Annotated in this window: 42 protein-coding genes and 1 other RNA gene; 15 read left to right on the forward strand and 28 right to left on the reverse strand. The window is 74.1% G+C overall.

Annotated features, from left to right (window positions below):
- Window positions 1-34: 34 nt before the first annotated feature.
- The 6 genes from GJV82_RS13660 to GJV82_RS13685 form a co-directional block, all read right to left on the reverse strand.
- Window positions 35-1,069 carry an ROK family protein gene (locus GJV82_RS13660; RefSeq protein ID WP_318657647.1) on the reverse strand — a complete coding sequence of 345 codons (1,035 nt, stop codon included), beginning with the start codon at window positions 1,067-1,069 and terminating at the stop codon, window positions 35-37.
- 1 nt (window position 1,070) lies between these two features.
- A complete protein-coding gene (locus GJV82_RS13665) occupies window positions 1,071-2,006 on the reverse strand; it encodes a carbohydrate ABC transporter permease (protein ID WP_024841997.1) in 936 nt (311 codons plus the stop codon).
- Window positions 2,003-2,959: a carbohydrate ABC transporter permease gene (locus GJV82_RS13670; protein ID WP_024841998.1), complete on the reverse strand. Its 957-nt coding sequence runs from the start codon at window positions 2,957-2,959 to the stop codon at window positions 2,003-2,005. The genes GJV82_RS13665 and GJV82_RS13670 overlap by 4 nt, the downstream gene beginning before the upstream one ends.
- 150 nt (window positions 2,960-3,109) lie before the next feature.
- Window positions 3,110-4,417 carry an extracellular solute-binding protein gene (locus GJV82_RS13675; RefSeq protein ID WP_318657648.1) on the reverse strand — a complete coding sequence of 436 codons (1,308 nt, stop codon included), beginning with the start codon at window positions 4,415-4,417 and terminating at the stop codon, window positions 3,110-3,112.
- A gap of 196 nt (window positions 4,418-4,613) precedes the next feature.
- On the reverse strand, window positions 4,614-5,774 hold the full coding sequence (locus tag GJV82_RS13680; RefSeq protein ID WP_024842000.1) for an ROK family transcriptional regulator: 1,161 nt from the start codon (window positions 5,772-5,774) through the stop codon (window positions 4,614-4,616).
- A 137-nt stretch (window positions 5,775-5,911) separates the two neighbouring features.
- Window positions 5,912-6,802, reverse strand: coding sequence for a PfkB family carbohydrate kinase (locus GJV82_RS13685; protein WP_318657649.1), 891 nt, complete (start codon window positions 6,800-6,802; stop codon window positions 5,912-5,914).
- 129 nt (window positions 6,803-6,931) lie between these two features.
- Between GJV82_RS13685 and GJV82_RS13690 the strand changes: the two genes are divergently transcribed.
- Window positions 6,932-7,906, forward strand: coding sequence for a DUF4349 domain-containing protein (locus tag GJV82_RS13690; RefSeq protein WP_196217254.1), 975 nt, complete (start codon window positions 6,932-6,934; stop codon window positions 7,904-7,906).
- The gene (locus tag GJV82_RS13695) at window positions 7,899-8,252 is read left to right on the forward strand and encodes a hypothetical protein (RefSeq protein ID WP_155099608.1); all 354 of its coding nucleotides are present in this window, start codon (window positions 7,899-7,901) and stop codon (window positions 8,250-8,252) included. Before GJV82_RS13690 ends, GJV82_RS13695 begins: the two co-directional genes overlap by 8 nt.
- Before the next feature lie 85 nt (window positions 8,253-8,337).
- Here GJV82_RS13695 and ssrA read toward each other — a convergent pair.
- The 16 genes from ssrA to GJV82_RS13775 form a co-directional block, all read right to left on the reverse strand.
- Window positions 8,338-8,704, reverse strand: a transfer-messenger RNA (tmRNA) gene (ssrA, locus tag GJV82_RS13700).
- A 135-nt stretch (window positions 8,705-8,839) separates the two neighbouring features.
- Window positions 8,840-9,253 carry a hypothetical protein gene (locus GJV82_RS13705; protein ID WP_115942281.1) on the reverse strand — a complete coding sequence of 138 codons (414 nt, stop codon included), beginning with the start codon at window positions 9,251-9,253 and terminating at the stop codon, window positions 8,840-8,842.
- 119 nt (window positions 9,254-9,372) lie between these two features.
- Window positions 9,373-9,843, reverse strand: coding sequence for an SsrA-binding protein SmpB (smpB, locus tag GJV82_RS13710; RefSeq protein ID WP_024842005.1), 471 nt, complete (start codon window positions 9,841-9,843; stop codon window positions 9,373-9,375).
- 197 nt (window positions 9,844-10,040) lie between these two features.
- A complete protein-coding gene (locus GJV82_RS13715; RefSeq protein ID WP_155099609.1) occupies window positions 10,041-11,411 on the reverse strand; it encodes a M23 family metallopeptidase in 1,371 nt (456 codons plus the stop codon).
- Window position 11,412: 1 nt separating this feature from the next.
- Window positions 11,413-12,324 carry a permease-like cell division protein FtsX gene (ftsX, locus tag GJV82_RS13720; protein WP_024842007.1) on the reverse strand — a complete coding sequence of 304 codons (912 nt, stop codon included), beginning with the start codon at window positions 12,322-12,324 and terminating at the stop codon, window positions 11,413-11,415.
- 5 nt (window positions 12,325-12,329) lie between these two features.
- Window positions 12,330-13,190: a cell division ATP-binding protein FtsE gene (gene ftsE, locus GJV82_RS13725; RefSeq protein ID WP_115942279.1), complete on the reverse strand. Its 861-nt coding sequence runs from the start codon at window positions 13,188-13,190 to the stop codon at window positions 12,330-12,332.
- Between the two features lie 162 nt (window positions 13,191-13,352).
- Window positions 13,353-14,465, reverse strand: a complete 1,113-nt coding sequence (prfB, locus tag GJV82_RS13730) for a peptide chain release factor 2 (protein WP_024842009.1) — start codon at window positions 14,463-14,465, stop codon at window positions 13,353-13,355.
- A gap of 76 nt (window positions 14,466-14,541) precedes the next feature.
- Window positions 14,542-15,696 (reverse strand): DUF916 domain-containing protein, encoded by a 1,155-nt coding sequence (locus GJV82_RS13735; protein ID WP_225873355.1) that lies wholly within the window; start codon window positions 15,694-15,696, stop codon window positions 14,542-14,544.
- A gap of 132 nt (window positions 15,697-15,828) precedes the next feature.
- Window positions 15,829-16,455, reverse strand: coding sequence for a hypothetical protein (locus tag GJV82_RS13740; RefSeq protein WP_155099612.1), 627 nt, complete (start codon window positions 16,453-16,455; stop codon window positions 15,829-15,831).
- 188 nt (window positions 16,456-16,643) lie between these two features.
- Window positions 16,644-17,231 (reverse strand): pilus assembly protein TadG-related protein, encoded by a 588-nt coding sequence (locus GJV82_RS13745; RefSeq protein ID WP_318657650.1) that lies wholly within the window; start codon window positions 17,229-17,231, stop codon window positions 16,644-16,646.
- The gene (locus tag GJV82_RS13750; protein ID WP_318657651.1) at window positions 17,228-17,719 is read right to left on the reverse strand and encodes a pilus assembly protein; all 492 of its coding nucleotides are present in this window, start codon (window positions 17,717-17,719) and stop codon (window positions 17,228-17,230) included. Before GJV82_RS13750 ends, GJV82_RS13745 begins: the two co-directional genes overlap by 4 nt.
- The gene (locus tag GJV82_RS13755; protein WP_318657659.1) at window positions 17,716-18,120 is read right to left on the reverse strand and encodes a TadE/TadG family type IV pilus assembly protein; all 405 of its coding nucleotides are present in this window, start codon (window positions 18,118-18,120) and stop codon (window positions 17,716-17,718) included. The genes GJV82_RS13750 and GJV82_RS13755 overlap by 4 nt, the downstream gene beginning before the upstream one ends.
- A 1-nt stretch (window position 18,121) precedes the next feature.
- Window positions 18,122-18,337: a hypothetical protein gene (locus GJV82_RS13760; RefSeq protein ID WP_155099613.1), complete on the reverse strand. Its 216-nt coding sequence runs from the start codon at window positions 18,335-18,337 to the stop codon at window positions 18,122-18,124.
- A 151-nt stretch (window positions 18,338-18,488) separates the two neighbouring features.
- On the reverse strand, window positions 18,489-19,430 hold the full coding sequence (locus GJV82_RS13765; protein ID WP_155099614.1) for a type II secretion system F family protein: 942 nt from the start codon (window positions 19,428-19,430) through the stop codon (window positions 18,489-18,491).
- The gene (locus GJV82_RS13770; protein ID WP_318657652.1) at window positions 19,427-20,287 is read right to left on the reverse strand and encodes a type II secretion system F family protein; all 861 of its coding nucleotides are present in this window, start codon (window positions 20,285-20,287) and stop codon (window positions 19,427-19,429) included. Before GJV82_RS13770 ends, GJV82_RS13765 begins: the two co-directional genes overlap by 4 nt.
- Window position 20,288: 1 nt before the next feature.
- The gene (locus GJV82_RS13775; RefSeq protein ID WP_155099628.1) at window positions 20,289-21,575 is read right to left on the reverse strand and encodes a CpaF family protein; all 1,287 of its coding nucleotides are present in this window, start codon (window positions 21,573-21,575) and stop codon (window positions 20,289-20,291) included.
- A gap of 200 nt (window positions 21,576-21,775) precedes the next feature.
- Between GJV82_RS13775 and GJV82_RS13780 the strand changes: the two genes are divergently transcribed.
- Complete coding sequence (locus tag GJV82_RS13780) at window positions 21,776-23,002, forward strand: pyridoxal phosphate-dependent aminotransferase (RefSeq protein WP_155099615.1); 1,227 nt, start codon at window positions 21,776-21,778, stop codon at window positions 23,000-23,002.
- Window positions 23,003-23,029: 27 nt separating this feature from the next.
- Here the strand turns inward: GJV82_RS13780 and GJV82_RS13785 are convergent, their stop codons facing one another.
- Window positions 23,030-24,418 (reverse strand): LCP family protein, encoded by a 1,389-nt coding sequence (locus GJV82_RS13785; protein WP_318657653.1) that lies wholly within the window; start codon window positions 24,416-24,418, stop codon window positions 23,030-23,032.
- 136 nt (window positions 24,419-24,554) lie between these two features.
- Window positions 24,555-25,790, reverse strand: coding sequence for a multidrug effflux MFS transporter (locus tag GJV82_RS13790; RefSeq protein ID WP_225873356.1), 1,236 nt, complete (start codon window positions 25,788-25,790; stop codon window positions 24,555-24,557).
- A 91-nt stretch (window positions 25,791-25,881) separates the two neighbouring features.
- Here GJV82_RS13790 and GJV82_RS13795 point away from each other — a divergent pair, with 91 nt between their 5' ends.
- Window positions 25,882-26,649, forward strand: a complete 768-nt coding sequence (locus tag GJV82_RS13795) for an SOS response-associated peptidase (protein ID WP_155099616.1) — start codon at window positions 25,882-25,884, stop codon at window positions 26,647-26,649.
- A gap of 27 nt (window positions 26,650-26,676) precedes the next feature.
- Here GJV82_RS13795 and GJV82_RS13800 read toward each other — a convergent pair whose 3' ends face one another.
- Both GJV82_RS13800 and GJV82_RS13805 read right to left on the reverse strand, forming a co-directional pair.
- Entirely contained in the window at window positions 26,677-27,753 is a 1,077-nt protein-coding gene (locus GJV82_RS13800) for an adenylate/guanylate cyclase domain-containing protein (protein ID WP_318657654.1), read from the reverse strand.
- 131 nt (window positions 27,754-27,884) lie between these two features.
- The gene (locus GJV82_RS13805; RefSeq protein WP_155099617.1) at window positions 27,885-28,760 is read right to left on the reverse strand and encodes a biotin--[acetyl-CoA-carboxylase] ligase; all 876 of its coding nucleotides are present in this window, start codon (window positions 28,758-28,760) and stop codon (window positions 27,885-27,887) included.
- A gap of 212 nt (window positions 28,761-28,972) precedes the next feature.
- Here GJV82_RS13805 and GJV82_RS13810 point away from each other — a divergent pair, with 212 nt between their 5' ends.
- The 8 genes from GJV82_RS13810 to GJV82_RS13845 all read left to right on the forward strand — a co-directional run bounded on the left by GJV82_RS13810 (window position 28,973) and on the right by GJV82_RS13845 (window position 37,534).
- Window positions 28,973-30,544 (forward strand): acyl-CoA carboxylase subunit beta, encoded by a 1,572-nt coding sequence (locus GJV82_RS13810; protein WP_318657660.1) that lies wholly within the window; start codon window positions 28,973-28,975, stop codon window positions 30,542-30,544.
- Window positions 30,545-30,593: 49 nt separating this feature from the next.
- Window positions 30,594-31,106: a hypothetical protein gene (locus GJV82_RS13815; RefSeq protein WP_024842026.1), complete on the forward strand. Its 513-nt coding sequence runs from the start codon at window positions 30,594-30,596 to the stop codon at window positions 31,104-31,106.
- Complete coding sequence (locus tag GJV82_RS13820) at window positions 31,103-31,369, forward strand: acyl-CoA carboxylase epsilon subunit (RefSeq protein WP_024842027.1); 267 nt, start codon at window positions 31,103-31,105, stop codon at window positions 31,367-31,369. The genes GJV82_RS13815 and GJV82_RS13820 overlap by 4 nt, the downstream gene beginning before the upstream one ends.
- Window positions 31,366-32,097 (forward strand): hypothetical protein, encoded by a 732-nt coding sequence (locus GJV82_RS13825; protein ID WP_155099618.1) that lies wholly within the window; start codon window positions 31,366-31,368, stop codon window positions 32,095-32,097. Before GJV82_RS13820 ends, GJV82_RS13825 begins: the two co-directional genes overlap by 4 nt.
- Window positions 32,098-32,107: 10 nt before the next feature.
- Complete coding sequence (locus GJV82_RS13830; RefSeq protein WP_404812987.1) at window positions 32,108-33,853, forward strand: DUF885 domain-containing protein; 1,746 nt, start codon at window positions 32,108-32,110, stop codon at window positions 33,851-33,853.
- Window positions 33,854-33,924: 71 nt separating this feature from the next.
- Window positions 33,925-34,845, forward strand: coding sequence for an AEC family transporter (locus GJV82_RS13835; RefSeq protein WP_318657655.1), 921 nt, complete (start codon window positions 33,925-33,927; stop codon window positions 34,843-34,845).
- 42 nt (window positions 34,846-34,887) lie between these two features.
- Complete coding sequence (locus GJV82_RS13840) at window positions 34,888-35,553, forward strand: nucleoside triphosphate pyrophosphatase (protein ID WP_318657656.1); 666 nt, start codon at window positions 34,888-34,890, stop codon at window positions 35,551-35,553.
- A gap of 181 nt (window positions 35,554-35,734) precedes the next feature.
- The gene (locus GJV82_RS13845) at window positions 35,735-37,534 is read left to right on the forward strand and encodes an acetyl/propionyl/methylcrotonyl-CoA carboxylase subunit alpha (RefSeq protein ID WP_318657657.1); all 1,800 of its coding nucleotides are present in this window, start codon (window positions 35,735-35,737) and stop codon (window positions 37,532-37,534) included.
- Between the two features lie 9 nt (window positions 37,535-37,543).
- Here GJV82_RS13845 and GJV82_RS13850 read toward each other — a convergent pair whose 3' ends face one another.
- Both GJV82_RS13850 and GJV82_RS13855 read right to left on the reverse strand, forming a co-directional pair.
- Window positions 37,544-38,896: an MFS transporter gene (locus tag GJV82_RS13850; protein WP_115942270.1), complete on the reverse strand. Its 1,353-nt coding sequence runs from the start codon at window positions 38,894-38,896 to the stop codon at window positions 37,544-37,546.
- A 72-nt stretch (window positions 38,897-38,968) separates the two neighbouring features.
- On the reverse strand, window positions 38,969-40,210 hold the full coding sequence (locus tag GJV82_RS13855) for an MFS transporter (protein ID WP_155099620.1): 1,242 nt from the start codon (window positions 40,208-40,210) through the stop codon (window positions 38,969-38,971).
- 98 nt (window positions 40,211-40,308) lie between these two features.
- Between GJV82_RS13855 and GJV82_RS13860 the strand changes: the two genes are divergently transcribed.
- From GJV82_RS13860 to GJV82_RS13870, 3 genes are all read left to right on the forward strand, one after another.
- Window positions 40,309-40,848: an NUDIX hydrolase gene (locus tag GJV82_RS13860; protein WP_318657662.1), complete on the forward strand. Its 540-nt coding sequence runs from the start codon at window positions 40,309-40,311 to the stop codon at window positions 40,846-40,848.
- 91 nt (window positions 40,849-40,939) lie between these two features.
- Entirely contained in the window at window positions 40,940-41,662 is a 723-nt protein-coding gene (locus GJV82_RS13865) for a helix-turn-helix transcriptional regulator (RefSeq protein WP_318657658.1), read from the forward strand.
- Between the two features lie 119 nt (window positions 41,663-41,781).
- Window positions 41,782-43,128: an MFS transporter gene (locus tag GJV82_RS13870; protein ID WP_225873357.1), complete on the forward strand. Its 1,347-nt coding sequence runs from the start codon at window positions 41,782-41,784 to the stop codon at window positions 43,126-43,128.
- The last annotated feature ends 160 nt before the right edge of the window (window positions 43,129-43,288 follow it).

Here is a 43,288-nt window from a genome sequence, read left to right on the forward strand (position 1 = left end):
GCCAACCGCTCCGCAGGAGCGATCACGACCTCCATCACAGCACCTTTCGACGGCCGACGAGGGCAGCACCCACGGCGGCGACAGGGACGTCGGCGGGGGCCAGCGAGACCCGCTCCGCCAGACGCAACGAGGACAGGAACGGGGAGCTGCTCGACTGCGCGTCGAGCGCCTCGCGCACGGCGTCGAGGAGCGGCTGCCCCAGGGCGGACACACCGCCGCCGAGGACGACGTGTCGCACGTCGACCGTCAGCTCGAGGATCCGGACCGCGGACGCCACCGCGTCCGCGAACTCCGCCTTGACCCGGACGGCCTCCGGGTCACCGGCCGCGGCGGCCTCGAAGAGCTCCGCCGGGGCGGGCCGGCCGTGCCGCGCGGGCCACCGCGCCGACAGCGCGGAGCCGGACGCGTACACCTCGACGCACCCGCGCTGGCCGCACGCGCACGGCGGGCCCTGCGGGTCGATCGGGATGTGCCCGATCTCCCCCGCCGCACCGCTCACGCCGCGGCGCAGCTCGCCGCCGAGGACGATGCCCGCCGCGAGACCGGTGCCGAGCGCGAGGAACGCGAGGTCCGCGCCGTCGCCACCGCGCAGGTGGGACGCGCCGAGCGCGGCGACGTTGAGGTCGTTGTCGACCCGTACCGGCACCCCGCCGAGCTCCTCGGACAGCGCGTCGGCGAGCGCGAAGCGGCCTCCCTCGATGCCGAGGTTGACGGCGTGCGTCACCGAGCCGTCGTCCGGGTCTACGAGGCCGGGCACGCCGACACCGACGCCGTCGACGTCGGCGGCGTCGACGCCCGCGCGCCGCAGGACCTCGCGCACCGCGCGCGCGGCGCTCGCCACGACGCCCTGCGGACCGCGCACCGTCGGCAGGCGCAGCGACTCGTGCACGGCGCCGTCCGGGCCCAGGTACGCGGCGAGCACCTTGGTGCCGCCGATGTCGAGGCCGACCGCGCTCCCCGGCCCCGAGGGCAGGGGGTCGCGATGCGACGTCGCGCCGGGGCCGGGGCGTCCGGCCAGGGCTGCGGCTGCCTCGCCGTGCGGCGAGGCAGCCGTGCTCAGGTCGCTCACGTCAGCCCTTCACCGCACCCGAGACGAGACCGCCGGTCATCCGACCCTGGACGATGAGGAAGAAGATCACCACGGGGATCGCGATGAGCACCGCTCCCGCCATGACCGCCCCCCAGTTGGTCGCCTGCGTCGCCTGGAGGAACGTGCGCAGCCAGACCGGCAGCGTCATCGAGTCCGGGCGCGACATGATGATGAGCGCCATGACGAACTCGTTCCAGGCCTGGATGAACGCGAACACGCCCGTCGCGACGAGGCCCGGCGCGAGCAGCGGGAACGTGATCTTCCAGAACGCCTTGCCCCGCGAGCAGCCGTCGATCATGGCCGCCTCCTCGAGCTCGGCCGGGACGCCGTTGACGAACCCGCGCAGCGTCCAGATCGTGAAGGGCAGCACGCCGGAGACGTAGACGATCCCGAGGCCGATGATGGTGTTCAGCAGCTGCCAGCCGTCGATGATCCGGAAGATCGAGATCATCATGGCCTCGCCGGGGATCATCTGGACCACGAGGATCGCGAGGATGAACGCGCGCCGGCCCTTGAACCGGAACCGCGTGACCGCGAGCGAGGCGAGGAAGCCGAGCAGCATCGCCACGAGGAGCGTGAACAGCGTGACCGCCAGCGAGTTGCCGAGGGCGGGCAGGAACGCCGCGCGGTCCTCGCTGAGGATGGCGCTCTCGTAGTTGCGGAGCGTGAACGTCTCCGGCGTCGGGAAGTAGTGCAGCTCGCTGCCCCGGATGAGGTTCGCCGGGAGGAACGAGGTGTTGATCATCCAGTACACGGGGAATGCGGACCCGACGAAGACGACGATCGCGAGGATCGCGTAGACGATGTTCGCCGCCTTCTTGCGCCGCGTCTCCCGGCTCTTGCGCACCGCCGGCTTCGCCGCGCTCGGCGAGGCGTGCCGGACGGCCGCCACGGGGGTCGTGGAGATGGTGCTCACAGTTCTTCCTCCCGAACCGTCTGGCGCACGTAGTAGAAGGAGATCGCGAGCATGATGAAGACGAAGATCACCGAGATGGCGCCGGCGAGACCGTAGTGCCCCTGCGCCATGCCCATCTGGTAGATGTACACGCCGATCGTGTTCGTCTGCTCCCGGATCCCGCCGATGTCCTGCAGGGCGTAGATCTGCGTGAAGACGCGCAGGTCCCAGATGATGGACAGCACGACGAGCACCGTGATGATGCTGCGCACGTACGGGACCATGATGAGCCGGAAGCGCTTGACCGGGCCGGCGCCGTCGAGCTGCGCAGCCTCGAGCACCTCGCCCGGGATCTGCGTCAGGCCGGCGTACATGGTGAACGCCACGAACGGGACGGCGCCCCACACGATGATGATCGTCGCGACGGTGAAGAACAGCAGCGGGTTGATGAGCCAGGCGTGGCCCAGCCAGTTCTCGCCGGTGATCTTCGTCAGGAGGTTGTTGACGACGCCGTAGTCGGAGTCGAAGATCCAGCCCCACACGACGGTGCCGGCGAGCGCCGGCATCGCCCACGCGAGGAGCAGGCCGATCGAGACGAGCAGGCGGAAGCCCTTGCCGAGCCGCATCATGAGCAGGGCGACGAGGGTGCCGATGAGCATCGTCAGGGCGACGCAGACGACCATGAAGAGGAAGCTGCGCAGCAGCACGGTCCAGAAGCCGTCGACGTCCGTGAGGACCTGGGCGTAGTTGTCGAAGCCGACCCACTCGGCGGGCTGGCCCATGAGCTGGGCCCGCTCGTACTTCTGGAACGACATGACGACGAGCCGGACGATGGGGTATCCGACCAGGACCCCCAGGACGACGAGGCTGGGGAGCAGGAGCGTCCAGGGCAGGACCGGCGGACGCCGCTTCTTGGGGGGCCGCACCGCGGCGCCGGAGCGCTCGGTGCGGGGTTCGAGGGTGGTTGAGCTCATTTCCTCACTCCGTCTGTGGTGCGCGGTGGTGCGCAGGAGACGTGCCGACGGCCCGTCACGGGGAGGGGTGGGGTCCCCGAGGAGACCCCACCCCTGACGGCTCGAGCCACCGGTGGCGCCCGGCTCCGGGCCGGGCGCCACCGGACGGGCTCAGCTGTTGAGGATCTCCTCGATCTTCGCGTCGAGCTCCGCCGCGACGGTCTTCACGTCGTCGCCGTTGGCGATCTTGGTGAAGGCGCTCTGGAGCACGTTCTGCGCCTCGACGTCGGCCCACTTGGGCGACGCGGGGGTGAGGCGCGTGTTCGCCGCGGCCGCGACACCGGCCTGGGCGATCGGGTTGTCCTGCGGGACGGCGCTCGCGAGCGAGACCTTGGCCGGGATGAGGCCGTTCTCGGCAAGGATCGTCTGGTACTCGTCGCTCATCATGATCTCGAACGCCTTGAACGCGAGCTCCGGGTTGTTCGACTTCTGCGCGACGGCGATGTTCGAGCCACCGGCGAAGACCTGCGCCGTGGTGCCGGCCTCCTTGCCCGGGAGCGGGAACGCCGTGAGGTCGCCGCCGTAGGTCGACGCGCAGCCGGGGACGCCATCCGGCGTCTCGGGCTCCTCGGGGGCGTTGATGGACCACTGGATCCACGTCGGCGCCGAGAGGAACGCGACCTTGCCCTCGCAGAACGGCACCTGGAGGTCGGTCTCCTGGCCGTCCTTCGGCGCGAGCGACGCGTTCGTCATGAGGTCCTGGACCTGCGCGAGGCCGGCGAGGCCGCCCTCGCTCGAGAAGCCGCCCTCCCACTCGCCCGCGTCGTTCTGCTCGGCGATGAAGCCGCCGTTCTCCCAGATGAACGGGAGCGCGTTGTACCAGTCCTGGCCGGGCCAGTACACGCCCGAGCGGCTGTCGGTCTTGAGCGACTTGCCGAGCTCGACGTACTCGTCGAGGGTCGCCGGGACGGTGATGTCCGAGCCGATGGCCGACGGCGAGTAGAACACGGCGCGCGAGCCCGCGTAGTACGGCAGCGCGTAGTGCTTCTCGTCCCAGTCGCCGGCCTCGACGAAGCCCTGGAGCAGGTCGTCGCCGCCGAGGGACTGGAACTCCTCCTCCGTGATCTCACGGAAGAAGCCCGCGGACGTGAACGCCGGGGACTGCGTGTTGCCGACCTCGACGACGTCCGGGCTGTCGGAGCCGGAGAGCGACGTCGTGAGCTTGTCGACGAGGCCGGTCCAGGACTGCTCCTCGATCGTGAGGGTGCTGCCCGGGTTCTCCTCCTCGAACGTCGTCTTGAGGTACTCGCGAGCGGCGTCGGGCGTGTCCGAGCCGTTGAGCCAGACGCGGATGTCGCCGGTGGCGGCCTCGCCCTCGCCGGAGCCGTTGTCGTTGCCGCCGGTGCTGCAGGCGGTGAGCGCGAGTGCCAGGGTGATCGTGGACGCCACGGACGTGGCGACGAGGCGGTTCCTCTTCACTGGGTGCTTCCTCTCGGTGTTTCTTGGTGGCGGCGTCGGTGACGCCACCGGAGGTGTGGCAGGAGTCCTGCGTAATCGAGATCGTGCAGGGGTACTGCGTCCTGGGGGTACTGCACTGGGGGTCCCAGGGGGTTCGTGGGGGCAGGGCGCGAGCCGTGCCCGGTCGGGCTGCGGGGTCAGTGCGAGCGTCGTCGGCTCATGAGACTCCCAGCTGTCCGGACAGGACGAGGACGGCGGCCCCAGCGAGGACGACGTCTTCGTCGAGCGTCGCCATCCGCACCTGGAGCCCGCTGCCGATGACCGGCATCGTGCGCGCGCGGATGGTCTCGAACGCCGCCTCGCGCAGGGGCCCGTCGAGCAGGTCCGCCGGACCGCTGATGAGCACCTCCGCGAGGTTGAGCGCGCTGACGACAGGCGCGAGGGCGATGCCCAGCGTCCTGCCCACCGACGCCAGGACGGCGTCGGAAGCCTCGGTGTCGAGCCCGTCGGTCGCACGGCGCAGGGCCGGGACGGACAGGACGGTCTCCAGGCAGCCGCGGCGCCCGCAGGCGCACGGCTCGCCGTCGTCGACGACGGTGACGTGGCCGAGCTCGCCGGCCGCGTCCGCGTGCCCCCGCACGCGCGCGCCGTCGACCATGATGCCGGCGCCCACGCCCTCGCCCACGGTGAGCACGAGCAGTCCGTCGCCCGCCGCTCCGCCGAAGGTGAACTCGCCGAGCGCGGCGATGTTCGCGTCGTTCGCGACGTGCACGGCGAGCCCGAGCCGCTCGGTGAGCTGCGCGGCGAGCGGCACGTCGTACCAGCGGCGGTTGGGCGCCTCGATGACGCGGCCGTCGGCGTCGACGACGCCCGGCGAGCCGATCCCGACGCCGATCACCGGCTGGGTCGCGGACGCGATGAGCCCGCGGCAGAAGCGCGTGAGGAGGTCGACGAGCTCGGTGCCGGTGCGACCGTCGACCGTGAGGCTCTGCCGCACGACGAAGTCGCCGGTGAGCGTGAGGACGGCGCCACGCAGCACCTCGTCGTCCGTGAGGTCGACGGACACGATCTGGTACGCGCTCGTGCGCATCCCGACGAGGATCGCGGGCTTGCCGACGCGCTGCCCGGGGCGCACGCCGAGCTCCTCGACGAGGCCCTCCGCGATGAGCACGGAGACGAGGTCGGAGATCGTCACGCGGGTCAGCGACGTGGCGCGCGCGAGGTCGGCGCGCGACGTCGGCCCCTCGTGGAAGAGGTGCTGCAGCACGAGGGACCGGTTGTGGGCCCGAGCGTGCTCGGGCAGCACCTTCGAGGTCGGCCTGAGCCCTGTGCTCAGGCGCCTCCTCGGTGCGCCGGTCCCGGTGACTGCCGTTGTCATGTTTGTTAGTAGACTGCCTTTACTAAGTGCGTGTCAACTTCCGTCGGGCTTCGTGATCGAAACGTTGCCGTCCGGCCCGGCGCGCGGGACCTCGGTCCCGACGCGGCCCACCCGGCGCAGCCCGGCCTGCCCTGACCTCAGCGGGCGTCGATCCAACCGCGCGCGCCGGCGTGCTCGACCGAGCGCGACGCGACCCGGACGGCGTGCTCGAGCGCGGCGCGCCACGACGCCCCGGTCGCGACCCGCGCCGCGAACGCGCCGTGGACCACGTCGCCCGCCCCGAGCGTGTCCACGACCCGCGCGGGCCCGGGGACCGCGATCTCGTACCGCTCCCCCGCCTCGAGGACCTCGACGGCCCGCGGCCCGCGGGTCCGCGCGACGAAGCGCGGGCCGAGCGCCGCGAGGGCGTCGAGCACGCCCTCCTCCCCGACGCCCGGCGGGCGGAGGTCGGCCGACGCGACGACGGCGTCGCACAGGCCGATCATCTCGGCCGCGTCGGGCTTCCACGAGCCCGCGTCGAGCACGACGGCGGCGCCCCGCTCGCGCGCCCGCCGCGCCACCGCGAGGGCGAGCCCCGGCAGGTGTCCGTCGAGCAGCACGACGTCGCCCGGGCCGGCGTCGTCGAGGAACGCTGCGGCGTCGGGCAGGCCGGTCCCCCGGGTGCCGACGGCGAGGTCGCCGAACCCGGACGCGTTGGTGCTCACGACCGCGCGCTCGCCCGTCGCGCGCGTGACGAGCACGGTCGAGACGGCGGGCTGGCCCGCGCCCGGGTCGTCGCCCGCGACGTCGACGAGGTCGACCCCGCTCGTCGCGAGCTCGCGCCGCACGACGTCGGCGAGCGGCCCACCGCCCACCGCCGTGACGAGCGTCGTGGGGACGCCGAGCGCGACGGCGGTCGCGGCGGCGTTGGCGGCCGGGCCGCCGAACGTCGCGGAGAGGGACCGCGCGACGACCTTCTCGTCGGGCGCGGGGAGGGCGTCGACGACCTGGACGACGTCGAGGGTCACGAGTCCGCAGCACACCAGCACGCGCCCATCCTGCCGTGGCGACGCCGTCCACCGGCGTCGCGCTGCGGTTGTGTCACGGCCAGTTCACAAGACGGTCACGATGTCCGGATGCGTGTCCGGTTCGTGCGCTTGGCCCCCTACTCTCGCAGCATGCGGACCACTCGCCCCCTCGCCGTCGTCGCGTCCCTCCTGCTGGGCGGGGCGCTCCTGGCGGGCTGCTCCGCGGCCCCGGACGGCGCGGCGTCCTTCGCGGGCGACAGCGGCGGGGGCGTCACGGCGCACAGCGAGGCCGGCGCGGCCGACGAGGCGTCGTCGGGCATCGCGCCCGCGTCCGAGGACGCGGCGTCGCAGGGCGACCGGGAGGTGGTCACGACCGGCTCCGTGACGGTCGTCGCCGACGACCCGGCCACGGCCGCCGAGCAGGTCGCGGAGCTCGCGGAGAGCGCGGGCGGCCGCGTGGAGAGCCGGCGCCAGTCGGAGCCCGACGGCGACGCGCGGGCGAGCGCGGAGCTGACGGTCCGCGTCCCGGCTGCGCAGACCACGGCGACGGTCGACGCGCTCGAGCAGGTCGGCGACGTCCGGGACCTGTCGATCGAGGCGGTCGACGTCACGGGGACGGCGCGCGACCTCGACGCCCGCGTGGCGGCGCTCACCACGTCGGTCGAGCGGCTGCGCACCCTCATGGGCGACGCGGCCTCGACCGAGGACCTGCTCGCGGCCGAGCAGGAGCTCACGACGCGGCAGGCCGAGCTCGAGTCGCTCCAGTCCCAGCGCGCGGCGCTCACGGACCAGGTGACGATGTCGACGCTGCACGTCTCGGTCGTGCAGGTCGCCGTGACGGAGAAGCTCGCCCCGGGCGGCTTCCTCGGCGGACTGCAGAACGGCTGGAACGCGCTGCTCGCCACGCTCAACGGGCTCGTCGTCGTCCTCGGCGCGCTGCTGCCGTGGCTCGTCGTCGCGGGCGTCGTGCTGCTCGTCGTGCGCTGGGTGCTGCGCCGCGTCCGGCGCCGCGCGCAGGACGGGGGCACGCCGCCCGCGCCCGGGACCGACGGACACGGGCCCGAGGACGGCCCCGGCACGCCGTCGGCCGACCGCGAGCCCGTCGGGGCGTCCACGCGTGAGTGAGCGCGTGCCCGGCGCGGGCACCGCGGGCCGGGTCGCCCGGCTGTGGTCCGACGACGCGCCCCGCACCGCGACGCCGGCCGGGCACCTCGTCACGCGCGAGTGCGTGCACTGGGACACCGTCGGCCCGCACTCGTCGCCGCACCACGTCAACCCGCAGGCGCGGGTGCAGTGGCGGGTGCACCTCGACGGGACGGACGCCGCGGACGACGTCTACTGCGACGACCCGGGGGCGCCGGTCCTGGCGGCCGGCGACGCGACGGAGATCGTCGTACGGGGGCAACGCCTGCGGGTCGAGTGGCTCGACGGCGACGACGCGGCGGCCGCGTGGGAGCGGCACGGCTGGTGACGTGGGCCGCCCCACGAGGGCGGGACGCACGGGTGCGGGGACGACGACGGCCCGCACCCGGGAGGGGTGCGGGCCGTGGCCGCAGGGGTGGAGGTGCGGGGAATCGAACCCCGGTCCGGTGACGCCGATCGAGGACTTCTCCGGGCGCAGTCTGCTGTCGTTTTTCTCGGCCCCCGCACTCACGCAGACAAGGTGCGGACGGGCTCAGTCACCTGAAAGTCCCCGTAGCCCCGGTGACGAGGACTACGAGCAGTGGCTCTCTAGATGACGCCAGGATCCGAGTCGAGAGCTAGCTCGGGCTGACGGACTTCGGGGCTCGCTCAGGCGGCGAGGGCGAAGTCGGTGCGCTTGTTATCGGCACCTGTGGTTCGCAGACATCGTTAACGAGATAAGCCTGCATCCTCGGCCCGCTTCTCCTCGAAGCACGACCACCGTCGAAACCGATCACCCCCTGTGGAGTTGTCAACCACTGCGGGTTCCCGGGCGGACCCGTTCCCCGCGCAGCAGGACAAGCCTACGGGATGAACGCCCGAGGTCGCACCGGAATTCCCGGTACGGCGACGGCGCGTCGCGGGCGCGCGAGCCGGTTACCTACCGCGGGTCAGCGAGTCGACGAGCAGGCCGCCCGCGATCCCGAGGAGGAACACGTCCTTGGCGAGCCCCGTGCCCTGCTCGGTCGGGCGCACGCCGTCCTCGCGCGTCATCCCCGGCGTCTTGAGGTACATGCCCACGAGGCCCGCGGAGAACACGCCGAGGCCGAGCGCGACGAGGCCGGTGGGGACGAACGGCACGACGAGCGCGGTGCCGAGCGCGATCTCGGCCGTGGACAGCGCCTTGGTGAACTGCTTCGGCTCGACGTCCTCGAGGAACGAGTACGTCCCCGCCGCCATCCCGTGGATGCCCTGCGCGGTCGCGTCGTCCGCGCCGCGCTTGCTCAGGCCGGAGTTGAGGATGTACGCACCCGCCGCGAGGCGCGGGACGTACTGGCGGAGCTTGACCATGGGGCCTCCTGGTTCGCGGTCGTCGTCTCGCCCTCGACCGTACGTCGGGGGCGCCGCGGTCACCAGCGGGTGGGTCCGGCGTCGGGCACAGGACCGCGTGCGGGACGCCCCGCGCGGCGTCAGCGCAGCTCGCGCTGCCGCATGGCGCGCTGCGCCTCGCGGTTGTCCTGCTTCTCGCGCAGCGCCTGCCGCTTGTCGTACTCCTTCTTGCCGCGCGCGAGCGCGATCTCGACCTTCGCGCGGCCGTCGAGGAAGTACAGCGCGAGCGGCACGATCGTGTGCCCCTTCTCGCGCGACTTCGACTCCAGGCGCAGGATCTCCTCCTTGTGCAGGAGCAGCTTGCGTTTGCGGCGCGGGGCGTGGTTGTTCCACGTGCCCTCGGTGTACTCGGGGATGTGGACGTTCTCGAGCCACGCCTCCCCGTGGTCGACGGCGACGTACCCGTCGACGAGCGACGCGCGCCCCATGCGCAGCGCCTTGACCTCGGTCCCGGACAGGACGATCCCCGCCTCGTACACGTCCTCGATGACGTAGTCGTGCCGTGCCTTGCGGTTGCTGGCGACGACCTTGCGGCCGGTCTCCTTCGCCATCCGTGTCCTACCGTCCTTCGCTGTCCGTGCCGGGGCCCGTGCTGCCGGGCCGTCGGCGTGTCCGCGCGGCCTGGCCGTCGCGCCGGCGCCCCAGGCTACGGGTCCCCGACGACGACCGGGTACCGATTATCCCCTGCGCGAACCACTCGGGAGCGCCGCGGCGGGCGCCGGTGGTTCCCCGCACGGGCACGCGACGGTCAGGGCAGGCGCGACATCGGGTTGACGGTGGACCCGTTGACGTAGACCTCGAAGTGCAGGTGGCACGCGCCCGAGAGCCCGGTGTTGCCCGAGTAGCCGACGATGTCGCCCTTGTTGACCCGCTGCCCGCCCGAGACGGCGAAGCTCGTCAGGTGGTTGTAGCTCGTCATGAGGCTCTGCCCGCCGACCACGCCGTGGTTGACGAGCACCTGGTTGCCGAACCCGCCGCGACGCTGGGCGTGCACCACCGTGCCGGACGCGGCCGCCATGATCGGCGTCCCGCAGTAGGCGCGGAAGTCGGTCCCGGCGTGCAGGCGCCAGATCCCGAGGACGGGGTGCAGGCGCATGCCGTAGCTCGACGTCACGTAGGGCACCGCGGTGGGGTACGACAGCGTCGTGCCGCTCGACGGGGGCGGCGGCGCGGGCTTGCTGCCGCCACCACCGCCACCGCCGCCACCACCGCCACCGCCGCTGTTCTGCTGCTGCTGCTGACGACGGCGCTCGGCCTCCTCCGCGGCCTTGCGGTCACGCTCCGCCTGCTCGGCGATGATCGTCTTGAGCTCGGCCTCGAGGGCCGCCTGGTCGCGCGCGTTCTGCTCGATCTGCTCCTGCGCGGCCGCCTTGCGCTCCTCGATCGTGGCCTTCTTCGCCTGCTGGTCGGCGATGAGCTGCTCGACCTCCGCCTTGCGGTCGGCCGCCGCCTTGCGCGCGGCCTCGGCGGCGACGACGTTCTCGTCCGCCTGCTTCTTGAGGTCGGCGATCGTCTCGCGGACCGCCTGCAGGCGCGCCTCGCGGTTGCGTGCGACGGACTCGGCCTCGAGCAGCTCCTGGAGCGACCGGGACTGGCTGCGCGCCGCCGTCGACGAGACCGCGTACTCCTCGATGAACTGCTCGGTGCTCTCGGCGCCCGTGACGATGCCGAGGCTCGAGACGTCGCCCTGGCCGCGGTACGCCTGGCGCGCCATCTCCGCGATGCTCGACCGCGCGTCGGCCACCTCGGTCGCCCCGCGCTCGATCTCGGCGCTGATCGCCGCCTCCTGCCCGAGGGCGTCCTCGAGGCGCTGCGCGAGGAGCTCCGCCTCGCGCTGGGTCCGCTCGACCTCGGCCTCGGCCGCCTCGAGCTCGGCCTGCGCGACGGGCAGTCGCGCCTCGATGGCCTGGAGGTCGATGACCGCCTGGGCGAGCTCGGCGTCGGTGTCCTCGAGCTCGGACTGGAGCTCCTCGCGGTTGCCGAGGATCTCCGACTGGCGGCGCTCGGCGGCGGCCCGACGGTCGTCGATGTCGTCGGCGGACGCCGAGGCGACGCTCCCGACGAGGAGCAGGGTCGTGGCGAGGAGTGCCGCGGTCGCGCGGCGCAGGTCGCGGGTCATCTCACACCCTCGTGTGGCGGTTGAGCGTGACGACCGAGGAGACGGCCGCCAGGAGGAACGCGATGCCGACGAGCACGGGCGCGATGCGCAGCACGTCCGCCTCGTCGACGTAGGCCACCCACGTCACGGACTGCGACAACCAGTCGGTGACGAGGTACTTCACCCCCACCCAGAGCCCGCCCACGGCGAGCAGCGCGCCGAGCACGGCGGCGATCGCCCCCTCGAGGAGGAACGGGAGCTGGATGAAGAGGTTCGACGCGCCGACGAGCCGCATGATGCCCGTCTCGCGCCGCCGGCTCAGGGCCGAGAGCCGGATCGTCGTCGTGATGAGCAGGACCGCGGCGAGCAGCATGACGGCCGCGAGACCCGCGGCGAGCAGCGACGCGCGGTTGAGCGCGAGGAACAGCGAGTCGAAGATGCGGCGCTGGTCCTCGACGACCTCGACGCCGGCCCGCCCGGTCACGACGTCGTTGACGACCTCGTAGTTCTCGGGGTTGGTCAGCTTGAGCCGGAACGACGCCTGCATGTCGTCGACCGTGAGCTGCGTGCCGAGGTAGCCGTCGGGGTAGCGCTCGGTGAAGGCCTCGAACGCGTCGTCCTTGGACTCAAAGTACACGGTCTGGATCTCGTCGGCGAGCTCGGTCTCGAACACGTCCTCGAGCGCGGCGATCTGCTCGGGCGTGGCCTCCCCGGCGGCGCACGTCGGCGACGGCGAGCCTTGCGGGCACAGGAAGACCGACACCTCGACCTTGTCGTACCAGTCGTCCTTGAGCTTGCCGATCTGGGCCTGCAGGAGCATGGACGCGCCGACGAAGGTCAGCGACACGAACGTCACGAGGACGACCGAGACGGTCATCGAGACGTTGCGGCGCAGGCCCTGGCCGAGCTCCGCGAGGATGAACTGGAGGCGCACGCCGCTCACTCCCCCGCCGTGGCCGGGGCGTGACGACGCACGGAGCGCCGCCGCGGCAGGGGCGTGTCGTCGGGCGCGGGCTCGGCCGGCGCAGGTGCCTGCTCGGCGCGGACGGGGCGCGGGACGACCGTCGTCGGGGCGGACTCGGGTGCCGTGCCCGCGGGGTCGGGGATGACCTGGCCGCGCGCGCCGTAGGAGCCGTGTGCCTGGTCGCGCACGAGCGTGCCCGTCTCGAGCTCGATGACGCGGCGGCGCATCTGGTTGACGATCTCCTCGTCGTGCGTCGCCATGACGACCGTCGTGCCGGTGCGATTGATGCGGTCGAGCAGGCGCATGATGCCGAGCGACGTCGTGGGGTCGAGGTTCCCGGTCGGCTCGTCCGCGAGCAGGATCGGCGGTCGGTTGACCATCGCGCGCGCGATCGCCACGCGCTGCTGCTCACCGCCGGAGAGCTCGTGCGGGCGACGCTTCTCCTTGCCCGCGAGCCCGACCATCTCGAGCGTCTCGGGCACGGTGATGGCGATCGTGTGACGCGGCTTGCCGATCACCTGAAGCGCGAACGCGACGTTCTCGAACACGGTCTTGTTGGGCAGCAGGCGGAAGTCCTGGAAGACGACCCCGATCTGGCGCCGCAGCTTCGGCACGTTCCAGCTCGAGAGCGACCCGAGGTCGCGGCCGGCGACGAACACCTTGCCCTTGGTGGGGCGCTCCTCGCGCAGGACGAGGTGCAGGCACGTGGACTTGCCGGACCCCGACGCACCGACGAGGAACACGAACTCGCCGCGCCGGACCTCCAGCGACACGTCGTCGACGGCCGGTCTCGCGCCGCGCGCGTAGACCTTGGTGACGTTCTCGAAGCGGATCACAGCGGCACGTTCCTCGGGTCGGGGGTCGATCCGTGGACGAACGAGGTTCGTCGCACGATCCCGAGGGTAGGCACGCGATCCGGGCCCGGCGGGGCGGACACGCCGCGCCCGGGCGCATCGATCCGTTGCCCGGATCAATCGCTCCGGGCGGCGCCGGGCGGGTCAGGCGTCCTTCTGCACCCCGCGGCGCCAGCGGATCCCGGCCTCGATGAAGTCGTCGATGTCGCCGTCGAACACGGCCGACGGGTTGCCGACCTCGTGCTCGGTGCGCAGGTCCTTGACCATCTGGTACGGCTGCAGCACGTACGAGCGCATCTGGTCGCCCCAGCTCGCCTTGATGTCGCCCGCGAGCTCCTTCTTCTTCGCGTTCTCCTCCTCCTGGCGCACGAGCAGCAGGCGGGACTGGAGGACGCGCAGGGCGGCGGCGCGGTTCTGGATCTGCGACTTCTCGTTCTGCATCGACACGACGATGCCGGTGGGGATGTGCGTCATGCGCACCGCGGAGTCCGTCGTGTTGACGGACTGGCCGCCGGGGCCCGAGGACCGGAACACGTCGACCTTGATCTCCGACTCGGGGATCTCGATCGAGTCGGTCTGCTCGATGAGCGGGATGACCTCGACCGCCGCGAAGGACGTCTGGCGGCGGCCCTGGTTGTCGAACGGCGAGATGCGCACGAGGCGGTGCGTGCCGGCCTCGACGGACAGGTGGCCGAACGCGTACGGCGCCTTGACCTCGAACGTGGCCGACTTGAGCCCGGCCTCCTCCGCGTACGAGGTGTCGAGGACGGTGGTCGGGTAGCCGTGGCGCTCGGCCCAGCGCAGGTACATGCGCAGCAGCATCTCGGCGAAGTCGGCCGCGTCCACGCCGCCGGCGCCCGCACGGATCGTCACGACGGCCTCGCGCGCGTCGTACTCGCCGGCGAGCAGCGTGCGGACCTCGAGCTGGTCGAGGTCCTTGCGGATGGCGGCGACCTCGTTCTCGGCCTCGACGAGCGTGTCCTCGTCGTCCATCTCCTGGCCCATCTCGACCAGGGTCTCGACGTCGTCGATGCGCTGGCCGAGCTTCTTCACCCGGTCGAGCTCGGACTGCGCCGCGGACAGGGCGGACGTCACCTTCTGCGCCGCCTCCGGGTCGTCCCACAGGTCGGGGGCCGACGCCTTCTCCGAGAGGTCCGCGATCTTCGCGCGCAGCTCCTCCGGGTCGCTCACGCTCTCGATGGACTCGAGCGTGCTGCGCAGCGCCTTGATCTCGGACGGAAAGTCGATGGTGGCCACGAGGTTCAAGGTTACGCGACCCGGCGCACCCTCCGCGTCGTCGGGCCCGGTCCGGGCCCGACGACGCGGTCGGCGGTCAGTCCTGCGGGTCGCCCGGCGTGCGGGTCCCGCCCGTGCCCGACGCCGCGGGCTCGGTCGCGGCGGCCTGCTGGCGGCCCTCGTCGCGCGCCTTGGCGAGCATCGCCTCGAGGCGCTGACGGCGGCGCCGGCGGTCGTCGCGGATGCCGATGACGAGCACGACGACGATCGCGACGAGCAGGAGCTGGGGCCACGGCACGGCCCACGTCGTGACCGTGACGGTCACGGGCTGCAGCGGCGCGTCCACCACGTCGTCGGCGACGGTCGTGGGCGTCACGGTGATGGTCGTGCTGACCGGGCCGAGCGGCCAGACGTCGTCGAACCCGACCTCGCTGCGCAGCGAGCCGCCGGGCAGGACCTCGCCGAGCGGCTCCGCCGTCGCGCCGTCGACCACGGCGCCGAACAGGGCGGACGTCGCGACCTGGCCCTCGGCGCCGAGCCGCACGTTGCCGTCGTTGGCGACGTCGTAGGAGACGGTGAGGTCGCCCGCGGCGAACGGGTTCCACGAGGGCGCGTAGGACGCCTTGACGTTCTCGACCGCGAGCACGGGCTGGACCTCGCCGGTGACGCGGGTCGTGACGCGGAAGCCGACGCGGCTCTCGACGCCCACGCTCGTGCCCTCGTCGCTCCCGGCGGTCGTGATGGACGCGGCGATGCCGGCCGGGTGGTCCCCGGGCGTCGCGTTCTCGGGGATCGTGATCGTGTACGGCACGACGACGGTCTCCTCCGGGCCGACGTCGACGGTCTCCTGGATGGTGAACCAGGTGCCCGCGTCCCTCGACTCCCGGTCGGACGGGAGCATGTTGAAGCGGCCGTTCGCGGTGAGGTACCCGTCGGCGGACTTGAGCGCGAACGTCGCGGGCGTCTTGCCGAAGTTCGTCACGGCGAGGTGGTCCTCGACCGTCTGGCCGGGGTCGACGGTGAGGTCGACCCAGCGCCGGCCGTCGGGGCCGTCGGCGTCCGCGGGCGTGACGCTCCAGGTGATCGTCTCCTCCGCGTCCCGGACCAGGCCGCTCGCGGGTGCCGGGCCCGCGGCGGCGGGCAGGGCGGGCGCGAGCGCGGCGACGGCGGCCGCCGCGACGGCGAGGAGCCGCCGCAGGCCGCGGGTGCGGGCGGCGCGCGGGCGGGTGCTCAGGTGTGATGCAGGGTTCACGCAGGTGCTCTCTCCGTACGACGGCGGGCCGCCCGCCTCGTCCGACCGAAACGTCGGACGAGGCGGAGCGGCCCGCCGTGGACTGCTCCGTCAGCGGCCGGTCGAGCCGGCCGCCGGGTCACGAGGGGCTGGTCAGCCGATGTCCTCGAAGAGGGACAGCGTGATGGTCGAGGAGTAGGCGCCGGCGGCGACGTCCTCACCCGTGCGGAGCGTGAGGTCCGCGTTCGCGGTCCACGAGCCCTCGGGGTTGACCTCGGTCGAGTCGAACGCCGAGACGAGGAGGTCCTGGTCCACGAGGCCGGGGCCGTTCTCGAGCTCGGGGTCGACGCCCTCGCCGGCCTCGACGAGGCCGCTGTCGCTGCCGCTCACGAGAGCCGGGGCCCAGCCCAGGTTCTCGGCGCCGATCGTGCCGGCCTCACCGGTGAAGTCCGAGGCGCTGCCCAGGACGTACCAGAACGAGCCCTCGGCGATCTGGTCGGCCGAACGCGTGTCGGTGACCGTGACCTCCGGCAGCGTGCCGGTGAACTCACGGGTCTCGGGGACGGTCGAGTCGACCTCGCTCAGCGTCGTGGAGCTGGAGGCCACGCTGAAGGCGAGGTTGCCCGGCTCGACGGTCGACTCGATCTCGACCGACACGTCGACGTTCGAGTCGTCGCCCACCTGGTCGGCGGAGGCAGCGGACGCGAGGGCGACCGTGCCGATGAGCATCGCACCGAGGGCACCCCCGGCGACGAGCTTCTTCGTTGCTCGTGCGTTCATGTTGTAGCTCTCCATCGTTGGAGTTGTTGTCGGACCGGATCACCATAGCGGCGAACCTGGGGTTTTCACAGGGTCAAGCCAGAAGTGGCCATCCAAAGTTAAGAAAGTGAACAAAGGCGCGGGAGCATGCTCGCGCGTCGTTGCGACCGTCCCTTCCTGGATGCTCGTCGTCGAACAGCAACAGGTGCTCACCACGCTCTGGCACGTGACTCTGCACGGATGATGATGCCATCACTCCAGGGCTGGGTCACCCAGCTGACCATCGCGGGTCGCGCGCGCGCCGCGAGGCTCACGGTCGCCGTCCGGCCGTCCGTGGTCGACGCGTCGGTCACCGTGACGCCGTGCAGCCCGGCGAGGGCCTCCGGGTTCCGCGCGAGGTAGTCCGTGACCTCCGCGCGCACCCCGCCGCTCGTGAGGGTGAGCACCGCGCCGTCGACCGGGTCCGTCGCGGCGCCGGTGTAGAAGGTCTCGTGCGTCATCGAGTCGGCCGCCGCGAGCGCGAGCGCGTCCGCGAGCTCGTAGAGGCGCTTGCGCTCCAGGTGCACCTCCGTCGCGCTCACGACGACGGTCACGAGCAGCAGCGCGAACGCGACGAACGCCGACGTGAGGAGCATGATCCGGCCGTCCTCGCGCCCTCCCCCGGCCGAGGGCGCGTCGTCCCGCGCGCCGGGCGCAAGTGCCTCGTGCCCGAGCACGTCGGGCACGAGCACGTCGGGCACGAGCACGTCGGGCACCTGCACGTCGGGCACGAGGCGCCGCGCGCCGCCTGCCGTCACGGTCGCCTCGCGGCGTACTCGTCGACCGAAGCGACGTGCTGCGCCTCGACCGGGACGGCGAGCGGCACGACGGCACGCGCGAACGAGGGGACGAGCGGCAGCGGCACGTCGAGGCGCACGCGCGCCGTCACCTCGCCGCCCGGCTCGAGGCACGGCGCGGTCGTGCACGCGATCGTCAGGCTCTCGCCGCCGGGCGTGAACCCCTGGTCGTCGAGCGCGAGCGCCACGGCCGCGGTCGCGAGCCGGGCGCCCTCCTCGGCCGAGCCGGCGGTGACGAACGCGCGCGCCGCCTCCCGGGACGCGCCCTCGACGGCGAACGTCCCGGCCTGGACGCGACCGACGGTGAGCACCAGGTACAGGACCGGCACGAGCAGGACGAGCGCGACCCCGAGGAACTCGACGACGGCGCTCCCCCGCTGCGTCCCGTCCGAGCCTCCGACGAGCCGTGCGAGCACCCGCACGACGGCGCGGTGCGTCCGGCGTGTCACGGTGCCTCCTCGAGCGCGTGCCCGTCGACCGTCAGCACGCCCGTCGGCCCGAGCAGCCCGACCACGGGCAGTGGGGCCGAGACCGTGACCTCGACGACCGGGAGGCCGTCGACGACGCTCTGGCGCACGGAGACGTCCTCGGCGTACCGCGGGGACAGCGCGGCACCGATCAGCGCGCGCGTCCGCGCCGCACCGTCCTGCGGCCCGCGGTCCGCCCGCCCGGCGACCCGCGCCCCCTCGGCCGCGCAGTCCACGAGGGTCGCGCGCACGTGCACCGCGAGCGCCACCTGGACCACTCCCAGGAACAGCACGAGCACGAGGACGGCGACGAGGGTGAAGTCGACGACGGCTGACCCGCGCTCCGGGTCGTCGCGCGTGAGGCCGGGACCGACGACCGTCACGTCAGGGCGCGCTGACACTCGAGATCGCGTTGCTGAACGCCTGCGTCAGCGCCGGACCCGCGACGGCCCACAGCGCGATGACCAGGCCCGCGGTCATGAGGGTGATGAGGACCCAGCCCGGGACGTCGCCCCGTTCCCGGTCGCCGTCGACGAGCCGCACCACCACCGCCCGGACCGTCCCGTGCGTGACCGCCCTCCACCGCGTCCACCCCTGCATCCCTGCCTCCTTCGTCCGTCGTCGTCGTTCGTCGTTGGTCGTCGTTCGTCGTTCGTCGCTGGTCGTCGGTCGTACGTCAGGCGTCGGTCGTTCGTCAGGCGTCGGTCGTCGCACGTGCGGTGGCTCGGTGCGTCGTGCGTGCGGGCGCGGCTCAGAACCCGAGCCGGAGCGTGGCGAGCGACGGGTAGACCGCGAACACGACCGTCACCGGGAGGATGAGGAAGACGACCGGCACCATCATCGCCACCTCCTTCTTCCCGCCCGCCTCCATGAGCGCTCGCCGGCCCGACTCGCGGACGTCCTGGGCCTGGGCGCGCAGGACGTCCGCGAGGGGCGTGCCGCGCTCCACCGCGACCGCGACTCCTTCCGCGAATCGCGTGAGGCTCGGCAGCCCGGTCCGGTCGGCGAGCTGCTCGAGAGCGCGGGACAGCGGGGCGCCGGCGCGCACCGCCGCGAGGGTCGCGCGGAGCTCGGTCGACAGCTCGCCGTGCGCCGTCGCGGTGACGCGCTCGAGAGCGGCGACCGGCCCCTCGCCCGCCGTGACCGCGAGCGCGAGGAGCTCGGCGACCGTGGGGAACTCGGCGAGCATGCGTTCCTCGCGCCGCCGCACGGCCCGGGTGAGCGCCTGGTCGCACGCCAGCACGCCCCCCACGCCGCACAGGAGCGCGAGCAGGACGAGCGAGACGACCGACGAGCCGCGCGTCGCGGCGAGCGCCACCGCGGCGAACGTGCCGACGGCGAGGCCCGCGACGCCCCACACGAGCTGGCGCGCACGGAACTGGTCGACGCTCCGGTCCCAGCCCGCGCGGTCGAGGCGTCGGCGGACGTCGGACGCCGTCGAGCCGAAGCGCTCGAGGGCGCGGCCGGCGTCGGCGACGAGCGGCGCGAGCAGACGCTCGACCGTCGGGAACGGCGTCCGGACGGGTTGGTCGCGCAGGAGCACGGACGTGCGGTCCTGGGTGCGCAGGTACGGCGCGAGGCGCTCGTCGAGCCGGATCGCGCGGCGTCGCGCGCCGGACACCACGAGGAGCAGGCCGAGCCCGCCGAGCGCGCCGATCGCGGCGCCGGGGAACGAGACGTCGATGCCGTTCATCGCAGGACCCGCTCCTCCTCGGGCAGCCGCCCGATCCGCAGCATGAGGTGGTACGCGGCCGCGGAGCACGCCGCTCCCGCGCCGAGCACCAGGGCGCCGGTCAGCGAGTTGTACGCCGCCGCCGTCTCGGGCCTCGTCGCGAGGAAGGCGAGCACGACCCATGGGCCGGCGACCGCGAGCCGCGCGCCGTTGACCGTCCACGACTGGCGGGCCTCGAGCTCCCCGCGGGTGCGGGCGTCCTCGCGCAGGAACGCGGACAGGGTCCGCAGGAGGCGCCCGAGGTCGGTGCCGCCCACGTCGCGCGTGAGGCGCAACGCCTCGACGATGCGGTCGGCGACGGGGTCCGCCAGCCGGTCCTTGAGCAGGTCGAGGCAGTCGCCGAAGCGGCCCGAGGCGCGGTAGTCGCGCGCGAACCGCGCGAACGGCTCGCGGAGCTCGACCGGGCCGCGCTCCCCGAGCTGGCCGACCGCCTCGGGCAACGACAGCCCGGCGCGCACGCCCGAGGCGAGGTGGTCGAGCACCTCGGGCCACGCGTCGCGCAGCCGCGCACGACGCCGCCGGGCGCGCGAGCGCACGAGGACGGCGGGGGCCGCAGCGGCGATCGCGGCGAAGCACGTCCCGATCGTCACCGACCGCGCGAGCACGCTCGCGACGCCGAGCACGACGAGGCCCACGCCGACGCTCGTGGCGACGAGGGCGCCGGGCGTGACCGACGGCGCGCCCGCCTGCACGAGCAGGTCCTGCGTGCGCGCGGTCCAGCCGTCGCGCCGGCGCTCCCGCGGCGGGCTCGGCGCCCAGAACGACCACCAGACGCAGAACAGCCCCGCGCCCAACAGGAAGCCCACGGCGACGCCCACGTCAGCGCACCCCCGACCACGCGTCGTCGGTCGCCCCGACGACCGCACCGTGGCTCTCCGGGCGCAGGAGCCCCGCGAGGTCGATCCCGGCGCGCGCGAACCTCTCGGCGTGCGGAGGGAAGCCGTCCGCCCGCACGAGCCGGTCGCCCGACCGGACGAAGATCTCGGCGGCCTCGACCACGCCCTGCTCGACGCGACCCGTGACCCCGAGCACCTCGCGCACGACGCGGCGCCCGTCGGCGTCGAGGCCGAGGTGCACGACGAGGTCGATCGCCGACGCGACGGTCGGCACGACGAACCGGTCCGAGACGTTCGGCCCGGCGAGCAGCGGCAGCGTGCACATCTTGGTGATCGCCTCGCGAGCCGAGTTGGCGTGGATCGTGCACATGCCGGGAACGCCCGCGTTCAGGGCGACGAGCAGGTCGAGGCTCTCGGCCTCGCGGACCTCGCCGACGACGATGCGGTCCGGGCGCATGCGCAGCGCCTCCTTGACCAGGCGCCGCAGCGGGATCTCCCCCGTCCCCTCGAGGCTCGGCTGGCGGCACTGCAGCGCCACGACGTCCCGGACCGCGAAGCGGAGCTCGAAGACCTCCTCGCACGTGATCACGCGCTGCGTGGGCGGCACGGAGCCGGCGAGCGCGTTGAGCATCGTCGTCTTGCCGGCCTGGGTCGCACCCGCGACGAGCACGTTGAGCCCGGCCCGGACGGAGGCGTCGAGGAACGCCGCGGCCTGCGGCGTGAGTGAGCCGAGCCGCACGAGGTCGTCGAGGTGCGACGCGCGGACGACGTGCTTGCGGATGTTCACGGCCCAGTCGCGGCGCGTCACGTCCGGGATGACCACGTGCAGCCGCTCGCCGCCGGGCAGCGAGGCGTCCACGAACGGGCTCGACAGGTCGAGGCGCCGGCCGGACGAGCGCAGCATCTGCTCGACGAGGTCGCGCACCTGGGCGGCGGTGAGCATGGTGGTCGTGAGCTCGGAGCGCCCGCCGCGCGCGACGAACACCTGCGACGGGGCGTTGATCCAGATCTCCTCGACCTCGGGATCGTCGAGGTAGGGCTGGAGCGGGCCGAGCCCCGCCACGGCGGCGACGAGCGCGCGGCCGGCGGCGGCGGGGTCGGCGAGCGGCGTGACGACGCCCAGTGCGCTGCGCGTCTCGTAGTCGGCGACGGCGTCGCGCACGAGCTCGTCGACGGCGGCGCGGTCGCGCAGCGGGTCCACCCCGCGCCGGCGCACGAGCTCGCGCACCTCGTTCTCGAGCACGCCGACGGCGTGCGTGTCCGTGGACATCTCGAGCATTCCCCCTGCTCAGCCGGCCGGTTCCCCGCCGGTCCGCGAAAGATCCGCCGCCGAGAGTAGGGCATCCGGCGCCCGCCGGGAACAGCCCTGTGGACGGCGAGTGCGCGATCCGCGCGATCCCGCGCCCGCGCGCCGTCCGGGCGCCCCGCGCGTCCCACATCGTGGGCGCCGGCGCGGCTAGGGTCGGTGCCATGACGGACCTCCCGCCCGGCCGCTGGCAGGCCGCCGCACGTGCCACGGGCCTGCTCGGCGCCGACGGCACCGTGGCCGCGACGATCTTCGCCGAGATGACCGCCCTCGCCCAGCGCACCGGGGCGATCAACCTCGGGCAGGGCTTCCCCGACGTGGACGGACCGGCCGCGGTCAAGCACGCCGCGGTCCGCGCGATCGAGGACGGGCACAACCAGTACCCGCCCGGGCCGGGGATCCTCGAGCTGCGCAACGCCGTCGCGAGCCACCAGTTCCGCCACTACGGGCTGGACCCCGACCCGGAGACGGAGGTGCTCGTGACGACGGGCGCCACCGAGGCCCTCGCCGCGACGATCCTCGCGCTCGCCGGGCCGGGCGACGACGTGGTGACGCTCGAGCCGTTCTACGACTCGCACGCGGCGTGCATCGCGCTCGCGGGCGCGAACCACGTCACGGTGCCCCTCGTGCCCGGACCGGACCGGTTCCGCCTCGACGTCGACGCGCTGCGCGCGGCCGTCACCGACCGCACGCGCCTGATCGTCGTGAACTCGCCGCACAACCCGACGGGCACGGTGCTCGACCTCGACGAGCTCGACGCGGTGGCGGCCGTCGCGCGCCGCCACGACGCCGTCGTCGTGACGGACGAGGTCTACGAGCACCTGACGTTCGACGACGCGCGGCACGTGCCGATCGCGACCCTGCCGGGCATGCGGCAACGCACGATCACCATCTCGTCGGCGGGCAAGACGTTCTCGTTCACCGGGTGGAAGGTCGGCTGGCTGCACGGTCCCGAGCCGCTCGTGACCGCGGTGCGCACGGTCAAGCAGTTCCTCACCTACACGTCGGGCGCGCCGTTCCAGCCCGCGATCGCCGACGCCCTGTCCGACGACGAGACGCCGCGCGCGCTCGCCGACTCGCTCGCGGCGCGGCGCGACCTGCTGTGCGAGGGGCTCGTGCGCGCCGGGTTCGACGTCGTCGTGCCGCAGGGCACGTACTTCGTCATCGCCGACGGCGCCCCGCTCGGCTTCGACGACGGCACCGCGCTGTGCCGCGAGCTGCCCGCGCTGGCGGGCGTGGTCGCCGTGCCCGTGAGCGCGTTCTGCACCCCCGGGTCGCCGACCGAGCGCGCGCTCGCCTCGCGCGTGCGGTTCACGTTCGTCAAGCGCGAGGACGTGCTGCACGAGGCGGTGGGCCGCCTCGCACGCCTCGGGGCCGCGCGTCGGTCCTGACGCGCACTCCTCGCGGCCGGGTCCCCGTCAGGGGCAGACGCCGGGCAGGCGCTCCTCGGTCGCGGGCGTCTCCGGCGTCCCGGGCGCGGTCGTCCCGGCGTCGGTCCCGGTGCCCGGGTCCGTGGTCCCCGCCCCCGGGTCGGTCGTCCCCGCTCCGGGGTCGGTCGTGCCCGCGTCCGTGCCGCCGCCCTGGTCCGTCGACCCGGCGGGGGGCGCCGCGGCGTCGTCGCGCGGGTCCGCGGGCTCCTGGCCGGGCGCGGGCGCGTCGTCGATCAGCCGCTGCCAGATCGCGTCCGCCTCCGACGTCCACTCGACGCGGTTCTTGTCGCGCGGCGACTCGACGACGGGGAGCTGCGTGAACACCACCTCGGACGGCTTGATGTTGCGCAGGCTGAACGCGAGCCCGGCGAGCGCGGTCGGGTCCGCGATGGTCGGGTCGGCGCTGATCGAGCTGAGCACGGCCTCGATGACGCCGTAGAGCTGCGGCGAGTTGGTGATGATGTTCTGCGACAGCAGCTCGCGGATCGCGGAGTCGATGAACGCCTGCTGGCGCTGGATGCGCGTGAGGTCGGAGCCCATCTCGAGCCCCATGCCCGTGCCGTGGCGCGCGCGCAGGAAGCTGATCGCCTCGTGGCCCGTGAGCGTGTGCTCGCCCGCAGGCAGGTCGAGCGTGCCGTACCGGCGGCTCTCCTTGACCGGCTCGGGGAAGCACATGGTGACGCCGTTGATCGCGTCGACCACGCCGATGACCCCGGTCATCTTCACGACGACGTGGTTCGTGATGGTGACGCCCGTGAGGTCCTGGACCGCGGTGATGGTGCACGCGGCCGCGTACGTCATGTCGTCGACGCCGCCCGAGCCGATCTGGAACGCCTCGTTGAACATCGTGCTGCGCCGCGGCGAGGACATCGACCCGTCGGGCAGGTTGCACGCCGGGAGGTCGACGAGCGAGTCACGCGGGATCGAGACGACCTCCATGCGCGTGCGGTCGCCGGACACGTGCACGATGAACGTGGTGTCCGACCGCATGCCCTCCTCCTCGCCGGCGATCGCGGCGTTCTCGGCGTCGCGGTAGTCGGTGCCCATGACGAGGATGTTGAGCGCGCGGCCCGCGAACGGGTCGGACGGGTCCTTCGGCGGCTCCTGCGTCGGGCCGCCCACCACGAGGTCGCTCACGTCGCTCACGGTGATCTTCGACTTGAGGTCCAGGTAGACGGCCCCCGCGCCGACGGCGACGAAGGCCAGGGCCCCCGTGAGCACGAGCCCGATCGCCCGCGCGACGCGGTGCGAGCGCAGCGCCCGGGCGTGGTGGGGGCCGCCGGTGGGCTTGTCCTCGCCGCCCTTGCGGGAGCGTGTCGTCGGCGTCGCGCGGGACCGCGAGCGCGGGGACGACGTGGAGTGGGCGGTCGTTGGCACGGTCCGAGGGTAAAGGGTGCGGCGTGGAAGCGTGTGCGCAGCCCGCGGGAGGACGTGTGAAAGGGCGGCGAAGACCGGCCCCGACGTGCGGCGTCGCACCGTCGCAGGAGGTCCGCCGGAGGACCCGCCCCGCGGGTCAGACCGGGGTGTGCCACCCGCCGCGGCGGAACGCGGGCGTGGCGAGCGCGAGCACGAGGAGCGACGCGACGACGGCGCCGAGCATCACGGTGGACATCGCGACGGCGTCGCCGCCGAGGACGCCCACGAGCGGGCTGACGAGGCCCGCGACGCCGGACTGGAACGCCCCGATGACCGCGGCGGCGGTGCCCGCGATCTCGCCGTGCCGCGTGAGCGCGAGCGCCGAGGCGTTCGCGGGGATGAGGCCCTGCATCGAGAGCACGAGGAACAGGGCCGCGACGATGCCGACGATCCCGCCGGCCCCGGTGAGGGCCACGACGAGCAGGCCGACGGCGAACACGCCCTGGACGACGAGCGCGACGCGCAGGAGGCGCACGGGCGCGACGCGGCGCACGAGCGCGGCGTTCGCCTGGGCGGACAGCACGAGACCGACGCCGTTGACGGCGAACAGGAGCGCGAACTGCCCGTGGCTGAGCCCGTACCCCTCCTGGAGCACGAACGGCGACCCGACGACGTAGCTCATGAGGACGGCCTGGCCGAGGCCGGGCAGCACCGCGAGGGCGACGAAGTGGCGGTCGCGCAGGAGGCTGCCGTACCCGCGCAGGACGGCGCGAGCCCCGGCGGGGCGGCGTCGCTCGACGGGCAGCGACTCCGGCATCCAGACGAGCACGATAGCCCCAAGCACGAGGCCGCCGAGCGCGAGGACCCAGAACACGGCGTGCCACGAGGCGTGCGCGCCGATGAACGACCCGAGCGAGGGCGCGAGCAGCGGGGCGAGGCCGATGACGAGCATGAGCCGCGACAGGATGCGCGCGGCGTCGGAGCCGGTGAACCGGTCGCGGATCGCGGCGATCGCGACGACGGACGCGGACGCGTTGAAGAAGCCCTGGAGCACGCGGAGCCCGATCAGGACGCCGATGTTGGGCGCGAGCGCGCACAGGAGCGACGTGACGACGTGCAGGGCGAGCCCCACGAGCACGGGCAGGCGTCGCCCGTAGCGGTCGGAGAGGGGGCCGATGACGAGCTGACCGACGGCGCCGCCGACGAGCATCCCGGAGAGCGTGAGCTGCGCGAGGGAGTCGGGTGCGCCGAGGTCGGCGCCCACCTCGGGCAGCAGCGGGAGGTACATGTCCACGGTGAGCGCGGGCAGCGTCGCGAGGGCTCCGAGGAGCAGCACCCACCGGGCGTTCGACCTCGGTCCGGGCATGACGGGGTCGACCGAGAACGGGGGCATGACGCCCATCGTAACGATTCGATCGCCGCTCCGTCAGCCGGTGCGACGTGAGCCTGCTCTCCCCGTGGGTGGCGTGCGGCAGGCTGGGAGCATGTGCGGACGCTACGCCTCCTTCCGGGACGCCCAGGACCTCGCCGACGAGTTCGCGATCGCGGAGGTCGCCGACGACGCGCGCCTCCTGCCGCCGTCGTGGAACCTCGCGCCGACGGACCCGGTGCGCATCGTCGTCGAGCGCGCCGCGAAGGAGACGGGCGAGGTCCGGCGCTCGCTGCGCGTCGCGCGATGGGGGCTCGTGCCGTCGTGGTCGAAGGACCCGAAGGGCGGCGCGCGGATGATCAACGCGCGCGCGGAGTCGGTGCTCGACAAGCCGGCGTTCGCCAAGCCGTTCGGCGTGCGCCGCTGCCTCGTCCCTGCGGACGGGTACTACGAGTGGCGCGTGCTGCCCGACGGCGCGTCCCCGGCCGGGGCGGCCGGGTCGCCCGCGCGCCGCGGCAAGGTCGCGAAGCAGCCGTACTGGATCGCCCCGGGCGACGGGCGCAGCGCCGCCTTCGCGGGCCTCTACGAGTTCTGGCGGGACCGCACCAAGGCGGACGACGACCCCGACCGCTGGCTCGTGTCGACGACGATCATCACGACGGACGCGGCGCCCTACCTCGCCGAGATCCACGACCGCATGCCGCTCGCCCTGCCGCCCGAGGCGTGGGACGCGTGGCTCGACCCGGCGGTCGACGCGCGCGGGGCGGCGGACCTGCTCGGGCTCGGCGGCCCGCACGACGACGTCCCGATGGTCGCGCGCGAGGTGTCGACCCTCGTCAACTCCGTGACCAACGACGGACCGGGCCTGCTCGAGCCCGTCTGAGCGGGCCCGCCGGGCGGCGCGCGGCGGTCAGCCGCGGTAGGCCCACTGCAAGCGCACGGGCTCGATCGTGCCGAGCCCCTGCACCTCGGTCTCGGGCTGCGCCGTGAGCGCGAACCGCTGGTCCCCCGCGAGCATCCCCGCGGTGTCCCGGTCGACGAGGACGGTCGTCGGGTCCGCGATGTCGACGAGGCGCGCGGCGAGGTTGACGCTCGGCCCGAACACGTCGCCGAACCGCGAGAGCACGCGCCCCCACACGAGGCTCACGCGCACGGGCGGGACGTCGACGTCCTCCGCCCGGCCCCCGGCCTCGGCCAGGCCGAGCGCGACGCGCGCGCCCGTCGCGACGTCGTCGGCCACGTACAGCACCGCGTCGCCGATGGTCTTGACGACGCGACCGCCGGCCGCCGTGATGACGTCGCGCGCGCTCGTCTCGAAGAGCTGGACGAACTCGGCGAGCTCGCTCGACCCGAGGCCGCGCGTGCGCTGCGTGAAGGACACGATGTCCGCGAACCCCACCGCCCGGGGCAGCGGCAGCTCGTGCTCGTCCACGGCGGTGGCCCGCGCGTCGGAGAACTCGACGGCGAACCGGCCCGCCACCGCGGCGACCTGCCGCCGCCACGCGTGCAGGAGCTGCTCCTCGAGGACCGGCGCGAGCTCGGGCAGCCGGTCGAGCACGAGCAGGCGCGCGCTCGTGTCGTCGAGGTCGAACCGTCGCGTCAGGTGCTCGACGAGCGCCTCGACCTGCCACAGCACGAGCCGCTCGGTCGTGTGGCCCGTCGAGCGGATGAGCGTCGTCAGCGCGCGCTGGTCGAGCTTCTCCTCCTCGGCGAACGCGAACACGTCCGCGAGCGCCTGCGCGTCACGCTCGGTGAACGCGTGCTCCTCCCCCTCGGTGATGGGGAGGCCGAGCGCCTGCCAGTAGGCGCGCACGCGCTCCTCGCTGACGCCGGCGCGCTCGGCGAGCCGCTCGACGGTGAGGGTGCGGGGCCCGCCGAGCAGCACCTCGTCCAGCACGGCCTCGGTCGCCTCGGCGCCCGCGGGCTCGTCGCCCCCCGCGGTCGTCGTCGTCGGGGTGAGCTCGTTCTCCTCCGGGTCCGTTGGCACCCGGCGATCCTATTCCTCGCCCCGGGGCCCGCGAGATCGGCGCTCCCGCACGAGATCGGCAGTCGCGCACGAGGTCGGCGATCGCGACCGCCGATCTCGCACCGCACTGCCGATCTCGTACCGACCTGCGATCAGTCGTGCGGGCGCAGGTGGTGCACGTCGCCGCTGTGGTGGACGCTCGTCGTGCCGTCGTCGTGCCGCAGCTCGAGACCGCCGTCGGGTGCGAGGCCCGTGGCGAGGCCGACGACGTCGCCGCCGCCGACGCGTTCGACGCGCACGCGCGTGCCGAGCGTCGCGATGATCCCGGCGCAGTCCGCGTCGAGGCCCGCGGCGTGCGCGTCGCCGCCGGCGTCCTGCCAGCGCGCGAGGATCTCGCCGAACGCCTCGTGGAGCGCGACCAGCACGACCTCGCGGTCGGTCGTCGCGGCGCCCGCGAGCGCGAGGGAGGTCGCGGTGGGCACGGGCAGCTCGTCGCGCGTCTGGGTGACGTTGAGGCCGACGCCGACGACGACCCCGCCGTCGGGCAGGACCTCGGCGAGGATGCCCGCGACCTTGCGCAGCGGGGGCGGCGAGCCGGCGCCCGGGTCGGGCACGAGGACGTCGTTGGGCCACTTGGCGACGGCGTCGACGCCGGCGGTGGCGCGCAGCGCGCGGGCGGTGGCGAGCCCGGCGAGCAGCGGGAGCCAGCTCAGCGCGGCGCGCGGGACGGCGGGGCGCAGCAGGAGCGAGCCGAGGAGCGCGGCGCGCGGCGGGGTGGTCCAGGTGCGACCGAGCCGCCCGCGCCCGGCGGGCTGGTGCTCGGCGACGAGGAGCGCGGGGGCGGGCCACGCGTCCGGGTCCTGGGCGACCGCGCGCGCGAGCTCGGCGTTGGTCGAGGGCGACTCGGCGACGACCTCGAGACGCGCGAGCGGCCCGGCGGGCGCGACGAGGAGCTCGCGCAGGAAGTCGGCGCGCAGGGCGGGCCGCCCGTCGTCGGGCGGGGTCTGGTCGTCGTGCGCGCTCGTCATGCGGTCATCCTTCCGCACCTGACGGGACGGGGCACGGGACGGCGCCGCCCGTGCGCGGCGGCGCGAGTTGTCGGGACCCACCAACGCCGGACCCCGGCGCGCTGGCGCCGCCCGCATCGAGTTGGTGCCACCCGCCAACTAGGCTCGGGTCCGTGACGGATTCTGCGACGACCTCGCCCGCGACGACCTCGCCCGCCGACGCGCCCCACCTCGTGGGCACCGCGGCCAAGCTCGCCGACCTCGACCGCCGGCGCGCGGAGGCGACCGAGCTGCCCGAGGAGACGGCGCGGACCAAGCAGCACGCGCGCGGCAAGAAGACGGCGCGCGAGCGCATCGAGGCCCTGCTCGACGAGGGGAGCTTCGTCGAGCTCGACGCGTTCGCGAAGCACCGCTCCCACAACTTCGGCCTGGAGAAGAGGCGGCTCGCGGGCGACGGCGTCGTCGTGGGCCACGGCACGATCGACGGCCGCCAGGTGTGCGTGTACTCCCAGGACTTCACGGTGTTCGGCGGGAGCCTCGGCGAGGTGCACGGCCAGAAGATCACCAAGGTGCAGGACCTCGCGCTGCGCACGGGCGTGCCGCTCATCGGCATCTCCGACGGCGGCGGCGCGCGCATCCAGGAGGGCGTCGCGGCGCTCACGCAGTTCGCGGAGATCTTCCGCCGCAACGTCGCGTCGTCGGGCGTGATCCCGCAGATCTCGCTCATCCTCGGCCCGAGCGCGGGCGGCGCGGTGTACTCCCCCGCCCTGACGGACTTCATCGTCATGGCGGACAAGACGTCGAACATGTTCATCACCGGGCCGGACGTCATCCGCGCCGTGACGGGCGAGGACGTGGGCTTCGAGGAGCTCGGCGGCGGCCTGACGCACAACGAGAAGTCCGGTGTCGCGCACTACCTGGGCAGTGACGAGGACGACGCGATCGACTACGTGCGCCACCTCGTGTCCTACCTGCCGCAGAACAACCTGTCGGACGCGCCGTCGTTCCCGCCGGACGACGTCGAGCTCGCGGTCACCGACGAGGACGAGGAGCTCGACGCGCTCGTCCCGGACTCGGACTCGCAGCCGTACGACATGCGCACGGTGATCGAGCACGTCCTCGACGAGGGCGCGTTCCTCGAGGTGCAGCCGCTGTTCGCGAAGAACGTGCTCGTCGGGTTCGGGCACGTCGAGGGCCAGTCGGTCGGCGTCGTCGCGAACCAGCCGCTCGCGATGGCGGGCACGCTCGACATCGACGCCGCGGAGAAGGCGGCGCGGTTCGTGCGCACGTGCGACGCGTTCAACATCCCAGTGCTCACGCTCGTGGACGTCCCGGGCTTCCTGCCGGGCGTGGACCAGGAGCACCAGGGCATCATCCGCCGCGGCGCGAAGCTCATCTACGCGTACGCCGAGGCGACGGTCCCGCTGGTCACCGTCATCACGCGCAAGGCCTACGGCGGCGCGTACATCGTCATGGGGTCCAAGCAGCTCGGCGCCGACGTCAACCTCGCGTGGCCGACGGCGCAGGTCGCGGTCATGGGCGCGGGCGGCGCGGTGAACATCCTGCAGCGCGCGGCGCTCAAGCGGGCGGCCGACGCGGGCGAGGACGTCGAGGCGGAGCGTGCGCGCCTCGTCGCCGAGTACGAGGACGCGATCGTCAACCCGTGGGACGCCGCCGAGCGCGGCTACGTCGACGCCGTGGTCCGCCCGTCGGAGACGCGCGTGCAGGTCGTGCGCGCGCTGCGGGCGCTGCGCACCAAGCGCGCGACCCTGCCGCCCAAGAAGCACGGCAACATCCCGCTGTGAGCCGCCACGACGCGACGCGGCCGAGCAGCAGCCCGAGAGGAGGACGGTCATGAGCCACGAGGACGCCACGCACGGCCCGACGCCGCTCGGCGCCGTCGACCCGGCACCCATGCACGCCGCCGTCGACGCGCTCGCGGCCGCGCTGCACGAGTACGTCGGCACAGCGGTCGGGGTGCGCGCGGAGTTCGGGGCCGCCGAGGCGGACGAGGACCCGCGGGTCCTCGCGCTCGAGGCGCGCGTCGGCACGCTCAACGCCCAGCTGTTCGACGTGCTGCACGGGGCGCTCGGCATCCACCCGGACCTCACGTCGTCCGTGTGGGAGCCCGACGAGGACGCCGCGGCCGACGACGCGGACGCCGCCCCGGCGGACCTCGTCGAGGACACGTTCGCGCTCGAGTACGTCGTGGTGACCCGTCCCGGCGGACCGGACCTCGACGACGTCGTGGGCCTCCTCGACTCGTGGGGCCACGAGGCGCACGCGCGCCTCACCGAGGCGGGCTACGACGTCCCCGAGTGGGGCGTCGGGCGGGGCACGGACGAGCACGAGGAGGACGACCGGTGAGCCAGGACGCGAACGGGGCGGGCGCCCCGAGCGTGCGCGTCGTGCGCGGCGCGCCCGACGAGCTCGAGGTGGCCGCGCTCGTCGCGGGCCTCGCCGCCGCGGCGGCCGCGGGCGGGCTGCCCGACGACGTCGCGCCCGTCGACGAGTGGACGAACCGCGCGCGGGGGCTGCGCGGGACGGGCGACGGCGCGACCGCGAAGAGCTTCGGCGGGCGGTCGGGGCGGCACAACGCCGACTCGTGGCGCTGGAGCCTGCGCTCGTGACGACGCCGAGCGCGACCCCGCGCGTGCGGCGCCTGCCCGAGCGGGCGGTGCTCGTCGAGCTGCCCGCCTCGGCGGACGCCGTCGAGGCCGACCCGACGGCGCTCCCGGGCGTCGCGCCCGCCGCGGCGTGGCGCCGCTGGGGCTGGGCCGTGGCGTTCGTGCCGACGGTCGCGCTGCTCGTCTACCAGCGCCTCGCGACGGGGCGCGGCTGGTCCGTGCCCGACGCGGTGGTGGTCGTGGGGACGATCGGCCTCCTCGTCACCGCGCTCCTCGCACTCGTGCGCTACCTGGACGACCGCGTCGCCGCGGGCCTCGCGCGCGGACGCGACGCCCTGCTCGCGGCGCCCGTCCGCACGACCGGCACGCTCTCGCTCGCCGCGCCCGACGACCGCGCGCCGGGCGACGCCGCGCCCGGCGACGGCGCGGACGCGCACGAGGTGCACGGGAACCTCGTCGTCTCGACCCCGTCCGGGACGACGACCCGCCCGCTGCGCGTCGCGGTCCCGTCCGGGGTGGCGCGCCCCCGCCCGGGCGACCCCGTCGCCGTCTGGCACGCCGCCGAGGACGACGACGCGAGCGGCGTGGTGCTCGTGCGCTACCACCGCGACTGGGCCGACGACCTGCTCGCGGCCCTGCGCGGCGGCGACGCGGGCCCGGTCCATGACCCCGAGCCGCAGGAGGCGGACGGGCCGGATGTTCGCGAGGGCCGGCCACCGGGCGCCGAGTAGTCTCGACCGCGTGAGCGACACCACCACCACACCTGCCGCCGGCGCATCCGCCGGGACCCCCGACCGCACCCCGACGCCCATCGACGCCGTCGCCGAGGCGTACGTGACGCGGATCGCCGAGCTCGACCCGATCGCGGCGACCTCGATGGGCCTGTCCGGCTACGACCACCTCGTCACGGACCTCTCGCCCGCCGGGCACGAGGCACGCGCCGAGGCCGACCGCGCCGTGCTGCGCGAGCTCGACGGGCTGGAGCCCGTCGACGACGTCGACCGCGTCACCCTCGCGGCGATGCGCGAGCGCGTCGGCCTCCAGCTCGAGCTGCACGAGGCCGGCGAGCCGCTCGCGAGCCTCAACAACATCGCGTCGCCGGTGCAGGAGCTGCGCGACGTCTTCGACATCATGCCGACCGGCACGGTGGAGGCGTGGGAGAACATCGCCTCGCGCCTCAACGGCCTCCCCACCGCGATCGACGGGTACATGGCGTCGCTCGCGGAGGCGGCGTCGCGCGGCAACGTCGCCGCGATCCGGCAGGTACGCATCGGGGTCGCGCAGTCTCGCGAGCTCGCCGACGCGCAGGGCTCGTTCTTCACGACGTTCGTCTCCGGCCCCGAGGCGAACGCCGTCCTCGACGACTCGTCGGCGTGCTCGCTCGTGCGCAAGGAGCTCGAGCACGGCGCTGCCGCGGCGCGCGAGGCGTACGGCCGGCTCGCCGACTTCCTCGAGACGACGCTCGCGCCGCAGGCGCGCGCGGAGGACGCCGTCGGGCGCGAGCGGTACGCGCTCTTCTCGCGCACGTTCCTCGGCGCGGAGGTCGACCTCGACGAGACCTACGCGTGGGGGCTCGAGGAGCTCGCGCGCGTCGTCGCGGAGCAGGAGGAGGTCGCGCGCCGCATCGCCGGGCCCGGGGCGAGCGTCGAGGACGCGGTCGCCGCGCTCGACGCCGACCCGGCCCGCACCCTGCGCGGCACCGACGCGCTGCGGGCGTGGATGCAGGAGACCTCCGACGCCGCGATCGACGCGCTGGACGGCGTGCACTTCGACGTGCCCGCGCCCGTGCGCGCCCTCGAGTGCATGATCGCCCCGACCCAGACCGGCGGGATCTACTACACCCCGCCGAGCGACGACTTCTCGCGACCGGGTCGCATGTGGTGGTCGGTGCCCGCCGATGTCACGGAGTTCAACACGTGGCGCGAGAAGACGACCGTCTACCACGAGGGCGTGCCGGGCCACCACCTGCAGTGCGGCCAGGCCGTCTACGCGCGCGCGACGCTCAACACGTGGCGCCGCCTCGCGTGCTGGGTCTCGGGCCACGGCGAGGGCTGGGCCCTGTACGCCGAGCGCCTCATGGCGGACCTCGGGTTCCTCGACGACGACGGCGACCGCCTCGGCATGCTCGACGCGCAGCGCATGCGCGCCGCGCGCGTCGTGCTCGACCTCGGCGTGCACCTCGGCCTGCCCGCGCCCGAGCAGTGGGGCGGCGGCACGTGGGACGCCGACAAGGCGCTCACGTTCCTGCGCGCCAACGTCAACATGCCCGACTCGTTCGTGCGGTTCGAGCTCGACCGCTACCTCGGGTGGCCCGGGCAGGCGCCGTCGTACAAGGTCGGTCAGCGCCTGTGGGAGGCGACCCGCGACGACGCGCGCGCGGCCGCCCAGGCACGCGGCGAGCAGTTCGACGCCAAGGAGTTCCACGAGCGCGCGCTCAACCTCGGCTCGGTGGGCCTCGACGTGCTGCGCGACGCGCTCTCCTCGTGACCGCGCCGTACGCCCGGCCCGGGACGGCACGCCGCCGTCCCGGGCCGGTCGTCGTCCCGGCGGCCTGACGCGTGGGCGCCGTCCTCACCGGGTTCGCGATCATCGCCGTGGTGGTCGCGGTCGGGTACGTCGCCGCGCGCCTCGGGGTCGGCGGCCCCGAGGCGAGGACGGTGCTCAACCGCGTCGGGTTCTTCGTCGCGAGCCCGGCCCTGCTGTTCACGGTCCTCGCGCGGGCCGACGTGGGCACGCTCGTCCGGGCGCCGCTCGCGGTCGCAGCGGCCTCGGCCGTCGTGAGCGCGGGCGTGTTCGTGCTCGTCGACCGGCTGTGGCTGCGCCTCCCCGCCCCCGAGGCGGTCGTCGGGGCGGCCGGCTCGGGGTACGTCAACGCGAACAACATCGGCTTGCCCGTCGCCGTGTACGTGCTGGGGGACGCGACCGCGGTCGTGCCGGTGATCCTCCTGCAGCTGCTCGTCCTCGCGCCCGTCGTGCTGCTCGTCCTCGACGCGACGACGAGCGGGCGGCTCTCGTGGCGGTTCGTGCTCGCCCAGCCCGTGCGCAACCCGATCATCCTCGGGTCGCTCGCGGGCGCCGTCGTCTCCGTGTCGGGATGGACGCCGCCCGCGCCCGTCATGGCGCCGCTCGACATCCTCGGTGGCGCCGCGATCCCGATGATCCTCCTCGCGTTCGGCATGTCGCTCCACGGCACGCGTCCGCTGCGCCGCGGCGAGCCGCGCGCGGCCGTCGGCGTGGCGAGCGCCGTGAAGCTCGCCGTCATGCCGGTCGTCGCGTTCGTCGTCGCGCGCACCGTGCTGGGCCTCGACGACGCGGCCGCCGCGTCGGCGGTGACGCTCGCCGCGCTGCCCACGGCCCAGAACGTCTACAACTACGCGGCGCGGTTCGGGCGCGGAGAGATCCTCGCGCGCGACACGATCCTCGTGACGACCCTCGGCTCCCCGGCCGTCCTGGTCGTCGCGGCGCTGCTCGTCGCGTAGTCCCCGGGGGGCGGGCCGGGGAGCGCCGGGTAGTCTGCGCGGGTGCTCCGACTCGTCCTCGCCTCCCGCTCCCCCGCCCGCCTCGCGACGCTGCGCGCCGCCGGCGTCGAGCCCCTCGTGCGCGTCTCGGGCGTCGACGAGGACGCGGTCCTGCGGGACGCCGCGGCGCAGCGCGACGGGCTGCTCGACCCGGTCGACGCCGTGCTCGTCCTCGCGCGCGCGAAGGCCGAGGAGGTCGTGCGCGCGCTCGCCGCGGACGCCGCGCCCGTCGTGGGGGCCGACGACGCCCTGCTGCTCGTCGGGTGCGACTCGATGCTCGAGCTCGACGGCGAGGTGCTCGGCAAGCCCGCCGACGCCGACGACGCCCGCTCCCGGTGGCGCGCGATGCGCGGCCGGGCGGGCGTCCTGCACACCGGGCACTGGCTCGTCGACCTGCGGTCCGGCGCCGCGAGCGGGCCGGGCACCTCCGTGGGCGGCACGAGCTCCACGACCGTGCACTTCGCCGACCTCTCGGACGAGGAGATCGACGCGTACGTCGCGACGGGCGAGCCGCTGCACGTCGCGGGGGCGTTCACCGTCGACGGCCTCGGCGGCCCCTACGTGGAGCGCATCGAGGGCGACCACCACGGGGTCGTGGGGATCAGCCTGCCGCTCCTGCGCTCCCTGCTGCGCGAGACCGGCGTCGCCTGGCACGAGCTGCGCTCCTGAGGCCCCCGGCGGGCGGCGTTGTCGGGGCCGGACAACCCGACGCGCCGAGCGGGGCGCACGAGCCCGCCGCTATGGAGGTTTCCTCCAACCGCCCTTTGTGCACCTTGGCCTCTTCTCCAATCTTGTCCGGTACCCGGCCCGGGAGCGTGATCGGCGCGGGGCGCACGCGTTACCGTGAGCCGTGCCCGCGAACCCCACCCGCCCCCTGAGCAAGGTCCTCGTCGCCAACCGTGGCGAGATCGCCGTCCGGATCGTCCGCGCGTGCGCCGACGCCGGCATCGCGTCCGTCGCCGTCTACGCCGACCCGGACCGCCAGGCGCCGCACGTCCACCTCGCCGACGAGGCGTTCGCGCTCGGCGGCACGCGCGCGGCCGAGACCTACCTCGACATCGCCAAGCTCCTCGACGTCGCGCGCCGCTCCGGCGCCGACGCCGTGCACCCCGGGTACGGGTTCCTCGCCGAGAACGCCGAGTTCGCCCAGGCCGTGCTCGACGCCGGTCTCGTCTGGATCGGTCCGCCGCCCGCGGCGATCGACGCGCTCGGCGACAAGGTGAGCGCGCGCCACATCGCGCAGCGCGCGGGCGCCCCGCTCGTCCCCGGCACGCCCGACCCGGTCGCCGACGCGAGCGAGGTGCACGCGTTCGCCGCCGAGCACGGCCTGCCGATCGCGATCAAGGCGGCGTTCGGCGGCGGTGGACGCGGCCTCAAGGTCGCGCGCACCGCCGAGGAGATCGACGAGCTCTACGAGTCGGCGGTCCGCGAGGCGACCGCGGCGTTCGGGCGCGGCGAGTGCTTCGTCGAGCGGTACCTCGACACCCCGCGGCACGTCGAGACCCAGTGCCTCGCGGACGAGCACGGCACGGTCGTCGTCGTCTCGACGCGCGACTGCTCGCTCCAGCGCCGCCACCAGAAGCTCGTCGAGGAGGCGCCGGCGCCGTTCCTCACGCCCGCCCAGGAGGCCGAGCTCTACAAGGCGTCGGAGGCGATCCTGCGCGAGGCCGGGTACGTCGGCGCGGGCACGTGCGAGTTCCTCGTGGGCGCCGACGGGACCATCTCGTTCCTCGAGGTCAACACGCGCCTCCAAGTGGAGCACCCGGTGTCCGAGGAGGTCACCGGCATCGACCTCGTGCGCGAGCAGCTGCGCATCGCGGCCGGCGAGCCGCTCGGCTACACCTCCACGCAGGTGCGCGGGCACTCGATCGAGTTCCGCATCAACGGCGAGGACCCGGCCGCGAACTTCCTGCCCGCGCCCGGGCGCATCACGCGCCTGCGCTTCCCGTCCGGCCCGGGCGTGCGCGTCGACTCCGGCGTCGCCGAGGGCGACACGATCTCGGGCGCGTTCGACTCGATGATCGCCAAGCTGATCGTCACCGGCGCCACGCGCGAGCAGGCGGTCCAGCGCGCGCGCCGCGCCCTGCGCGAGCTCGAGGTCGAGGGCATCCCGACCGTCGTGCCGTTCCACCGCGCCGTGCTCGACGCCGAGGCGTTCGTGCCCGCCGGCGACGAGCCGTTCCGCGTGCACACCCGGTGGATCGAGACGGAGTTCGCCGACCGGCTGGCCGCGCTCGCCCCCGCCCCGGCCGCGTCCGCCGACGAGGACGACGAGCCCCTCGCGACCGAGCGCGTCGTCGTGGAGGTCGGCGGCAAGCGGCTCGAGGTCGTCCTGCCCGCGGGCCTCGGCATGGCGGCGGGCCGCGCGCGCAGCGCGAACGCCGCCCGCCGTCCGGCCCGCCGCGCGGCCTCGAAGTCCAACGGCGGCGGCTCGGGCACGACCCTCGCCTCCCCGATGCAGGGCACGATCGTCAAGGTCGCGGTCGAGGACGGTGCGCAGGTCGCCGAGGGCGACCTCGTCGTCGTGCTCGAGGCGATGAAGATGGAGCAGCCCCTCCTCGCGCACCGCGCGGGCACCGTGCGCTCGCTGACCGCCACCGCCGGCGCGAGCGTGAGCTCGGGCACCGCGATCTGCGAGATCGTCGACTGACCCCGCGCTCTACCGCGGCCCGGCGGCGGCGCGCATCGCGCGGCGTCCCGACGGGAGCACGACCGCGACCGTGATGACGACGAACATGAGGATCCCGGAGACGATCAGGAGCGACTCCACGGAGTAGCGGTCGGCGAGCGGGCCGAACACGACCATGCCGAGCGGCATGGAGACGGCCATGACGATGCCGACGAACCCGAAGACGCGGCCCTGTCGCTCGGGCTCGACGGTCTCCTGCAGCACGGTCATCGACGTCGTCGAGAACGGCGGCACGGACAGGCCGAGCAGGAACATGAACGTGAAGAACACCCACATGTTCGTGGACAGGCCCATCGCGACCGAGAGCAGGCCGAAGACGAACGTCGCGCCGACGATCATCGCGATCCGGTTCCTCAGCCCGCCCCACGTCGCCAGCAGCACGCCGCCGAGCAGCATCCCCACGGAGAACGCGACCTCGTTGACGGTGAGCTTCCAGACCTCCTCGCCGAACGTGCGCGCCACCATGAGCGGCGTGAGGTACGACGGCGCGACGATGAGCAGGAAGACGACCGCGTAGAGCACGAGCACCCAGCGCACGAAGGCGTGCGAGGCGAGGTAGCGGAAGCCCTCGACGAGGTCGTCGAAGTACCCGGCGCGCTCGCCGGCCGCGGCGTGCGCGAGCGTCGGGACGGGCACGAGCAGCAGGAGCCCGATCCCCACCACCGCGGTGACGACGTCGACGAAGAACACGGCGACGATCGACGTGCTCGCGTACACCGCCGCGGCGACCGCGGGGGCGAGCAGCATCATCGCGGACTGGATCGACTGGTTGATCCCGTTGACGCGCAGGAGCTTGCTCGTCGGCACGATCTGCGGCAGCAGCGCCGCGACGGCCGGCGTCTGGACGCCTGCGCCCGTCGAGCGGATCGCGAGCGCCGCGTAGATGAGCCACAGGTCGTCGGCCCCGCCGAGCATGAGCAGGGCGAGCGCGAGGGTCGTCACGGCGATGGTGCCGTCCGCCGCGATGACGAGCACCTTGCGGTTCACGCGGTCCGCCCACACGCCGCCGAAGATCGAGACGACGGCCTGCGGCAGGAACCCGAACAGGGTGCTCAGCGCGAGGACCGCGCCGGACTTCGTCTCGATCGTCAGGTGCCACATGACGGCGTACTGGACGAGCATCGAGCCGAACAGCGAGACGGTCTGGCCGCTGAGGAAGACGGTCGCGTCACGGCGCCAGCGCGGCTTCGCGAGCACGTCGTCGGGCACCGCGCCCGGGGCGTCGGCGACGTCGACCTGGCTCGCGGCGGCCGCGTCGGGGTGGTCCGCCGGGTCCGGTGCGGGGGCGGGCGTGGGCTCGTTGTCGTACGGCGTATGGCTCACGCGGACATCCTGCCGCGGACCTCCGACACCGGTCCACGGGTTTCTGCCGCGGGCGGGACCGCCGCCGGGTCGTCAGCCGTCGGTCCCGGGCACCTCGCCCGCGTGCGCCACGTGCTCGAGCTGGCGCCACACGAGCGCGAGCGTGACGCCGGCACCCACGAACGCGAACCAGAACGGCGCGGTGATCCCCCACGCCTGCGCGAGCACGCCGCCCAGTGCCTGGCCCACGACGAGCCCGCCGAACACGCAGACCCCGTACACGGACCCGACCCGCCCCTGGAACTCGCTGGGCACGGCGCGCTGGCGGATCGTGTTCGACACCGTGCCCCACACGAACGCGTACGCCCCGAACACGACCATGACGACGAGCGCGACCCACCCCGTTGTGGTGAGGGCGAGCACGAGGTGCATGAGGACCTCGAGCGACAGGCACACGCGCATGATCGTCGACAGGCGTGCGCGCCGTTCGAGCCACCCGAACGACGCGACGCCGACGATCCCCCCGACCGCCGAGGCGGTCGTGAGGAGGCCGAACCCGACCTCGCCCATGTCGAGGTGGTCGAGCGCGTACTTCACGAGGACGCCCCACGGCGCCGCCCACGTCACGTTGAACACGAGGATGACGAGCGCGAGCGTGCGCACCGGAGCGTTCGCGGCGATCCACCGCAGGCCCTCCGCGATGTCCTGCCGCACGTGCGTGCGGACCTCGCGTGCCGGCGGCGGCTGCGACGCGATGCGGGCCACGAGGACGACGGCGAGCGCGACGCACACCACCTGCACGACGAACGGCCAGATCGCGCCGAGCGCGAAGAGGAACGCACCGACGGGCGGTCCGAGCAGCTGGTTGGCGGCGAGGAAGCCGGCCTGCAGGCGCGCGTTGCCCGTGCCGAGGTCGCGCGGCTCGACCAGCATCGGCAGGAGCGTCTGCGAGGCGGAGTCGGCGAAGACCTCCGCGACGCCGTAGAGGAACATCACGGCGAGCACGGCGCCGATGCTCACGTGCCCCGTCCCCAGGAGCACGCACAGCGCGACGACGACGAGCGCGCGCAGCGCGTTCGCGACCATGACGACGGCGCGCCGGTCGACGCGGTCGGCGATCGCACCGGCCCACAGCCCGAGCAGGAGCCAGGGCAGGCGCTGCAGGAGCGCGGCGAGCGCGACGAGGAAGGCGGAGTCGGTCTGGGACGCGACGAGCAGCGGGCCCGCCGCGAGCGCGATCCCGTCGCCGACGTTGCTCGTCCACGACGACGCGAGCAGCCAGCGGAAGCCGCTCCCCATGCGTCGCGGTGCGACGATCTCCCCGATCCTGCTCATCGGCGGACCAGCGTACGCCGCGGCGGCCCCGCGCCCGGCACGCTTTTCGGGCGGCCGCGGCGAGGGTCCCGCGGGCCTGGCAGCATGGCCCCGTGACGATCCCCACCGCGCCGCGCGACCCCGGTGAGCCCACTCCGCGGCTCCCCCGCCACCTGCAGCCCGGCGACGGGTGGGTCGAGTGCGAGTGCGGTCGGCGGCACTGGGGCCTGTTCGGCGCGGCAGGGCTGCTGCTCGGGCGCCGCGACGCGCAGGGCCGGCTGACCGACGTCGTGCTCCAGCACCGGGCCCCGTGGTCCGACCAGGGCGGGACGTGGGGCGTGCCGGGCGGTGCCGTCGGGCCGGACGAGACCCCGGAGCAGGGTGCGCTGCGCGAGGCGCAGGAGGAGGCCGGCATCGACCCGGCGCACGTGCGGGTCGTGGGCGAGCGCGTGCTCGACCACGGCCCCTGGCGGTACACGACCGTCGTGGCCGAGGTCGCGGACGGCGCGGTCGTCGAGCCGCGCGCGACGGACGCCGAGAGCGTCGAGGTCCGGTGGGTCGCCGTGGACGACGTCGCGGGCCTCGACCTGCTGCCCGCGTTCGCCGACGCGTGGCCCGCCCTGCGCGCGACGCTCGACGCGCCCCCCGAGGAGGTCTGACGGCCCCGGACCGCGGGACCTTCGGCCCCGATCGCGCCGCACGACCCCGTACGACGCTCCCGCCGGGGCACCGCGCGGGCACGATGAGGTCGTGCCCGAGGACACGTCGACCACGTACCGCGCGCTCGCGTCGTCGAGCCGGCTGACGCTGCTGCACGCCCTCCAGGAGCGCGGCCCCATGACGGTCGCCGAGCTGTCCCGCGAGGCGGGGCTGTGCCCGAGCGCGACGCGCGAGCACCTCCAGCGCCTCGCGGACGCCGGGTTCGTGCGCGGCGCCCCCGAGGTGCGCACGACGCGCGGGCGTCCGCGCATCCTCTACGAGGCCATCGCGGGCGAGAACCCGCCCCGCGACGGCTCGGCGGCCCGCCGGCTCGGCGACTCGCTCGTGCGCGCGGCCCTGACGCGCGCGGCGCTGGGGCAGGCCACGCCCCACGACGACCCCGGGGAGGGCGGGCCCGGCCCGACCGACCCGTCCCGGGCGGCGCGCGCGGCGGGACGCCGCCTGGTCGACGTGCTGCGGTCCGCGGGCGACGGCGACCCGGACCCCACGCCCGAGAACCAGCTCGCCGCGCTGGACGACCACCTGTGCCAGCTCGGCCTCGACCCCGAGCTCGAGCCGGACGGCCTGCGCTTCCACCTCTACCGGTGCCCGTTCCTCGACCTCGCCGCCGAGCGCGAGGACGTCCTGTGCGCCGTCCACCTCGGCCTCGTCCAGGGCGTGCTCGCAGGCGTCGGCGGGCCCGTGCGCGCCGAGGCGCTGCTCCCGCTCGTCGAGCCGGACCACTGCGTGCTGCAGCTCTCGCGCGCCGGCTGATTTTTCACGGTCCGCGGCCCGCCGCGGCCCCCGCCCGTCGGGTCATGCTGGCGGCGCACCGGGCACCGGCCCGGCGTCACGACGTCGGTCGTCGTGACCTGCGACGACGGGAGGACGCCATGACCGCCCCAGCCACCACCCGGCCGCCCGCGCTGGTGCGGGCCGCGCGCACGCCGTCGACCGTCGACCTCGACCGCTGGGACCCCGAGGACGAGTCACGCTGGGACCGCCGGTTCGCGTGGCGCACGCTGTGGATCACGACGTACAACCTCACGCTCGCGTTCTGCGCGTGGTACCTCGTGAGCGCGGTCGCGCCCCGGCTCAACGACGTCGGGTTCGACCTGACGACGGCGCAGCTCTACTGGCTCACCGCCGTGCCCGGCCTCGCGGGCGGGCTCTTCCGCATGGTCTACATGTTCCTGCCGCCCGTCGTCGGCACGCGCACGCTCGTCGGGGGCACCGCGACGCTGCTGGTCCTGCCGATGCTCGGCTGGACGTTCGCGGTGCGCGACGCGAGCACGCCCTACTCGGTGCTCCTGCTCCTCGCGGTCGCCGCGGGCGTCGGCGGCGGCGCGTTCTCGGGGTTCATGCCCTCGACGAGCTACTTCTTCCCCAAGCGCATGGCGGGGACGGCACTCGGTCTGCAGGCCGGGATCGGCAACTTCGGCGTGAGCCTCATCCAGTTCCTCACGCCGTGGGTCGTCGGCTTCGGCCTCCTGGGCACGGCGGTCCTCACGCCCCAGCAGACGGCGACCGGCAGCCACCTGTGGCTGCACAACGCGGGTCTCGTGCTCGTGCCGTGGACCGTGCTGGGCGCGGTGCTCGCGGGCCTGTACCTGCGCCGCGTGCCGGTGCGCGCGAACGTCCGCGAGCAGCTCGACATCTTCCGCAACAAGCACACGTGGATCATGACGGCGATCTACCTCATGACGTTCGGGGCGTTCAGCGGGTTCGCCGCACAGCTCGGCCTGCTCGTCGTCGAGCAGTACGGCGGCTTCGAGGACGCGCCCGACCCGCTGCGCTACGCGTTCCTCGGTCCGCTGCTGGGCTCCGCCGCGCGCGCCGGGTTCGGGCCGCTGTGCGACCGGTACGGCGGCGCCGTGTGGACGATGGTCTCGGGCGTCGGCATGACCGCCTCGACGGTGTTCGCGCTGTTCTTCCTCGACCCGCACGACGTCGGGCAGTTCGGCTGGTTCCTCGCCGGCATGCTCGCCGTGTTCACCTTCGCCGGGATCGGCAACGCGGGGACGTTCAAGCAGATGCCGATGATCTTCCCGCGCCGCCAGGCGGGCGGAGTCATCGGGTGGACGGCGTCGACGGCCGCGTTCGGCCCGTTCCTCGTCGGCATCGGTCTCTCGCTCGTCCCGGCGCGGTCGTTCTTCGTCGGCTGCGCGGTGTTCTTCGCGCTGTGCACGTGGCTCACGTGGCACTACTACGCCCGACCGGGCGCACCGCACCCGTCCTGACCGGCCGGAGCCGTCCGGCCCCGCCTCGCCCCCGTCCCCGAGAACCCGAGGAGCTGTCGTGCCCCCACTCGACGAGCGCGCCCCGCGCGACCCCGCCGACGCCCTGCTGCGCCTGGGCGGCCGCCTGCGGCGGGGGCGGGTGTCGGACGACCTGCGGCAG

Origin of the sequence: Cellulosimicrobium composti, assembly GCF_009711085.1 — a bacterium.
Taxonomy (GTDB): Bacteria; Actinomycetota; Actinomycetes; order Actinomycetales; family Cellulomonadaceae; genus Cellulosimicrobium; species Cellulosimicrobium composti.

Bases quoted from the DNA above. Each gene is read 5' to 3' on its own strand.
- GJV82_RS13670 (WP_024841998.1), bottom strand. From the start codon at position 2,959: ATGAGCTCAACCACCCTCGAACCCCGCACCGAGCGCTCCGGCGCCGCG.
- GJV82_RS13680 (WP_024842000.1), bottom strand. From the start codon at position 5,774: ATGACAACGGCAGTCACCGGGACCGGCGCACCGAGGAGGCGCCTGAGC.
- GJV82_RS13690 (WP_196217254.1), top strand. From the start codon at position 6,932: ATGCGGACCACTCGCCCCCTCGCCGTCGTCGCGTCCCTCCTGCTGGGC.
- GJV82_RS13705 (WP_115942281.1), bottom strand. From the start codon at position 9,253: ATGGTCAAGCTCCGCCAGTACGTCCCGCGCCTCGCGGCGGGTGCGTAC.
- smpB (WP_024842005.1), bottom strand. From the start codon at position 9,843: ATGGCGAAGGAGACCGGCCGCAAGGTCGTCGCCAGCAACCGCAAGGCA.
- GJV82_RS13715 (WP_155099609.1), bottom strand. From the start codon at position 11,411: ATGACCCGCGACCTGCGCCGCGCGACCGCGGCACTCCTCGCCACGACC.
- GJV82_RS13740 (WP_155099612.1), bottom strand. From the start codon at position 16,455: ATGAACGCACGAGCAACGAAGAAGCTCGTCGCCGGGGGTGCCCTCGGT.
- GJV82_RS13760 (WP_155099613.1), bottom strand. From the start codon at position 18,337: ATGCAGGGGTGGACGCGGTGGAGGGCGGTCACGCACGGGACGGTCCGG.
- GJV82_RS13765 (WP_155099614.1), bottom strand. From the start codon at position 19,430: ATGAACGGCATCGACGTCTCGTTCCCCGGCGCCGCGATCGGCGCGCTC.
- GJV82_RS13775 (WP_155099628.1), bottom strand. From the start codon at position 21,575: ATGTCCACGGACACGCACGCCGTCGGCGTGCTCGAGAACGAGGTGCGC.
- GJV82_RS13780 (WP_155099615.1), top strand. From the start codon at position 21,776: ATGACGGACCTCCCGCCCGGCCGCTGGCAGGCCGCCGCACGTGCCACG.
- GJV82_RS13790 (WP_225873356.1), bottom strand. From the start codon at position 25,790: ATGCCCCCGTTCTCGGTCGACCCCGTCATGCCCGGACCGAGGTCGAAC.
- GJV82_RS13795 (WP_155099616.1), top strand. From the start codon at position 25,882: ATGTGCGGACGCTACGCCTCCTTCCGGGACGCCCAGGACCTCGCCGAC.
- GJV82_RS13805 (WP_155099617.1), bottom strand. From the start codon at position 28,760: ATGACGAGCGCGCACGACGACCAGACCCCGCCCGACGACGGGCGGCCC.
- GJV82_RS13815 (WP_024842026.1), top strand. From the start codon at position 30,594: ATGAGCCACGAGGACGCCACGCACGGCCCGACGCCGCTCGGCGCCGTC.
- GJV82_RS13855 (WP_155099620.1), bottom strand. From the start codon at position 40,210: ATGAGCAGGATCGGGGAGATCGTCGCACCGCGACGCATGGGGAGCGGC.
- GJV82_RS13870 (WP_225873357.1), top strand. From the start codon at position 41,782: ATGACCGCCCCAGCCACCACCCGGCCGCCCGCGCTGGTGCGGGCCGCG.